This window comes from Actinomycetospora aeridis (assembly GCF_037400275.1).
Lineage (GTDB): Bacteria > Actinomycetota > Actinomycetes > Mycobacteriales > Pseudonocardiaceae > Actinomycetospora > Actinomycetospora aeridis.
On sequence record NZ_JBBEGL010000018.1, the window covers coordinates 1 to 43,233 of the forward strand.

The following is a 43,233-nucleotide window of genomic DNA, read 5'->3' on the forward strand; positions in this document are numbered from 1 at the left end:
GCGCCTCGCCGCAGCCGATTCGGCCGAGTTCCTCGCGGTGACCACCACTGTACCCGACTCGTTCTCCGGTCCGATTCCGGGGGTCCCGGTCGGTCCGTCCCGCTGTCGGGCGGGGGCGATCTGCTCGGCCCCGAAAGGCCTCGGAGCGATCGCCGTCTTCGACTGTACCCGAGGCAACCGGCCTCGGTCGGCTCCCGGCCGGCCGCTGTTCGGCGTCCGTTCCCCGGGTGCTTCACCACTGTACGCGATGCCCCGGAGTGCCCAGGGCAGCCGGGGTCAGGTCCGGCGTTCCCCCAGGTCAGCGTCCGCGTCGGGGTCAGGTTCGGGGACGGGATCGCCGTCGGGACGGGCGACGTCGGCGTCGGGAGCCGGCGCCCGCCGCCCCGTCGTGGCGAGGGAACGGAGCATCGCGTTGTAGGCCTCGAGCTCCTGGTCGCCGTCGCGGTCGGCGCGCCGGTCCTCCCGACGTGCCGTGCGCTCGTCGGCGCGCGACCACTGGACGAGCAGGGCGATGAGCACGACGAGCATCGGGACCTCGCCCGTGGCCCACGCGAGGCCACCGCCGGCGGTCTGGTCGGCGAGGCGGTCGATCCAGGGCATCTCGAGCTGCTGGTAGAAGCTCGAGCCGATCACCGTGGCCGAGGTCATCACCGCGATCCCGAAGAAGGCGTGCAGCGGGATCGCGACGAACAGCAGGCCCAGCCGGCCGATCGGCGGCAGCTGCCGCGGGCTCGGGTCGATCCCGACGATCGGCCAGAAGAAGAGCAGGCCGACGAGCAAGAAGTGGATGTTCATCGCGATGTGGGCCCAGTGGGACTGGAGCGCGAGGTCGAACAGGCCCGAGAAGTACAGGACGTAGAAGCTGCCGACGAACAGGGCCAGGGCCACGAGCGGGTGGGTGAGCACCCGCGCCACCGGCGAGTGCACGGCGGCGAGCACCCACTCGCGCGGTCCGGGCGGGGCGCCGGCGCCCGCCGGGGGCAGGGCGCGCAGCAGGAGCGTCACCGGCCCGCCGAGCACCAGCAGGATCGGCACCAGCATGTTCAGCATCATGTGCTGGCCCATGTGCACGCTGAACATCACCGGGGCGTAGCGCCCGATGCCCGACGAGGTCGCGACGAGCAGGACGAGGCAGCCGCCCAGCCAGGACAGGGTGCGGCCCACGGGCCAGGCGTCGCCCCGCGCCCGCAATCGCCGTACCCCGGCGAGGTAGAGCCCGTCGAGGACGAGCGCCAGGGTGCCGAACAGCAGGTCGAAGCGCGGCTCGGTGAGCAGGCCCGGCGCGGTGAGGGGTCGGTCGATCGCGTACCCGACGAGGGCCTCGATCCGCGACGGCTGCGGCTCGGGCGCCGCCGGTGGCGGCGTGCGGCCGAGCGCCACCGCGATGCCCATCGTCGCGCCCATGAGGAGGACCTCGAGCCCGGCGAAGCGCACGATCGCGCCCCGGTCCCCTGCCGCGAGGGCGGGCAGGGTGCGTCGGCGGTGCCAGGCCCCGAATCCCCCGAGCGCCGCGAGCGCGGCGACCTTGGCGAGCACGAGGACGCCGTACGTGCTCGTCACGAGGTCGGCCGGGGTGATCCGCACCAGCGCGTTGACCAGACCGGACACCGCCAGGACCACCCAGCAGACGAGGGCGACCGCCGAGAACCGGCGTGCGGCGACCGCCGGGTGACGGCCCCCGGCGACGAGGTGGGTGACGAGCGCGACGAGCCCGCCGATCCACAGGGCCGCCGCGATCACGTGCAGCAGGAGGCTGTTGGTGGCGACGTCGTGGTCGCTGCCGCCGGCCGAGTGGCCCGTGAGGGCGAGCGGGAGCAGCCCGGCGAGGGCGACCGCGAAACCGACGACCGCCGCGCCCCACCCCAGGACGACGCGGGTCACGGTGAGCGTCACCAGCGCGAGCAGGGCGGTGAGCGCCCAGGAGGTGGTGGTCTCGATGCCGGGCACCGCGACCGTGAGGACCCGCAGGTCGAGCATCTGCGACACCGGTCGGCCGTAGGCGTCGGCCGCGCTGAGCGGGATCATCAGCAGCGCCGCCACGGACCACGTCGCCGCCGACCACGACGCCACGCGGACCGCCCGGTAGCCGTCGGCGGAGAGCCAGCCGGTGGCCGCCGGCGGGGTGAAGAAGGCGGCGAGCAGCAGGAAGCCGATGGTCGCCGCGGCGGCCGTCTGGCTCAGGGCGCGCACGACGGGCAGGGCGTAGACGGTGACCGGTCCGGGGTCGGGCAGGCCGAGCCGGGCGAAGGCCGCCGCCCCCGACAACGTGCTCAGGGCCAGCGCCACGACCGCGGCCACCGCGAGCAGCGGGCCGACCTGGGAGGCGAACAGGCCTCCGGTCGTGGTGGGCCGCTCGGTCGAGGCGGTCTCCGGCGCCTCGGCGGGCGGTGGGGTCGTCGTGGCCACGAGACCAGGGTAGGTCGCGCTCGTGGGGTCGGCGTCCGGTCGGGCTACGCTGCGCGCCGGGCCCCCGTAGCGCAACGGATAGCGCATCGGCCTTCTAATCCGACGGTTGCAGGTTCGAGTCCTGCCGGGGGCACCTTGCCGCGGGCCCGGATGACGGCGGACGCCGCAGACGTGACCGACCACCAGGCGTCCGGCTCCGGCGCCGTCGCCGGAGCACCGGGGCGGGGTCAGAGCCGGCGGCGTGCCCGGACCACCGCGTCCGCGCCGCGGTCCTCGGCCACGAGGATCTCCCATTCCTCGTCGAGCGCCTCCAGCGCGTCGTCCACCGTGAGCTGCGTCTGCCCCACGGCGCCCGGGCGCCCGACCAGCAGGAGCCTCCCGCCCGGAGCGACCCCGCCCGCGAGCCGCCGCACCATCGCCGTCACCGACCCGGCGACGTGGACGTAGAGGCACGTGACCAGGTCGAAGGCGGCCGGGGGCGGGGTCCAGTCGCCGAGGTCGCCCTCGACCCAGTCGATGCGCCCGGCGACGTCGACGCCCGCGCGTTCCGCGCGGGTCCGGGCGTGCGCGAGCGCGGTCGCGGAGAAGTCGACCGCCGTGACCCGCCACCCCCGCGCGGCGAGCCAGAGCGCCTCGGAGCCGTGGCCCGCGCCCGCGTCGAGCGCGACCCCCGCCGGGAGGTGCGCGGCCTCGGCGAGCAGGGACGGGTTCGGCACCCGCCGGTCCGCGGCGGGCGCGTCGGCCTCGAGCACCTGCGTCCAGCGCCGCTCCCAGCCCGCGCGGCCGAAGTCGTCGGTCACCGCACCCTCCCGATCAGCGTGTCGAGCCCGTGGGCGCGCTCGCCGAGCAGCCGTCGGCAGAGTTCGGCCTCCTGGTCGTGGGTGAAGACGTCACCGGTGTCGGTCATGCGCACACCGTGTCCCGGCGGCGGCCGCGCGGCGAGGATTCTTGCCGGAACGGCAACCGTCAGGGCCCCGCGAGGAAGTCCAGCACCTCGCGCGTGACGCGCTCGGGGTCGTCCTCCATGAGGAAGTGCCCGGCGTCGTCGACCACGACGAGCGACGCGCCGGGGATGTCGGCGGCGAGCTTCTCGGCGTAGGACACGGGCTGCCAGCGGTCGCCTCGCCCCCAGACGATCCGCACCGGGATGTCGATCTCCCCCAGCCGGTCGGTCAGCTCCTCGGTGTCGGTCGAGTCGTAGTGGCGGACCTGGTGCTCGAAGAACGACGTCCGCCCCAGCGCCGTGCGGTGCGGGGCGAGGAAGGCGCGCAGGTCGTCACCGGTCATGACGGCCTCGTCGGCGACGGTCATCGTCAGCTGGCGGGTCAGCATCGCCTCGAACTCGTCCGCCGGCATGCTCGCGTAGCTCTCGAGGCGGGTGCGGATGATCTCCTGCCACGTCTCCGAGGGCCACGAGTCGTAGCTGACGGTGTCGATCAGCATGAGGCGTCGGGCCCTGCCGGGGTGCAGGACGGCGACCCGCTGGCCGATCGCGCCGCCGATGTCGTGGGTGACGAGGCTCGGGTTCTCGACGCCCAGCTCGTCGAGCAGCGCGAGCAGCAGGTCGGTCTGGGCCCCGACCGAGGTGTCGCGGTCGAGCGGGCGCTCCGAGTCGCCGTAGCCGAGCAGGTCGTAGGTGATGACCCGGTGACCGGCCGCCTCGACGTGGGGCACGACGTGGCGCCACTCGTAGGACCACGACGGCGTGCCGTGCACGAACACCACGGGGTCGCCGTCGCCCCGGTCGCGGTAGGCGAGGCGGACACCGTCGACGAGGACGTTCCGGTCGAGGAAGCTCATGTTAGGTAGACTAGTCTACCCAGCATGAGCGCACGAGGATCGGCCCGGGCCAAGCTGCTGGCGGCGGCATCGGCGCGCTTCTACGCGCAGGGTGTGACGGGCACGGGCATCGACGTGATCACCGCGGACGCGGGCGTCGCCAAGATGAGCCTGTACAACAACTTCCGGTCGAAGGCCGAGCTCGTGGCGGCGTACCTGGAGAGCCGCCAGGAGGAGTTCCGCGAGCTGTACCGCCGACGCCTGCGGGACGACATGGCCCCGGGGGCCCGGGCGCTCGCCGTCCTCGACGCGTACGTCGAGCACGCGGAAGGTGCGGCCGACTTCCGTGGCTGTGGACTGCTCAACGCCGCGGGCGAGCTCTCGGACGGTGACCCCGGCCGGGCGCTCGTCGCGGCGCAGAAGGCCGAGGTCGAGCAGATGCTGCGCGACGCCCTCGCCCCGCGCGACGACGCCGACGTCGTCGCCGAGCACCTGTCGCTGCTGCTCGAGGGGGCGATGGTGCGCGGCGGGCTGGAGGGCGACGTGCACCGCCTCCGCCGGGCGCGGGACATCGCGGCGGGGCTCGTCGGGGAGTGCTGACCCGGGCCGGGTGGTCGACGACCCTGGGCATCGCCCGGTGCTTCGCGGAGGGGTCTTCTATCAGCCGTCGCTGATATGGTCGGCGACGTGCACGCGATGGACGTGCTCGGCGACCCCGTCCGCCGGCGGATCCTCGAGCTCCTGGCCGACGGTGAGCTGGCGTCGGGCGCCGTCGTCGAGCACATCCGCGAGGAGTTCGGCATCTCGCAGCCCGGGGTGTCGCAGCACCTGCGGGTCCTGCGCGAGAACGGGCTGGCGTCGGTGCGCGCGGAGGGCACGCGACGGCTCTACTCCGTCGACGCGGGTGGGCTGCGCGAGGTGGACGGGTGGCTCGCGCCCTTCCGGCACTTCTGGGAGCAGCGGCTCGACGCGCTCGGCACCGAGATCGCCCGCGGCAAGCGCGCCCGCCGCGAGGAGGAGCGGTGAAGGCCTACGTCGCCAGCCCGTACGGCTTCGCGGAGTCGACGAAGACCTGGTACGACACGACGCTGCTGCCGTTGATCGAGGAGCACGTCGAGGTCCTCGACCCGTGGAAGGTCCAGCCGGAGGGCTCCGGCCCCGAGACGTGGCTCGCGCTCGGCGCCCGTCACCTCGACACCATCGAGCACGAGGCCGACCTCGTCGTCGCCTGCCTCGACCAGGAGCCCCCCGAGTAAGTGGGACGGTCGTCGAGGTCGCCTGGGCCGCGGCGCACGGCAAGCCGGTGATCGCCTACCGCGGCGACCTGCGCCAGGGCGGCGAGGAGGGGCTGCGCTACAACCTCATGATCGGGGCGGCGGTGCGGCGCAGCGGCGGCGAGGAGGTCGGTGACCTGGCCTCGCTGGCGGCGGCGTTGCGGCGGCACGCGCGACAGTGACCGACGAGTAGGTCACACTGACGACGGACACGTTCGGCGGAGCGTGCCAGGGGTCGGGAGGGGACCGAGTTGGCGACCATGTCGTTCCGGGACGCGATGTTCCTGCTCGCCGAGTCGCGGGAGCGGCCGACCCACGTCGGGTCGCTGATGCTCTTCGACCGGCCCGAGGGCGCGGGGCCCGACTACCTCGCCGACCTGCACCGGCAGCTCGTCTCCGGTGACGTCGACATCGCGCCGCTGTTCCGCCGGCGGGCCACCCGGGGGCTGTCGACGCTCGGCCAGTGGGCCTGGACGACCGACGACGACGTCGACATCGAGTACCACGTGCGCCTGTCCGCGCTCCCGCGGCCGGGGCGCATCCGTGAGCTGCTCGAGCTCGTGTCCCGGCTGCACGGCAGCCTGCTCGACCGGCACCGTCCGTTGTGGGAGTTCCACCTCATCGAGGGCGTGGAGGGCGACCGCTTCGCGGTCTACAGCAAGATCCACCACGCGATGATGGACGGGGTCCGCGCGATGCGGCACCTCGAGAAGGCCCTGAGCACCGACCCCGAGGAGCGCGACATGGCGCCCTTCTGGGCCGTCGACCCGCGCCCGGGCCGCAGCAGCCGCCCCGTCGGCGAGAAGGCGCCCGCCCCGACCGGGACGCTCGGTGCCGCGCGCGAGTACGTCGGCGGCGCGCTGCGCACGGCGGGCACGCTCGCGGAGACCGTCGGCCAGGGCCTCAACGTCGGCCCCGCGCTGGTGTCGTCGCTCTACCGTGGCCTCGTCGAGCACGATCTGGCGCTGCCGTTCGAGGCGCCGCCCACCATGCTCAACGTCCCGATCACCGGGGCCCGGCGCTTCGCGGCGCAGTCGTGGCCGCTCAAGCGGATCCAGCGGGTGCGCGAGCGCACCGGCACCACCGTCAACGACGTCATGCTCGCGATGAGCGCCGGCGCGCTGCGGCACTACCTGGAGGCGCACGACGGGCTGCCCGAGAAGCCGCTGGTGGCCGCGCTGCCCGTCGCCCTCGAGGACTCGGGGTCCGGCAACGCCCTCGGCGCGATCCTCGTGAACCTCGCGACCGACGAGCCCGACCCGGCCGAGCGCCTGCGGAAGATCCGGCAGTCGGGGCTCGCGGCCAAGGAGAACCTCCAGGGCCGCGACCCGATGACGATCGCCGCGCTCTCGGCCGTCGTCGCCGCCCCGATCGGCCTGGGCCTGGTGCCCGGGACGTCGGCGATCAACCAGGGCTTCAACCTGATCATCTCGAACGTGCCCGGCCCGAAGGACCCCCTGTACTGGGAGGGCGCCAAGCTCGACGGGATCTACCCGATCTCGGTGCCGCTCGACGGGCAGGCCCTCAACATCACGGTGATGTCGTACGCCGACGACATGGAGATCGGCGTGACGGGCGACCGCCGGGCGGTGCCGCACCTGCAGCACCTGCTCGGCTACCTCGAGGACGCGCTGGTGGAGCTGGAGGCGGTGGCGGACGCCGCGGACCCGGCGGCCGACTGATCCAGCTCCGCCAGCACGTCGTGTGCCCGCTCGAACAGGGGCAGGCGCGCGGCGTAGCCGGGGGCGTCGTCGCCCGGGCGCAGGGTCTCGCCGAGGGGGATCCGCTCGGCGGCGGCGACCAGCGCGTCGGGTCCCGGCGGCAGCAGACCGACGCCCTGCATCCCCAGCAGCGCGGCCCCGAACGCCGAGCCCTGGTCGACGGTCGGGAAGCCGACGGGCAGGTCGAGGGCGTCGGTGAGCATGCGGCGCCACAGCGGGCTGCGGGCGAAGCCGCCGGTGGCGCGCACCTCGTGCACGGCGAGGTCGGCCTCCCGCATCGCGTCGAGCACGAGGCGCAGCTGGAGGCACACGCCCTCGAGCAGGGCGCGCGCGACGTGGCCCGCGGTGTGCCGGCGGTGCAGGCCGACGAGCGCGCCGGCGCCGCCGAGATCCCAGTGCGGGGCGCGCTCGGGCAGCAGGTGGGGCAGGGCGAGCAGGCCGTCGGCGCCGGCCGGGACCTCGGCGGCCGCGGTGAGCAGGTCGTCGACGTCGCGGCCGAGCGTCTCGTGCGCCCAGTCGAGGACGAGGCCGCCGTTGGTGATCGCCCCGCCGACCACCCAGCGCCCGTCGGCCAGGTCGTAGCAGAACACGCGGCCCCGCGGGTCGACGGCGGGCCGTTCCACGGTGACGCGCAGGGCGCCGCTGGTGCCGATCGAGCAGGCGGCGACGCCGGGCCGGACGGCGCCGACGCCGAGGTTCGCCAACGGCCCGTCGCCCCCGCCCGCGACGACGGGGACGCCGGCGGGCAGGCCCCAACCGGTCCCGCGCAGCCGCCCGACCACAGCGTTCGGGGCGACGGGCGTGCCCAGCGCGTCGGGGGTGACGCCGGCGATCTCGAGGGCCTCGGGGTCCCAGGCGCCGGTGGCGACGTCGAGCAGGCCGGTGGCCGAGGCGCACGAGGTGTCGGTGACGCGCGCGCCGGTGGCACGGAGCAGCACGAGCTCCTTCATCCCGCCCCACGTGTGCGCGGCGGCGTGCAGGCTCGGGCGCGCGCGGCGGAGCCACGCGAGCTTCACCAGCGGGCTCATGGGGTGGATCGGCGTGCCGGTGCGCCGGTGCAGGGCGAGGGCACCGTCGCGGGCCCGCAGCTCGCGCGCGGCGCCCTCCGCGCGGCTGTCGGCCCAGGTGACGAGCGGGGAGATCGGGTCGCCGGCCGCGTCGAGCGCGAGCAGCCCGTGCATCGCCGAGCTGAACGACACCGCCGCGACGCGGCCGGGGTCGAGGCCGGCGACGGCGTCGCGGATCGCGTCGCCGACGGCCTCGTCGAGGGCCTCCGGGTCCTGCACGGCGGCGCCGGGCTCGGGCTCGTCGAGGTGGTGGGGCGCCTCGCCGTGGCCGTGGTCGACGCCGTCGACGGAGAACGCGACGGCCTTGGTGGCGGTGGTGCCGATGTCGACGCCGAGGACGAGATCCGCGCTGGTCACAGGACCAGGCTCGCGAGCAGCACCATGATCAGCCCGACCACCGAGACGATCGTCTCCATCACCGACCAGGTGCGGAACGTGTCGCGCACCGACATGCCGAAGTACTCGCGGACCAGCCAGAACCCGGCGTCGTTGACGTGCGAGAAGAACACCGAGCCGGCGCCGATGGCGAGCACCACGAGGACCGGGTTCACCGTCGGGTCGACGGCGAGGATCGGGGTGACGATGCCGGCGGCGGTCACCGTGGCGACGGTCGCCGACCCGGTCGCGAGCCGGATGACGACGGCGACGAACCAGGCGAGCAGGAGCACCGGGATGCCGAGGCCCGAGGCCGCCTTGGCCAGCGCGTCGCCGATGCCGGAGTCGATGAGCACCTGCTTGAACCCGCCGCCGGCGCCGATGATCAGCAGGATCGAGGCGGCGGGGACGAGGCCGGCCGCGGCGAGCGAGGACACCCCGGAGCCCGAGAGCCCGCGGCGGAACCCGAAGGTCCACAGGGCCAGGAGCAGGGCGAGCAGCAGTGCCACCACGGGCTCGCCGACGAACTCGGCGACGCTCTTGGGCCCGCCGTCGGGCAGCACGACGTCGGCGACGGTCCGCAGGAGCATCAGGGCGACGGGCAGCAGGATGGTGATGAGCGTGGCGGCGAGGCCGGGGCTGCGTGCCGTTCCGACCGAAGGGTCCCCTCGCTCGGTAGAGCTGGCGGAGGGCGCCCCTCGCCGGATCGCCTCGCCGGACCCCGGTTCCGGCGAGGGGTCCCCCTCGGCGGCTGTTTCGAGCGAAGGTGCCCTTCGCTCGGAATCGGCGGCAAGGGCGGGGGTACTGACCAGCCCGGGCGGCGGGGAGGCCGTGGCCCAGCGCGAGGCGTAGTTCGCGAAGAAGGGGCCGGCGACGGCGACGGTCGGGATCGCGAGGACCAGGCCGACGAGCAGCGTCAGCCCGAGGTCGGCGCCCAGGGCGTCGACGGCGACGAGCGGGCCGGGGTGCGGCGGCACGAACGCGTGCAGGACCGACAGCCCGGCCAGCGCGGGGATCCCGACGCGCAGGATCGCCGAGCGGCCCTGCTCGTCACGCCCGTCGGACCCGGGCGGGAGCAACCGCACCGCGACGACGAACACGACGGGCAGCACGAGCACGACGCCGATCTCGAAGAACAGCGGGATGCCGAGCACCATCGCGAGCCCCGCCACCGCCCACGGCAGCGCGCGGGGCCCGGACCGCTCGAGGATCGTCCTCGCGAGCAGGTCGGCACCGCCGGAGTCGGCGAGCAGCTTGCCGAGCATCGTGCCGAGGCCGAGGACGATGCCGACGTCACCGAGCGTGCCGCCGACGCCGTCGGTGAACGACTCGACGGTCTTCTCGGGGCCCAGGCCCGCGGCGAGGCCGAGCAGCAGCGACCCGACCATCAGCGCCGGGAACGCGTGCAACCGCAGCCGCGAGGTGATCAGCACGATCACCAGCACCACGACGGCCGCCGCCGTCACGACCAGCCGGGTGTCGCTCGCCGTCCACATGAGCGGCTCTGTTCCCCGGGCGGGTGACGCCCTGAACCTCGGCGGCCCCACCCTGCGTGCCCCCGGAGGCCCACCTAGGCTGCTCGGCGGAGGCGTCAGGGTGCCTGGTGGCCCCCGCGGTCTTCAACACCGTAGTGGCCGGGTATCTCGGCCAGGCGGGTTCGATTCCCGTCCGCCTCCGCCACAGCACTGCCACGCCTGCCGGGTCCAGACGCCGTGCCCGAGGACGAGGACCACCACGTCGCGAGGAGAGCCTGCATGGGTGTGCGCACCTGGCTGGGTGAGTGGCCGATGTTCCGCCAGGCCACCGGCCCGGACCCGCTCGGACGCGGTGCCGCCGTGCAGAGCCCGCGCACGCAGGCCCTCGGTCCCCGCACCGCGGAGGCCGACGAGGTCGTCAAGTCGGTGTGCCCGTACTGCGCCGTCGGCTGCGGCCAGAACGTCTACGTGCGCGACGGGCGCGTCACCCAGATCGAGGGCGACCCCGACTCCCCCGTCTCGCGTGGGCGCCTGTGCCCGAAGGGCTCGGCGTCGACGTCGCTCGTCACCTCGCCGTCGCGGGTGACGACGGTGCGCTACCGGCGCCCGTACGGCACCGAGTGGGAGGACCTCGACCTCGACACGGCCCTCGACATGATCGCCGACCGCGTGATCGACGCCCGCCGGCGCGGGTGGCAGGACACCGACGACGAGGGCCGCGTCCTGCGGCGCACGCTGGGGTTCTCGAGCCTCGGCGGCGCGACGCTGGACAACGAGGAGAACTACCTCATCAAGAAGCTGTTCATGGCGCTCGGCGCGATCCAGGTGGAGAACCAGGCGCGCATTTGACACAGCGCCACCGTCCCCGGTCTGGGGACCAGCTTCGGCCGCGGAGGGGCCTCGAACTTCCAGCAGGACCTGCAGCACTCGGACTGCATCGTCATCGAGGGCTCCAACATGGCGGAGGCCCACCCCGTGGGCTTCCAGTGGGTGATGGAGGCGAAGGCCCGCGGCGCCACGGTCATCCACGTCGACCCGCGGTTCACGCGCACGTCGGCGGTCGCCGACCTGCACGTGCCGTTCCGCGCGGGCACCGACATCGCGTTCCTCGGCGGGCTGATCAACTACGTGCTCACCGAGGGCAAGGACTTCCGCGAGTACGTCACGACGTTCACGAACGCCGCGGACATCGTCGGCGAGGACTTCGTCGACACCGAGGACATGGCCGGCATCTTCTCGGGCTACAACGCCGAGACGGGGCGCTACGACCCGATCAGCTGGCAGCTCGAGGGCGTCGAGTACGAGGCGCCGGCTGCGGGGATGCGAGACCACTGGGAGCCCGAGCTCCGGGAGCAGTCCGAGGAGCAGTCGGAGCAGCAGTCCGAGCAGCAGTCCGAGCAGCGTGAGCACCACGCCGCGATGGCCTCGGACACCGCCGGCGGGGCCGGCGACGCGGCCCACGCCACGGCGTCCCCGCAGCGCGACGAGACCCTGCAGCACCCGCGCTGCGTCTACCAGGTGCTCAAGCGCCACTACGCCCGCTACACGCCCGAGGCCGTCTCGCAGGTGTGCGGCATGGGCGTCGACGAGTTCCTCGCCGTCGCCCGCGCCATCACCGAGAACTCGCGGCGCGACCGCACGACGGCGTGGGTGTACTCGGTGGGCTGGACGCACCACAGCGTCGGCGCGCAGTACATCCGCGGGGCGGCGATCCTGCAGACGCTGCTGGGCAACATGGGGCGTCCCGGCGGCGGCATCCTGGCGCTGCGCGGGCACGCGTCGATCCAGGGGTCGACCGACGTCCCGACGCTCTACGACCTGCTGCCCGGTTACATCCCGATGCCGAACGCGCACCTGCACGACAGCCTGCAGAGCTTCCTCGACGCCGACGCGGCCAAGACCGGCTTCTGGGGCAACATGGACGCCTACATGGTGAGCCTGCTCAAGGCGTGGTGGGGCGACGCGGCGACCGCCGAGAACGACTTCGCGTTCGACTACATGCCGCGCCTCACCGGCGACCACGGCACCTACGGGATCGTGCGCGACCAGATCGACCGGAAGACCTTCGGCTACTTCGTCGTCGGCGAGAACCCGGCGGTCGGGCACGCGAACGGCAAGATGCAGCGCCTCGGCCTGGCGAACCTCGACTGGCTCGTGGTCCGGGACATGCAGATGATCGAGACGGCCACGTTCTGGAAGGACGGGCCCGAGATCGAGACCGGGGAGCTGCGCACCGAGGACATCGGCACCGAGGTCTTCTTCCTCCCCTGCGCGAACCACACCGAGAAGGCCGGCACGTTCACCAACACCCAGCGGCTGCTCCAGTGGCGCCGGGAGGCGGTGCACCCGCCCGGCGACGCACGCTCCGAGCTGCACTTCTACTTCCACCTGGGCAAGCGGATCCGGGAGAAGCTGGCGGGGTCGACCGAGGACCGCGACCGCCCGATCCTCGACCTGACCTGGGACTACCCGACGTTCGGCGTGCACGAGGAGCCGGACCCGGAGTCGGTGCTCGCCGAGATCAACGGCTACGACGCCGACGGGAACCACCTCTCGAGCTACACGCAGCTCGAGGCCGACGGGTCGACGACGGCGGGCTGCTGGATCTACACCGGCGTGTACCAGGACGGCGTCAACCAGGCCGACCGCCGCCGGCCCGGCAGCGAGCAGGACTGGGTCGCCGCCGAGTGGGGCTGGGCGTGGCCAGCGAACCGCCGCACGCTCTACAACCGCGCCTCCGCCGACGCGGCGGGCCGTCCGTGGAGCGAGCGCAAGGCCTACGTCTGGTGGGACGCCGAGCAGGGGAAGTGGACCGGGCACGACATCCCGGACTTCGAGGCGACCAAGCCGCCGACCTACGTGCCCGAGGAGGGCGCGACCCGGCAGGACGCGCTGGCCGGCACCGACGCCTTCATCATGCAGACCGACGGCAAGGCGTGGCTGTACGCGCCCGCCGGCCTCGCGGACGGGCCGATGCCGACGCACTACGAGCCGGTGGAGTCGCCGGTGGCGAACCTGCTGCACGAGCAGCAGGACAACCCGGCGCTCGAGCGGATCGACCGGGCGTGGAACCGGATCAACCCCGCGATGAGCGAGGTCTATCCGTACACGTTCCTGACCTACCGGCTCACCGAGCACCACACCGCGGGCGGCATGAGCCGCTTCCTCGGCTACCTCTCGGAGCTCCAGCCGGAGTTCTTCTGCGAGGTCTCCCCCGCGCTCGCGCAGGAGCGCAACCTCGAGCACCTGGGGTGGGCCACCCTGATCTCGGCACGCACGGCCATCGAGGCCCGCGTGCTCGTCACGGAGCGGATGAAGCCGCTGCGGATCGGGGACCAGGTGGTGCACCAGATCGGGCTGCCCTACCACTGGGGGTCCAACGGACTGTCCGTCGGCGACCCGGCGAACGACCTGCTCGGCGTCGTCATGGACCCCAACGTCCACATCCAGGAGTCGAAGGTGGCGACCTGCGACATCCAGCCCGGACGGCGCCCCCGCGGCCCCGCGTTGCTGGAGTTCGTGGAGTCGTACCGCCGCAAGGCCGGGGTGGAGCCGGGAGGCATCACGTAGTGACGAATCTGTTCGACGCCTTCTCGGGCGCCGCCACCTCGCTGTCCGGGCCGCTGCCCGACCCGACGACCGACGCCGGCTGGTCGGGCGACCACCCCAAGCGCGTCGGCTTCTTCACCGACACCTCGGTGTGCATCGGCTGCAAGGCCTGCGAGGTGGCGTGCAAGGAGTGGAACCTCGTCCCCGACGACGGCACCGACGCCTCCGACCTCTACCGGCTCACCGGCATGTCGTACGACAACACCGGGGACCTCGGCGCCTCGACCTGGCGGCACGTCGCGTTCATCGAGGACGTCCGCCCCCACGGGACGGCGACGACGGGACACCTGCCGTCGGGGCTGCCGGCGCTGGGCGGTGCCCCGCCCCGTGACGCCGCGACCGCCCCGCCCGACGGGGGCACGGTCGACCTGCTGGCCCTGCTGCCCGACGGCGGCGCCCACGGCCAGCAGACCCCGGACGACGAGCGCGACGTCCGCTGGCTGATGTCGTCCGACGTCTGCAAGCACTGCACGCACGCGGGCTGCCTCGACGTCTGCCCGACCGGGGCGCTCTTCCGCACCGAGTACGGCACGGTCGTCGTGCAGGACGACATCTGCAACGGGTGCGGCTACTGCGTGCCGTCGTGCCCGTACGGCGTCATCGACGTGCGCGAGTCCGACGGCGGCGCCCACAAGTGCACGCTGTGCTACGACCGGCTCGGCGAGGGCCTCGAGCCGGCGTGCGCGAAGGCGTGCCCGACGAACTCGATCCAGTTCGGCGACCTCGACGAGCTGCAGGCCACGGCCGACGCGCGGCTGGCCGAGCTGCACGGGCGCGGCGTCGAGGAGGCGCGGCTCTACGGTCGCGACCCGGACGACGGCGTCGGCGGCGACGGGGCGTTCTTCCTGCTGCTCGACGAGCCCGAGGTCTACGGCCTGCCGCCGGACCCGATCGTCACCACCCGCGACCTGCCCGAGATGTGGCGCAACGCGGCGCTGACCGCGGTGGGCCTCGGCGCGGCGGTCGTGGCCGCGTTCTTCACCGGAGGTCGAGGCAAGTGAGCGACGCCAACCCGGCCGAGATGCCCGAGCGCGCGCGCATCGACCACGACGCGGTGAAGCCGCGGCGCGGGGGCGGCAAGCGCGGCGAGCAGCTCCAGGTCCCGGAGGCCGAGTTCCGCTCGTACTACGGCCGGCCGATCATCAAGGCGCCGGTGTGGAAGAACCCGGACGTCCCGCTGTACCTGTTCCTCGGCGGGCTGGCGGGGTCGTCGTCGGTGCTCGCCGCGATGGCCGGCGTCACCGGGCGGCCGACGCTGCGCCGGGCCGGGCGGATCGGGGCGGCCGCCGGCGCGCTGGGCGGCACCGTGTTCCTGGTGCACGACCTGCACCGCCCGCGGCGCTTCCTCCACATGCTGCGGGTGTTCAAGCCGACCTCGCCGCTCTCGGTGGGCACCTGGATCCTCTCGCCGTTCGCGACGTTCGCCGCGGCCACGGCCGCGACCGAGGTCACCGGCTGGTTCCGGCGCACCGGCGACGTCACCGGCGTCGCGGCCGCCGCCCTCGGGCCCGCGCTCGCGACCTACACCGCGGTGCTGTTCTCCAACACCGCGGTGCCGACCTGGCACGAGGCGCACCGCCACCTGCCGGTGCTGTTCGGCTCAAGTGCCGCCGTGGCCGGCGGCGGGTTCGGCCTGGTGTTCGCCTCGGTGCGCGACAACGAGCCGGCCCAGCGGCTCGCGATCGCGGGGGCGTGCACCGAGCTCGCGATCGAGAAGAAGATGGAGCACGACCTCGGCCTGCTCGCCGACGTCTACGAGAAGGGCCGGGCGAGGACGCTGATGACGGCGTCGAAGACCTGTCTCGTGGCCGGGGCCCTCGGCGCGCTGGTCGGTCGGCGTCGCCGCTGGTCCGCGGCACTGTCAGGGCTCGCCCTCATGGCGGGCTCCGCGCTGACCCGCTTCGGGGTGTTCGACGCCGGCATCGCGTCGGCGAACGACCCGGCCCACATCGTCGTGCCGCAGCGCGAGCGCATCGCGCGGCGCCAGGCCAGCACGCAGACCTCGACGACGCCGCCGGACCGCGCTTTCGCCTGACCCCTGTGAGCACTTTCCGGGCCTCCGGCACCGGGAAGTGCTCACGTACGGATGAGCGGCTCGGCCCCTGTCGTGTGACGATCCGGGCCGTGGCGGACACGCACATCGGGACGCGACGGACCGAGCCACCGCGGTGGGCGGTGGCCCTGGGGTTCGCGGTACTGGTGCTCGGCGGCCTGGTGTGGGCGAAGTGGGCGCCGTACTGGGTGAAGGTGCCGTCGGTCGCCGGCTCGCACTCGCTGGGCCCGTCGATCCTCGCCGGTGGGGAGTCCGGGGTCTCGCTCTCCGCGGGCCTGCGGTTCGCCGGGACCTACTTCCTCGCGATCTGGCCGGCGCTCGTCGTCGGGCTCGTGCTCGCCGCGGCGGTGCAGACGGCGCTGCCCCGGGCGTGGCTCGCGCGGCTCTTCGGCCGGGGCCTCGGCGGCGGTGTGCGCGGGAGTGCGCTCGCCCTGCCGTCGATGATGTGCTCGTGCTGCGCGGCACCGCTCGCGGTCGGCCTGCGCCGCCGGGCCGCCGACCTGACCGCGACGCTCGCCTACTGGCTCGGCAACCCCGCGCTCAACCCCGTCGTCCTCGTCTTCTGCGCGTTCGTGCTGCCGTGGGAGTGGACGGTGTTGCGCGCCGTCGCCGGTGTCGCGGTCGTGGTCGGGGCCGTGGCGCTGGGGCGGTGGTGGGCCGAGCGCACGCCGGTCGTGGACGTCGTCCCGGACGACGAGCCCGTCGACGAGCGCCCGCTGGTCGTGCGGTTCCTGGCCGCGCTCGGCGGGCTGGCGATCCGTCTGCTCCCCGAGTACCTGCTGCTCGTCGTCGCCCTCGGCGCGTTCCGGGGCGTGCTGTTCCCGGTCGGCGCGTCGTGGCTCTCGGGAACGGGGATCGCGCTCGCCGTCGTCGGCGTCGTGCTGCTCGCCGTGGCCGGCACCCTGCTGCCGATCCCGACCGGCGCGGAGGTGGCCGTGGTCGCCGCGCTGCTGGCGGTCGGCGTGCCCGGTCCGCTCGCCGCGGCGCTGCTGATCACGTTGCCCGCGCTGAGCCTGCCGTCGCTGCTCATGGTGCGCAACGCGTTCCCGCGGCGGCTGCTGGTGGCGGTCACCGGCGTGGTCGTCGGCGTGGGGGTGCTGACGGCGGTGGGGGCGCTGGCGGTGGGGCTGTGAGCGCACAATGAGCCGGTGAACGACGATCACCGTCGGCGGGTGCCGCGCACGGACACGGTGCTCGCGGACGCACGCCTGGAGCCGGCGCTCGCGACGCTGGGGCGGGCGCGCGTCAAGGAGATCGTCGTGGCCGCGCAGGAGCGGGCGCGGGCCGGGGAGATCGCGCCGGAGGCGGTCGCCGACGAGGCCGTCGCGACGCTCCCCCCGACGGCGGCGAGCATGCGGCCGGTCGTCAACGCCACCGGGGTGCTGCTGCACACCAACCTGGGGCGGGCGCCGCTGTCGGCGGCGGCGCAGGACGCGCTCGTGTCCGCCGCGGGCACGACCGACGTCGAGCTGGACCTCGTTTCCGGGGGCCGGGGTCGTCGGGGGGCGGGCGCTCTCGCGGCCCTGGCCGCGGCCGTGCCGGACGCGGGCGGCGTGCACGTCACGAACAACGGTGCGGCCGCGCTGATCCTGGCGGCGACGGCGCTCGCCGCCGGCCGGGAGATCGTCATCGCGCGCGGCGAGATGGTCGAGATCGGTGACGGGTTCCGGCTGCCCGACCTGCTCGAGTCGACCGGGGCACGGCTGCGCGAGGTCGGCACCACCAACCGCGTGCACCGCGCCGACTACGCCGACGCGGTCGGCCCGGACATCGGGATGATCCTCAAGGTCCACCCGTCGAACTTCGTGGTCACGGGGTTCACGTCGTCGGTGCCGGTCTCGGAGCTGACCGGGCTGGGCGTGCCGGTGGTCTCCGACATCGGGTCCGGGCTGCTCGCGCCGCACCCGCTGCTGCCCGACGAGCCGGACGCGGCGACCGAGCTGCGCGCGGGTGCGGACCTGGTGACGGCGTCGGGTGACAAGCTGCTCGGCGGTCCGCAGGCGGGCCTGCTGCTCGGCGACGCCGACCTCGTGCACCGCTTGCGGCGCCATCCGCTGGCGCGGGCGCTGCGCGTCGACAAGCTGACCCTGGCCGCGCTCGAGGCGACGCTGCGCGGGCCGGTGCCGCCGGTGCGCGCGATGCTGGAGACCGACCTGTCGTCGCTGCGTGAGCGGGCGGCGTCGCTGGCGGCGGCCATCGGACCGCCGGCCTCCGCGCTCGACTGCCTCGCCCAGGTCGGCGGGGGCGGTGCGCCGGGGGTCGAGCTGCCGAGCGCCGGGGTGGCGCTGCCGTCGTCCGTCGCTGCGCTGCTGCGCGCGGGCCGCGACCCGGTCGTCGCCCGGGTCGAGCAGGGCCGGTGCGTGCTCGACCTGCGCTCGGTGCCGCCGTCGGAGGACGCGCGCTTGGTCGCGGCGGTGCGCGCGGTGCTGCCGTGAGGGTGGTCGCCACCGCCGGGCACGTCGACCACGGCAAGTCGACGCTGGTCCGCGCGCTGACCGGGATGGAGCCCGACCGCTGGGCCGAGGAGCGGCGGCGGGGCATGACGATCGACCTCGGCTTCGCGTGGACGACGCTGCCCGGGGCCGACGAGCCGGTGGCGTTCGTCGACGTGCCCGGGCACGAGCGGTTCGTCACGCAGATGCTCGCGGGCGTCGGGCCGGTGCCGGCCACCATGTTCGTCGTCGCCGCCGACTCGGGGTGGATGCCGCAGTCGACCGAGCACCTCGATGCCCTGGACGCGCTCGGGGTGCGCGACGGGCTGCTCGTCGTCACCCGCAGCGACCTGGCGGATCCAGAGCTGGCGCGGGACGAGGCGCTGGAGCACCTCGGGGAGTCGTCGCTGGGGCGGTTGCCGGCGGTGTGCGTGTCGGGGGCGACGGGCTCCGGGCTCGACGACCTGCGCTCGGCGTTGTCCGCGCTGGTCGGTGGCCTGCCCGCGCCGGACGTCGACGCCGACGTGCGGCTGTGGGTGGACCGCGCGTTCACCGTGCGGGGCGCGGGGACCGTCGTCACCGGGACCCTCGGGGCCGGGACGATCCGGGTGGGCGACGAGCTGGCGCTGGGGTCGCGGACCGTCTCGGTGCGGGGCCTGCAGGCGCTGGGCGAGAGCGTCGACCCGGTGCGGGCGGTGGCACGGGTGGCGCTGAACCTGCGCGGGGTCGGGCTCGACGAGGTCGGGCGCGGCGACGCGCTGACGACGCCGGGGCGGTGGTTGCGGGGCGACGTCATCGACGTCCGCGTTGGCCCACCGCGGGGGCGCGGGGAGCCCGTCGACCTCCCGCGGCAGGTGATGCTGCACGTCGGCTCGGCGGCGGTGGCGGCGCGGGTGCGGCCGTTGTCCCGGTCGGACGCGCCCGACTCCGACGAGACGAGGACGGTGCGGCTGACCCTGCGCGAGCCGCTGCCGCTGCGGCCCGGCGACCACGCGCTGCTGCGCGACCCCGGGGCGCACCGCGTGCTGGGTGGGGTGACGGTGCTCGACGTGCGCCCGCCCGCGCTGCGCCGGCGGGGGGCGGCGAAGGCCCGGGCCGGGGAGCTGGCGGCCGCCGACGGCGCGCCGGACGCGGTCGCGGAGCTGGCGCGCCGGCGGCTCATGCGCCGCGACGACCTGGTGGCGCTGGGGGCGTCGATCCCCGACGGCGTGCCGGGGGTGGCGGGGTGGGTGGTGGACCCCGGCTGGTTGCCGTCGCTGGCCGATCGGCTCGTGGCGGCCGTCGCCCGGCACACCGAGGAGCAACCGCTCGACGCCGGCCTGCCCGCCAAGGCCGCCGCGCAGGCCCTCGACCTGCCCGAACCCCGGCTGCTCGACCTGGTGCTCGCCGAGCCCGGGGCGTCCTCGCTCGTGGCGGCCGGCGGGCGCATCCGGCCGCGCGAGGCCGGCGGGCTGCCCGACGCCGTGCGGTCGGCGGTGGCGACGGTCCGCTCGGACCTCGCCGCCGATCCGTTCGGGGCGCCCGAGGCGCACCGGCTCGCCGAGCTGGGCCTGCGCACCCGCGAGCTCGGGGCGGCGGTGAAGGCGGGGGCGCTGCTCAGGGTCGGCGACGGGATCTACCTGGCGCCCGACGCGCCCGACGCCGCGGTGGCGAGGCTCGCGGACCTGCCCTCGCCGTTCACGCTGTCCGAGGCGCGCCAGGCGCTGGGCACCACGCGCCGCGTCGCCGTCCCGTTGCTGGAGTACCTCGCGCGCCAGGGCCGCGCCCGCCGCGACGATGAGGGGCGGCACGCGCTGCGGTAGTGCGAGGAATGCGGCTTTCCTGGCGTGTCACGCCCGGATCGCCACACGCTCGCCGACGCGACACGCCGTGCAGGGGCGTGGTGCGTGGTGCGTGGTGTTCCAGCCTGGCGGCCACGCTGACGTTGGACGTCAGGAAAGCCGCCACGATCACCGGCTTCCTCGTCACGGTCGCGCGGGCCAGGATCGGAGTCATGGACCTGCGCCGCGACGTCCGGCTGGGCGCACGGCTGGCCGTCGTGCGGGCCGGGGGGCTGGCGATGGCGCTGGCCGGCGACCCCATCCTCCGTCTGCTCTACCGCCCGTGGATCGACGACCCCACGCCCGTCCAGCGGCAGCTGCGCGAGGCCGCTCAGCCGTATGCGAGCCGCGCCGGGGTCCTCGTCGTCGCCACCCACGCGATGTGCCGGGACCTCGTCCGTGACCGCCGGTTCATGGTCCGCACGCGCAGCGGCGGCTCGCTGGGCGGCGCCGTCGAGGGCGAGCGCGACCCGCTGCTCGAGCCCGTCGACCTCTCGTTCCTCGGGATGGACCCGCCCGAGCACACGCGGCTGCGGCGACTCGTCGGGACCTTCTTCACCCCGGCGCGGGTCAACGGCTACGAGCCGCTCGTGGTCGCGCTGTCGGAACGGTTGTCCGACGAGGCCGCGCGTCGGGAGCGGTTCGACCTCGTCGCCGACGTCGCGACGCCCCTGCCCGTCGCCGTCATCGCGGAGATCCTCGGGGTCCCGGACGCCGACGCGGGCGCGTTCGCGCAGTGGGGCCGCGCCGTGGCCGCCGCGCTGGGCGGGGTGCGCTCGCTGCGGGCGCTGCACCGGCTCGAGGCCGCGATCGTCGAGCTGCGCGGGCTGCTCGGCGACCTGCTCGAGAAGCGCCGCCACGACCCCGCCGACGACCTCATCAGCCACCTCGCGGCCGAAGACGCCGGCATCGAGGAGACGATCAGCCTGGCGGCGCTGCTGCTGCTCGCCGGGTTCGAGACGACGAGCACCTTGCTGTCGAACGCCGTCGCCGCGATGACCGACGCCCGCGAGCCCTGGGCGCGGCTGGCCGCCGATCCGGGACGGGCCGCCGACGCGGTCGAGGAGAGCCTGCGCTTCGACGCGCCGATCCAGTTCACGGCCCGGACGCCCCACGAGACCACCCGGATCGGTGACCGGGACGTCGCGCCGGACACGGTCGTCATGGCGATGCTCGGGGCCGCCGGCCGCGATCCGGCGGTGCACGACGACCCCGATGTGTTCGACCTCGACCGCCCGACGCGGGGTGAGCACCTCGCGTTCTCGGGCGGCATCCACTACTGCCTCGGCGCGCCGCTGGCCCGGCTCGAGGGGAGGGTCGCGCTGGCCGCGCTCGCCCAGCGGATGCCGACGCTGCACCGGGAGGCCGGGGCAGTCCGGCGGCGCTCGCTGTTGCTGCGGAGCTACCAGCGGTTGCCCGTCAGCACATGATCGTGGGGGCCTTCCTGACCCTATCGGCGTGCTGTCCTGAATTCGTCAGCGTGGCCGCCACGCTGACACACCCCGTGCGTCGGTCCCGCTACGGGGTAGGGGGGTCGGAGAGGTCGGCGCGTAGGGTCGCGAGGGTGCGGGTGAGCAGGCGCGACACGTGCATCTGGGACACCCCGACGCGCTCGGCGATCTGGGTCTGGGTCATGCCGCCGAAGAAGCGAAGCATGACGATCGTGCGCTCGCGCTCGGGGAGCTTGCGCAGCGCGGGCTGCACCGTCTCGCGGTGCTCGACCTGCTCCAGCTCGGCGTCCGCGGACCCGAGGACGTCGGCGAGGCGCCCGCTCGACGGGTCGTCGACGAGCATGTCGTCCAGCGAGCTCGAGCGGTACGCGTTCGCCGCCTCGAGGGCCTCGAGGACCTCCTCGCGGCTGCGCTGGAGGTGCTCGGCGAGCTCGCCGGCGGTGGGTGCCCGGTTGAGCTCCTGGGAGAGCTGGGGCATCGCCGACCCGATGGCCAGGCGCAGGTCCTTGAGCCGGCGCGGCACGCGCGTCGACCACGCCTTGTCCCGGAAGTACCGCCGCACCTCGCCGGTGATCGTCGGCACCGCGTAGGACAGGAAGTCCGAGCCGCGTTCGGGCGAGAAGCGGTCGACGGCGTGGATGAGTCCCACGGTCGCGACCTGCTCGAGGTCCTCCTGCGGCTCCCCGCGCTGGGAGAACCGGCGCGCGATGTGCCGGGCCAGCGGCAGATAGCCCTCGACGAGCCGGTCGCGCAGCACCTCGCGGCGCGGGTCGTCGGTCGCCAGCCCGGCGTGCTCGGTGAGCATCGGCACGAGGTGCTCGTAGGAGTCCTCGTTGCGCTTCGACGAACCCCGCGACGACGGCTCCTCCGTGGAGCCGGAGACGGATCCCGAGGTGGATCCGGAGGACTGCTCGGCGGCGTCGGACAGCGCGCGCGCCGGCTCGCTCACGGGTTGAGCCGTTGCTTGCGCAGGTGGATGCCGAGCCACTCCGGGTCGGCGTCGAGCACCTGGGCGTCGTCGGTGAGCGTGGTCAGGACCCGCCACCCGAAGGTGTCCTGGCGCAGCGCGGCCTCGCCCGTCACCGGCACGCGGCAGATGACGTCGATGCGGCCCTCGGCCATCGCGAACCCGCAGCGCAGCTGCCCGCCCTCGCGGGCCAGCGGCACCAGGGCCGAGCAGGCCTCGTCGACCGCCATCCGCAGGTCGGAGACGGCGTCGAGGTCGAAGTCGGCTCGCGCAGCAAGGTCGGCCGCCACCGCGCGCACCGAGGGGATCAGCGCGGGGTCGGCGTGCACGCGGACCTCGACGGGCGTCGGGGTCTCGGCCAGGCCGCCCGAGCCTGCGCCCGGATCGGTGACGGTGGAGGAACGATCACGCTGCTGCGGTTCCGGCGTCTGCACGGCTGCTGATCTCCGTTTCGCGGCAGGTGAGGAGGACGGTGGCGGGGCCACCGTAGCGGCGCAGACGATGCGGACGGCAGGCCCCCGCGCCGGTCATCCGGCGAGGGCGGCCTCGACCGACGGGTAGAGCGCGAACAGGTCGGTCAGCCCCGTCGCCTGCAGCGGCCGGCTCACCGGCCGCGAGTTCGCGACGAGACGCAGCGCGACGTCCCTGTTGCGGGACTCGTCGAGCGCCTCGACGAGCAGTGCGAGCCCGCTCGAACCGAGGAACTCGACCGAGAGCATGTCGAGGACGAGCACCGTGGGCTTGCCCTGGAGCTCTTCGTTCACCTTCGCGCGCAGCGCCGGCGTCGTCAGCATGTCGATCTCACCAGCAAGCCGGATCACCGACGCGCCGTTCGACCGCTGCACGTCGACGCCGAGCGGGTCCTCAGCGGTGAGGTCGTCATCGGTGGCCACGGCGTCTGGTCCCCCTCCGGTCAGGTCGGGTGTGCTCGGGGTGCGCTGAGCACGGTGCGCACCCGTCGTCGATCCCCCGGCAACGTACTTGCCGACGCGACGAGCCTACTCGTCACCCCCCGTGGGCACCCGTTCACGACGCGGCCGGCGCATCACAGTCGTCGCCGACGGGCATCGACCCCACGATCGAGGGTCCGACTGGGCCGTTCAGGGGTGTTTGGGGTCCCCGACCGCAGGGGATACCGGCCTCGCCGCTCCGATTCCGGGGAAAGCAGCTCCCCCGGCCGGACGCCCCGACTGGGAGGACCGTCATGGCTGATATCCGACTGCTGCCCGGACCCATCATCGACGAGTGGGACTGGCAGCTCCACGGGTCGTGCCGCGGCATGGACTCCAGCTTCTTCTTCCACCCCGACGGGGAGCGCGGCCCGCGGCGTGAGCACCGCGCGTCCGAGGCCAAGAAGGTCTGCGCCGCGTGCCCGGTCATCGAGCCCTGCCGGCGCCACGCGCTGGCCACCCGCGAGCCCTACGGCGTCTGGGGCGGTCTCACCGAGGACGAGCGCCGCGTCGCACTGCGCGGCGGACGTCGCGAGGACACCCCCGCGGCCGCCGAGATCGGCACCGTCGTCTACGAGGCCCGCTAGAGGTCCCGCTAGAGGTACTGACCGTCCCCGCTCGTCGCCGCACGGCCGCGGCCCTGACGCATCTGTTCGAGCTGCCCCCGCGCCGCCATCTGCTGCGCGAGCACGGCGCTCTGGATGCCGTGGAACAGACCCTCGAGCCACCCGAGCAGCTGGGCCTGCGCGATGCGCAGCTCGGCCTGCGACGGGGTGGCCTCCGACGACAGCGGCAGCGTGATGCGGTGCAGCTCCTCGCGCAGCTCCGGGGCCAGTCCCTGTTCGAGCTCGCGGATGGACCGCTCGTGGATGTCGGCCAGCCGGGACCGCCCGGCCTCGTCCAGCGGCGCCGCCCGGACCTCCTCGACGAGCTTCCCGATCATTCCGGCCACCCGCATCACCGCGCCCGGTGACGACACCAGGTCGCCGGTGCCCGCGCCCTCCCCGGCGCCCGACGCCGCGGCCGCCGCCAGTGCCGACGACGGTCGGTCGTCCTCCTCGCTCATGCGCCCATCATGTCGCGTCCGGCTCCGCTCGGCGCGTCGGTCGGCGCGGTCGCGGACGCCCGGCGACGCGGACCGCGACGCGCGCATGGCCTCCCCGGGGCGGGGGTACCAGGGGCCGGAGGTGAGTCGTGGACACAAGGATCGAGCTGCCCCTCGAGCAGACGGGGGACAGCGGGGCCGACCTGTGGTCGGGCGCGCCGTCCGAGGCGCGCGGGGACCGGGGCTCCTCGCCCACGGTCGTGGCGCTGTCCGGCCCGCTCTCGGTGAGCACCGCCCGTCCCCTGGTGGCGCGGCTCTGCGCACTCCTGCGACGCGACGGCGCGGTGGTCGCCGACGTCTCCGGGGTGACGCTGACGCACTCGGGCGCGGTGCACGCGTTCAGCGAGGCCGCCGCGCAGGCCGGTGAGTGGCCCGACGTGCGGCTGGCCGTGGCGGCGCCCGACGTGACGCTCGCCGCGCTGCTCGTCAGCTCCCGGGTCGCCGAGCGCGTCCCCGTCCACCCGGACGTGCCGTCCGCGCTCGACCACATCGACGACCGACCCGAGCTGGTCCGCGGCTGGTGGCGCTTCGACGTCGACGCGCGCGCCCCGGGCGACGCGCGTCAGCACGTGCGGCGCGTCTGCGGGCTCTGGACCGTCGACGAGGACGCGCGCGAGGCCGCCGAGATCGTCGTCACCGAGCTCGTCACGAACGCGGTCGAGCACGCGGGGAGCCGGTCCGTGGTCGAGGTGGAGCGCCGGGCGCAGTCCCTGCGGGTCACGGTGCGCGACTTCGATCTCGTGCCGCTGCCCGACGTCCACCTCCCGCCGCCGACGTCGCCGCGCGGACGCGGGCTCGCCATGGTCGCGGCCGTGGCCGCGACGTGGGGCGTCGAGGCCCATCGCGACGGCAAGACCGTCTGGGCGGAACTGGCGGTCTGACGGTCCGCCCCGATCGGCCGGGCGTCTACGCCGCGGCCGTCAGCGTGACCGCACCCCGCTCGTCGAGCAGCGCGAGCACCGCGCGCTCGACGTGGCGGCGCAGCTCGCGGTCGTCCTGCCCGGCGGCCTCCCGCACGGCGTCGGCGATCGTGCGGCCGTTCTCGAAGTGGGTGACGAGCACGGGGTCGACGTAGGAACGCTTGCAGACCGCCGGCGTGTTGCCCAACTGCTCGGCGACGGCCTTCATGGTCCGGGTCACCGCGCTCTGCTGCTTGCGCTGCGCGCGCGGCGGGGCGCCCCCGTCGTCGCACTCCCCGGCGAGGGCGACCGCCGCCTGCACGCCCGCGTTCCACGTCCGCAGGTCCTTGGCGGTGAACTCGTCGCCGATCAGCTCGCGCACGGCGTCGTTGACGTCCTGCGCGGTGACGTCGTGCCACGGCCCGCGGTCTCCGCCGCGCCCACCGCGACGGAAGGCCAGGAGGTCCTCGCCCCCGCCACGACGGCGCTTGAGCGAGGTGACCAGGGCGTGCACGTGCTCGTCGTGCAGCGTGACGCGGCGCGGCACCCCGGACTTGGCGGTGTAGCGGAACTCGACGCCGCCGTCGCGGCGGGCGATCGCGTGCTCGCGGCGCAGGGTGGCGAGGCCGAAGGAGGCGTCACCGGGCGAGTCGTCGCTGGCGTACTCCTCGCCCCCGACGCGGAACACGCCGAGGTCGAGCATCCAGACCGCCCCGGCCAGGACCCGGTCCCGGCCGAGGCCCCGTCCCGTCGTGAGCCGCGCCGCGATCTCGTGGCGGGCGTCGTCGATGACGTGGCCGAGGCGGGCGACCCGGACGAACTTCTCCTGGTTGCGCTGCGCGGTCCACGCCTCGTGGTAGCGGTACTGCCGACGTCCGGCCGCGTCCGTGCCGACGGCCTGGATGTGGCCGACCGGGTCGGCGCAGATCCACACGTCCTGCCACGCCGGCGGGATGACGATCTTCCGGATGCGGTCGAGGTGATCCGCGTCGGTCACCGCCGCGCCGGTCTCGCGGTCGTAGTAGCTCCAGCCCTTGCCGCGCCGGCGGCGGCCCAGGCCCGGTCCGTAGGGCTCCACGTGCACCAGATCCACCGGCGGGGCGTACCCCCGTCCCGTCCCCCACGAACGCCGTTTCTGGCGGGGCCACCCCGGCTACCACCGGCCGGTGCCCGACGCTTCCGGCCCGTGCGGCCCGGTCCCCTCCCCCACCCTCGACGCCGTCGACGCGGCCGTCGCCCGCGTCCTCGGCGAGGGCGCCGAGCTCGGCGACGGCCAGCGCGAGGCGGTCCTCGGCGCGGTCGTCGACGACTGCCTCGCCGTCCTGCCCCCGGCCGCGGGCAAGACCGCGGTGTACGCGGTCACCGGCCTGGTGCTGGGCGGCCCGACGATCGTGGTGTCGCCGACGCTGTCGCTGCACCACGACCAGGTCGCCCACCTCGCCGACGCCGGCCTGCGCGCCGAGGCGCTCAACTCGACGGTGTCCGGCCGCGACGCCGTCCTCGAGCGGTTCGGCGCCGGTGGGATCGACGTGCTCATCACCTCGCCCGAGCAGCTGGCGCGCGAGGACGTCCTCGACGCCCTCGCCGCCGGCGCACCGACCCTGCTCGCCGTCGACGAGGCGCACTGCGTCTGCGACTGGGGACCGGACTTCCGGCCCGACTACCTCGGCCTCGCGGTCGCCCGGCGGCGCCTCGGGACCCCGCGCGTGCTGGCGCTGACCGCGACCGCGTCGGTGCCGGCGCGTCAGGAGATCCTCGACCTGCTCGGGGTGCCGGACGCGTGCATCGTCGTGCGCGACACCGACCGGCCCAACATCCACCTCGCGGGCCACCTCGTCCACGACGAGATCGCGAAGTGGGAGCGCGTCGTGCGCGAGGTCGTCGACCTCGGCGACAGCGGGATCGTCTACGTCACCACCCGGGCGCACACGACGCTCGTCCGCGACCGTCTGCGGGCCGCCGGGATCGGTGCCGAGGCCTACGACGGCGGGATGAAGGCCGCCGAGCGGGCGCGGGTGCAGGACGCGTTCATGGCCGGCGAGGTGCCGGTCGTCGTCGCCACCAGCGCGTTCGGGATGGGGATCGACAAGCCCGACGTGCGCTGGGTGGTCCACGGCGACACCCCGACCTCCATCGACGCCTACCACCAGGAGAGCGGGCGGGCCGGTCGTGACGGGCAGCCCGCCCGCGCCGTGCTGTTCCACCGCCCGCAGGACCTCGGTCGGCCGAAGCTGTTCGCCTCCGGCCGGGACGCCCGGCCCGGTGCGCTGCGCACCGTGCTCGCCGCCGTCGCGCAGAACCCCGACGGCGTGGTCCAGGACGACCTGGCGCGCGCGTCCGGCCTGTCGAAGGCCGCCCTGGCGCGGGCGGTACCGGCGCTGGTGGCACTCGGCGCCGTGCGCTCGCTGCCGGGCCGGCGCCTCGCCGCCGGGATCGGGCTGACCGGGGACCTCGACGGTCTCGGGGACCTGGCCGCGGACGCCGCCGCCCTCGTCGCGCGCCGGCGCGAGCGGGAGCAGAGCAAGGTCGAGCTGGTGCGCCGGTTCGCCGAGGGCACCGGGTGCCGACGCCGCACACTGCTGGAGGTGCTCGGCGACGTCCGTGACGACGCGTGTGGCCGCTGCGACCACTGCGACGCGGGCGTCCCGGGCGACCCGGGGAGCCGGGCGGGTTCCGCCGACGGCGACCCGGCCCCCGGCGAGGCGGTGCGGCACGACACCTGGGGCCGCGGGACGGTCACCACTGTCGCGGACGAGTCGGTCGTGGTGCTGTTCGACGAGGGTGGCTACCGCACCCTGTCCCTGCCCGTGGTCCGGGAGAAGCAGCTGCTGCTGCCGGCGTGAGGGTCACGTTTCGTGGTGATCGCGCACGCCGATCCCGTGGTCGAGACCTCCACGAAAGGTGACCGTGCTCCGCGAACCCGACCTCACCCCGATGGCCCCGCCGGCCGCCGCCCCCGACACCCTGCCCATCCCCCGTCCCGCCCCGGCCGAAGCCCGCGCGGTCACCGTCGACGTCGACCCCGGTCGTCCCGAGGCGCCGTCGGACCTGCGCCACCTCGCCGGCCGCGCCCGCCGTGACGTCGTGGCCGCCCGGGAGCTGGCCGCCGCGCTGCTCGCCCGCGGGTGGAGCGCCCGCCGGGCCGCCACCCTCGCCGGGCTCGCGGAGACCGCGGTCGCCGCCCTCGAGCACGTCCGCCGTCCCGGGACCGCGGCCCGCGCCGTCGCCGACGACGTCGCCGCCCGCGCCCGGCGCCGTTCCGCCGGGGCCGAGGAGCTGCCGCCCGCCCCGCGCCGGCAGCCGTCGGCCTGACATCCTGCGGTCCCTCCACCCCCCAGCCTCGATCCCCTCCGCCCCCAGGGAGACGCCGGTGCCCGAGCCCGTCGAGCCGGAGCTCGCCGAGCTCGCCACCGCCCACGGCATCGCGGTGCGCTACCGCGACGCCGACGAGCAGGAGGTCGAGGTCGACCGGGGCGTCGTCGTCGACGTCCTGAAGGCTCTCGACGTCGACGCGACGACGCCCGACGCGCTCGCGTCGGCGCTCGCGGCCGTGCGGTCGGTGGACGCGGACGCGCTGCCGGCGACGGTGGTCGTCGACGAGGGATCGACGCGTCCGTTGCCGGCCGACGGCGTCGTCACCCTCGAGGACGGCACGCAGCGGTCGGTGTCGTCGGTGCCGCCGGACCTGCCCGTCGGCTACCACCGGCTGGCGTGCCGCGACCAGGACGTCGCGCTCATCGTCGCCCCGCCCGCGCTCGCGCCCCCGCCCCCGACGTGGGGCTGGATGGTGCAGCTCTACGCGGTGCGGTCGGACGGCTCCTGGGGGTGCGGGGACTACGGCGACCTGGGGTCGCTGCTGTCGGGGACCGCCGAGCAGGGGGCGGGCGCGTTGCTGGTCAACCCGCTGCACGCGCTCGCGCTGGCCCCGGAGGTCGAGGCGTCGCCGTACTCGCCGTCGAGCCGCCGGTTCCTGCACCCGCTCTACGTGCGGGTCCCGGACGTCCCCGCCTACGCGGTCGCGCCGTCGTCGGTGCGGGAGTCCGTCGACGCGCTGCGCCCGCCCTCGGGTGACCTCGTCGACCACGACGCCGTGTGGGCGGCGAAGAGCGCGGCGCTGGAGCTGCTGCGGCCCCACGACGCCTCCGCCCCGACCGACGTGGACGCGCTCGCCCCGGAGCTGCGCGACGTCGCCACCTGGTACGCGCTGGCGGAGCGCCACGGCAGCGACCTGCACACGTGGCCGGCGGGGCTGGGGCACGTCGGCGACTCCTCGGTGGCCGCGGCGCGGCGGGAGCTGGCCGACCGGGTGCTGTTCTGGGCCTGGTGCCTGCAGCTCGCCGACGCGCAGCTGGCCGCGGCGCACCGGGCGGGGTCGGGCATGGCCGTCGGGCTGATCGCCGACCTCGCCGTCGGCTGCTCGGCGGGCGGCGCGGACGCGTGGACGCTCGCGGACGCGCTGGCCGCGGGCGTCTCGGTGGGCGCGCCGCCCGACGACTTCAACCAGCAGGGCCAGGACTGGGCCCTCCCGCCGTGGCGTCCCGACGCCCTCGCCCGCTCGGGGTACGCGCCGTTGCGCTCGATGATCCGGGGGGTGCTGCGGCACGCCGACGGGCTGCGCGTCGACCACGTCGCGGGCCTGTGGCGGCTGTGGTGGATCCCGCCGGGCCGGGGGGCGCGCGAGGGTGCGTACGTGCACTACGACGCGCGGGCGATGCTCGCCGTCGTGGCGATCGAGGCGTCGCGGGCGGGGGCGGTGGTGGTCGGCGAGGACCTGGGCACCGTCGAACCCGAGGTCACCGAGGGGCTCGCGGAGCACGGGATGCTGGGGTGCGCGGTGCTGTGGTTCCAGCGCTCCGCCGACGGCGCCCTGCTGCCGCCGCGGCAGTGGCACCCGGAGACGCTGGCGAGCGTGTCGACCCACGACCTGCCCACGGCCGCCGGGTTCCTGGACGACGAGCACGTGCGGGCCCGCGCGGAGGCGGGGCTGCTGGACGACGTGTCCGCGGCGCGGTCCGGGTCCGCCCGGGACCGGGAGGAGCTGCTGGAGCTGCTGGCCTCGGAGGGGTTCGGGGTCGACGCGTCCGATCCCGGGGCGGTGATCCTGGCGATGCACCGGCTGCTCGCGACGGCGCGCTCGCGGGTCGTGCTGGCGGCGTTCACGGACGTCCTGGGCGACGTGCGCCAGCCGAACCTGCCCGGGACGGTCGACGCCTACCCGAACTGGCGCATCCCGCTCTCCCGGCCTCTCGAGGCTCTCCTCACCGACCCCCGCGTCCTGGCGGTGGCCCGATCCCTATGTGAGCGAACTTCGGGCCTATAGGCCCGAAGTTCGCTCACATCCTCCGCACGGCCGCAGCGGCTCCTCCCAGCCGGCGGCACGCAGGAGGGCCTCCACCTCGCGGGTGGTCCGGCAGGCGAACTTCGTGACCTCCTCGTACCCGAAGGGCACCGAGACCCCACCGGCCACGGCGGCGGCGACGGTGCGCCGTCGATCGATGAGGGCCGTCCGCCGGTCGCGGTGGGTACCGAACCCGTCGAGACGCACGGTCACGGTCCCGCGGGGCATGTCGTACTCGATGTCCTCGTACCGACGGACGCCATCGACGAGTACGGGTGCCTGGCGACGACCGACGGGCAGGCCGTGGGCCTGCTCGACGTCGACGAAGTACCGGTGCTCCAGCTCGGACAACACACCATCGCGCAACAGCGTCACGGCGTCGGCGACGGCGCGCCGGTACCGCGCGGGCCGTCGCAGCTCCGCCGCACGTTCGAGGGCCTGCGGGTGCACGCCCGCGTCGAGCGCGTACAGGTGGGCTCGCCGCGCGGCCTCCGTCGCGTCCGGGGCGGCGAGTGCGAGGTCCAGGACCGTGTGCACCCGGCTCGTCATCGGCGGATCGCTGCCGGGCAGCCCGATGTGCGCGAAGGCCCGTGAGCGGTGCACCTTGACGCCGTCGAGCCGTGACGCAGAGCAGCCGTATCGCACCGTGACGTGGATCGGTCGATCGTCGTCGGGCTTCACGAAACCGTGGAGCTCCGCGGCCGTCTCGTGGCTGAGCATCGCTCCACCGCGACACGCGAGCAGCGCTGCCATCCGGCGTGCCTCCGGCGGCAGCGGGCCCGTGAAGAGCGCGTAGACACCCTCGTGCACCCGCTGCCATCGGTGCGCCTCCACCTGCGCCCGGATGCCGTCGTCGGTGAAGCCCTGTGCCAGTAGTTGGCCACGCGTCACGATGCGGTGCTGGCGGCCCAGGAGGCGTTGCCATTCGTCGAGTTCGTCCATACGACGTTCGACGCAGGCACGGCCGGAACGGCTCCATCGCCCGGGGTATGTGAGCGAACTTTGGGCCTATAGGCCCAAAGTTCGCTCACATGGGGAGGGCGTCTACGGCTGAGATGCCGCGGTCGGGGAGGGCCGTGGGGGACTCCTGGTGGTACGCGCCGGGCGGGAGGATGCCCGCCGCCCCGGACCGCGCCATCACCCGCTGCTGGGAGTACACGTCCTCGCCGTGCGCGTCGGCGGGCACGTCGCGCCAGAACTCGAATCCGCCGGCCTCGACCAGCGCCGCCCGGTCGAAGAGCACGCACCCCGCCATCCACGCCACCTTGTAGGGCACGAAGCGGTCGGCCGGCGGGACCGGGCGTCCCGGGCCGTCCAGGCCCAGCGACTCCGCCAGGTGCAGCCCGTTCGCCGCGTTGTGCAGCCGCCAGCGGTCCCAGCCCGGGCCGTCCTTCTCCAGCCTCTCGGGCGTGATCGGACCGGACCACGTCTCGAACGACCCCACCTCGTGCGGCCGCCGGTCCTCGGCGTGCCCCAGCGCCTGCATCGCCGCGCCCACCACCCCGCAGCGCAGCTCCCCCAGCGCCCGGTGCAGCCGCTCCAGCGCGCCCGGCTCGAGCCACACGTCGTCGTCCAGGTACAGCACCGCCGGGGCCGTGGCGCACGACAGCAGGAACGCGCGCTGCTCGGCCATCCCCCGCGCGGGGAGGTGCCGGTGCAGCGCCACCTCGACGCCGCGCCGCCGCAACCACCGGATCACCGTCCACGCCGACGGCGTCTCCCAGGAGGCGTCGCCGTCGGACTGGTCGGAGATCGTCAGCGAGAAGTCCACCCCGGTCTGCGCCGCGAGGCCGGCCAGGGTGGTCGCGAGCTCCACCGGCCGGCCCCGGGTGGGGACGAGGACGTCGACGTCAGCCACCCCGGATCCGCTCCACGATCGCGCTCGTCGACCGGTCGGGCAGGTAGTCGAGGATGACGACGCGCCCGCCGTACCCGGTCACCGTCGCCGTCTCGCGCAGCATCTCCGGCGTGTAGTCGCCGCCCTTCGCGTAGACGTCGGGCCTGAGCAGCTCGAGCAGCTCGGCGGGGGTGTCGTCGTCGAACGCGGTGACGTGGTCGACGCAGCTCAGCGCCCCGATCACCGCGGCGCGGTCGGCGAGCGGGTTCAGCGGGCGGGACGGGCCCTTGAGCCGGGACACCGAGGCGTCGGAGTTCAGCGCCACGATCAGCACGTCGCCGAGGCGCTTGGCCTGGTTGAGCGACGCGACGTGCCCGCGGTGCACGACGTCGAAGCAGCCGTTGGTGAACACCACCCGCCGGCCCGCGACGCGCTGCTCGTCGACGAGCGCGGCGAGCGACGACGCGTCGAGCAGCGGGCCCTCGGCGGCGGCTACGCGCTCGGCGAGCTCGCCGGTGCCGCACACCGACGTCCCGGGCCGTCCCACCACGACGTCCGCGGCGGCCTGGGCCAGCTCGACGGCCGTCGCCGCCGGGGTGCCCGCGGCGAGGGCCAGCACGAGCGCGGCGGTGAACGTGTCGCCCGCGCCGCACGTGTTGGCCTCCGGCGCCGGGCGGGCGAACGTGCGGTGCGCCGGCGCGTCGCGATCGGACGGCAGCAGCAGGGCCCCGTCACGGTCCAGGGTGACGACGACCGCGCCAGCCCCGGAACGCTCCCGCAGGTCGGGTCCGGCGGCCTCGGCGGCGGCCACCCGGTCGGGCCCGCCGAGCTCGCGGCCCAGCAGCAGCGCCGCCTCCCCCGCGTTGGGGGTGACGACGTCGGGGCGGGCGGCCGCCCAGCGCGCCGGGTCGTGGGCGTCGACGACCAGACGGAAGGACCGCTCCCCCGGCGTCCCGAGCAGGTCCACGACGCCGTCGAGCGTCCCGCCGTCGTAGTCGCAGACGACGACCGCGTCGGCGCCGTCGACGGCGCGGCGCAGCGCGGCGTGCAGCTGCTCGCGCACCGTGTCGTCCGGCGCGGAGCGGGGTGCCGTGTCGAAGCGCGCGACCAGCGCGTCGTCGGCGAGCACCCGCCGCTTTGCGGCGGTCGGCCGGTTCGGGTCGGTGACGACGCCGTCGGTGCCGACCCCGTAGCCGGTGAGCAGCTCGCGCACCGTGGCGGCGTCGGCGTCGTCACCCAGGACGGAGACGAGCTCGGTCCGCGCGCCCAGGGCGGCGAGGTTGGCCGCGGTGTTGGCGGCCGCGCCGGGCGAGCCGCGGGTGTGGTCGACCTCGACGACCGGGACCGGCGCCTCGCGGGAGAGCCGGCGCGACGGGCCGGTCAGCCACTGGTCGAGCACGGTGTCGCCGAGCACGACCACGCGCGGCGCCACCTCCGCCAGGCGCGCGGGCAGCTCGGCCGCGAGCGGCGCGGACTCCAGCGGCGGCCCGGGACGCTCGATCTCGGGGGCGGCCATCAGCGATCCGTCCTTCCGGGGGAACACGCACGGGTGCGGTCGGCGGCACGCGTTCCCGCCGCCCGGCGCTGGGTAGGCCTCCTCGGTACTGTCGCCACCCGCCCTGTCACCGGCGGGGTGAGCCGCTCGTCCCGGGAGTGCCGATGGCCGCTGACGGTCCAGACCAGCCCGCGCCCGACACCATCGGCGTCTCCGCGAGCCTGCTGAGTCCCCAGGTGGCCGTGGTGCGCCCGGTGGGCGACGTCGACACCGCCTCCGCGGCCCCGCTGCGCAGCGCCATCACCGAGCAGGTCGACGCCGGCGCGAAGCACGTGGTGCTCGATCTCTCCGGCGTCGAGTTCATGGGCTCGGCGGGGCTGGCGCTGCTCATCGCCGAGCGCGAGGCCGCGATCGCCCGCGAGGGCGAGCTGCGCCTGGCCGGGGTGCCGCGCACCGCCGGTCGGGCGCTGAGCCTCACCGGCCTGACCGAGCTGTTCGACACCTACCCCGACGCCGACGCGGCGGCCGCCGACCTGCGCTGAGGACCGGCTCACGGGTAGGAGCCCTCCTCCGACGAGGTGACCACGAGCTCGCGCACCTCGCTGCCCGCCGGGCGGGTCAGCGCGTAGAGCACGGCGTCGGCGGTCTGCGCGGGGTCGTTGAGCTTGGCGTCGGCACCCGGCTTGTACTGGTCGGGGCGGTCGTCGAAGAAGTGGGTCCACATGCCGCCGGGCACGAGCAGCGTCACGCCGACGCGCCCGGCCGTCTCGGCGGCCAGCGCCCGGGTGAAGCCGACGACGCCGAACTTCGACGCGCAGTAGGCCGTCGCGTCGGAGACGGCCTTGACCCCGAGCGTCGAGGAGACGGTGACGACCTTGCCCTGACGCGCCTCGAGCCCGGGCAGGGCGGCGCGGACGACGGCGGCGGTGCCCAGCAGGTTCACCGCGATGACGCGGTCCCACTCGCCGGCGTCGACGTCGACGAGCCTGCCGCAGCGGTCGATGCCCGCGGCGGTGACGACGGCGTCGAGGCCGCCGACCTGCTCGCTCGCGCGGGCGACGGCGCTCTCGGCGGCGCGGGTGTCGGCGAGGTCGACCTCGACGAAGGCGTGCCCGGCGTCGGGGGCCTTGAGGTCGAGCACGACGGGGGTGCCGCCGGCGGCGGCGACGGCGTCGGCCACGGCGGCACCGAGGCCGGACGAGCCGCCGGTGACGAGGACGGTGCCGGGGTTGGTCATGACGGGTCTCCCTCGAGAACGGGTGCGGAGGTCGGCTCGAGACGGGCCAGCAGCCGGGTCGACGACCGGCCGGCGTGGTACGGGACGGCGACGACCTCGCCGCCCCAGCTGTGCACCAGCGGGGTCTCGAGCAGGTCGTCGGTGGCGTAGTCGCCGCCCTTGACCCAGACGTCGGGGCGCAGGCGGTCGAGCACCGCGCGGGGGTCGTCCTCGTCGAACACCTCGACGGCGTCGACGGCGGCGAGCGCGGTGAGCATCTCGGCGCGGTCGGCCTCGGTGACCACGGGCCGGTCGGGACCCTTGAGCCGGCGCACCGAGGCGTCGGAGTTGAGGCAGACGACGAGCACGCCGCCCTCGCCGGCGAGGCGGCGCGCCGCCGCCAGGGTCCGGGCGTGCCCGGCGTGCAGGAGGTCGAAACAGCCGCCGGTGGCGACGACGGTGGCGCCCCGGGCCCGGGCGGCGGCGACGACGTCGGTCTCGGGTCGGGGGGCCTGCTCGTCGAGCGCGGACGCACCGCCCGCGGCGACGAACGCGGCGGCGTCCGCGACACCCCGGCGCACGGCGTCGTCGACGGCCGCGCCCTCGGCGAGGGCGACCGCGACGCTCGCGGCGAACCGGTCACCGGCGCCGCAGGGGTCGCCGCCGGCCGCGGGCGCGGCGGGGGTCACCGAGGTGCCGGTGGCGCTGCGCAGGACCGCGCCGTCGCGGCCGGCGGTGACGGCGACGGCGTCGACGCCCCAGTGCTCGCGCAGCGCGTCCCCGAGCTCGGTGGGCTCCTGGGGGAACCCATGTGAGCGAACTTCGGTGCTATAGCCCCCAAGTTCACTCACATACGAACGGGCCTCGGACATGTTCGGGGTGACGAGGGTGGCGCCGGGGACGGGCGGGGCGCCGTGGGGGTGCGGGTCCCACACGACGGGAACGCGCGCCGCCGCCGCGGTGAGCGCGGCGCGCACCGCGGGGTCGGCGGTCAGGCCGCGCCCGTAGTCGGACACCAGCACCACGCCGGCGCCGGCGATCGCGTCGACCGCCTCGTCGGACACCGCGAACGACCCGAGGCCGCCCGAGTCCACGCGCAGCAGCACGCGGTCCTCGGCGAGCATCCGGGTCTTGGTCGGGGTGGTGCCCTCGCCGGGCACGGCCACCACGTCCACCTCGGAGAGCAGCGCCCGCATCGCGTCGGCGTCGTCGCCGAGCGCCGTCACCAGCCGCACCGGGCGCGCGGTGCTGCGCGCGGCGAGCAGGGCGGTCAGCCCCGCCCCGCCGGGACGTTCCCGCCGGTCGGACTCGTCGAGCACCGGCGCGGGGGCGTCCGGGCAGAGCCGCTCGACGGCGCCGAGGACGTCGACGTCGCGCAGGCAGTCGCCGACCACCACGATCGAGGCGCGCGTGCGGGGGCTCACGGCACGAGCTCCTCGGCGCCACGGCCGCGCGGCGCCGGGGCCAGCACCCGGTCGACGACCTCGCACAGCAGGTGCACGGTCACGAGGTGCGCCTCCTGCACCGACGGGGTCTCCCCCGGCAGGCAGAGCGCCTCGGTGGCCGCGTCGGCGAGCGGGTTGGGGCCGGGCCCGGTGAGCGCCCACACGGTCAGCCCGAGCGCGCGGGCCGCCTCGGCGGCGGCGACGAGGTTGGGGCTGCGCCCGCTCGTCGAGAGCAGGATCAGCACGTCGCCGGGACGCCCGTGGGCGCGGACCTGGCGGGCGAAGACCTCGTCGTAGCCGTAGTCGTTGCCGAGCGCGGTGAGGGTCGAGGTGTCCGCGTGCAGCGCGATCGCCGAGAGCGGCTCGCGCTCCCCGCGGTAGCGCCCGACGAGCTCGGCGGTGAGGTGCTGCGCCTCGGCGGCGCTGCCCCCGTTGCCCGCGGCCAGCAGGCGCGAGCCGTGGCGCAGGCGGGTGGCGAGCTCGACGCCCCAGCGGTCGATGCGCGCGGACTCGCCGGCGAGGCCGTCGAGGGTGCCGCGCAGCCCGCCGAGGTGGCGGTGGACGATCTCCTGGCTCATGCGGGGCTCCCCGTGGTGAGGCTGGTCAGGGCGGGGACGGCCGCGGCGACGGCGCCGTAGACCTGCTCGTGCGAGGCCGCGACGCGGTCCCAGCCGTACTCGGTCTCGGCGCGACGACGCCCGGCGCGGCCCATCCGGCGGGCGCGGCGCGGGTCGGCCCGCAGGCGCTCCAGCGCGGCGGCGACGGCGCCGGGGTCGCCCGTGGGCACGTGGTGGCCGGTCACGCCGTCGACGACGGTGTCGGCGAGCCCGCCGACCGCGGCCGCGACGACCGGGCGCCCGCAGGCCATCGCCTCGAGCGGCACGAGGCCGAACGGCTCGTAGGCGGGCACGCAGGCCACGGCGTCGGCGTCGCGGTAGAGCGCGGGCAGCGCGTCGTGCCCGACGGCGCCGAGGAACGACACGCGGTCCGCGACGCCCGCCGACCGGGCCAGCGTCCGCAGCCGCGCGACCTCGGGGTCGTCGTCGAGGCCCTCGGGGCGCGGTCCGCCGGCGATCACCAGCTCGGCGTCGCGCGGGAGGCGCGCCATCGCGGCGATGACGGTGTCGACACCCTTGCGCGGCACGAGCCTGCTGACCGTCAGGACCCGGAAGGGGCCGTCGCGGCGCGCCGACCCGGACGTGAAGTGCCCGACGTCCACGCCGCAGGGCACGACGGTCGTGCGCTCGGCGGGGATGCCGAGCGCGACGAGCTCGTCGACCTCGTCGCGGCAGGTGGCGAGCACCCGGTCCACGGACGCGGCGAGGTCGCTCTCCACGGCGACGCGCTCGGCCGGGCTCGTGTCGTCGGCGCCCTGGTGGCGGCGCTTCACCGAGCCGAGCGCGTGGAACGTCTGCACCACCGGCACGCCGAGCGGGCGCGCCGCGGGCAGCGCGGCCATGCCGGACATCCAGAAGTGGGCGTGCACGACGTCCGGGCGCTCGGCGCGCCAGCTGGCGGCGAGCTCGTCGGAGAAGGCCGCCATGTGCTCGACGAGATCGTCCTTGGGCAGCTCGCGCGCCGGGCCGGCGTCGACGTGGTCGACGGTCACGCCCGGCGCGAGCGCGACGCGGCGGGCGGTGCGGGGGTCGGTGCGGCGGGTGTGGACGACGATCTCGTGGCCGGCGTCGGCCAGCGCCAGCGCCAGCGCCCGCACGGCGACGTTCTGGCCGCCCGCGTCGACGCCGCCGAGCCCGCTCGACGCGGCGAGCGGGCTGGCGTGCTCGGACACCATCGCGATCCGCATGCGCTCTCCTCCCCCGGCGCGCGCGAGGGCGCGCCGGGTCCGTTGATCGAGGGGGCGGCGCCGAGGCGCGCCGGCCGGGACGTACGGGGTCGGGGGACGGCCCTGGTCTGGACCCGTTCCCTGGTGGGTGCGGTCGTCGGCCTGCGGTCAGACCGCGCTGACGAGGTGCGGTGGCCGCGGTGCGGGGTCGCCGTCGACCCGCCCGTCGATCACCTCGGTGAGCAGCTGCTCCCAGTCGTCGGTGAAGCGGCCCACGCCGTGGCGGGCCAGCGCCGCGGCGCGGGCGGCGGTGCCCGCCTCGCGGGCGAGCACCGGGTCGTCGCGGAACGTGCGCAGGCCCTCGTGCAGGGCCCGCAGGTCGGTGGCGACGACGCCCGCCGCCGCCGGGACGTCGACCGCGGCCTCCGTGGTGGCCAGCGCGACCACCGGCATCCCGAGCATCATCGCCTCGATCAGCGACAGGCCCAGCGACGTCCAGCGCACCGGGTGCAGGTAGACGCGGTGACGCGCCATCTCGGTGTGCAGGCGGTCCTGGGGCAGGTCGCCCCCGATCGCGATGTCGGGATGGCTCACGGCCTCGCCGAGGCGTCCGCTGCCGATCCCGTAGACGTCGAGACCGACGGTGTCGGCGAACGCGGGCAGCAGGTCGGTGCCGGTGACGCGGCCGCGCCGGGCCGGCTCGTTGACCACGACGGCCGCGCGGTCGAGCTCGCCGGTGTAGCGGTCACCGGGGTCGAGCACGCCGTGCTCGACGACGCGGACCGGCGCCCGTCCCGTGTCCCACATCAGCGCGTTGAAGTGCGTGACGTGGACGACCGGGATGTCGTCGCGGTCGGCCATCGGGTGCCGGGTCGTCGGGACGTCGCCCTTGGGCGTGTTGTGCTCGACGAACACCGCCGGGAGGTCGACGCCGGGTCGCCGACCGGTCCAGCGCTCGGTGAGCTCGATCTCCTCGGGGCGCTGCAGCACGACGGCGTCGATCTCGTCGGCGCGCTCGCGCAGCTGCTCCGGGGTGGCCTCCTCGGCGCGGTCGGGCCAGTCCCAGGCCGCCGGCCGCCCCCCGCCCCACGGTCCGCCCTCGGGCAGCACCGGCAGCAGGCACGTGTGCCGGCCCTGAACGAACGCGGTCGTCCAGGAGCCGTGCACGTGCCAGTGCAGCACGGTCCGCGCCGGGGCGACCGGCGATGCGGAGGGGGCCAGGAAGGTCACCGGCGAGGTATTGGTACCGCGCGGAGCCCATAAACTCCGTCGACCGAACTACTACTCTCCGTCGATCAGCGCGGCGACGGCCGTGACGACGTGCGCACCGCGGATGCTGTCGAGACACGGATGACCAGGCACGGGGCAGTTCCGGGCCCGTGTCCCGCGGCACGGAGCGCCCTGGTCACCGAGCAGAATCCGTCGCACTCCGTAAGGGGACCACCGTTCCGGGGGAACGACGGGGGCGAAGAGGGAGACGACCGGCACACCCACCGCGGCGGCCAGATGGGCGGGTCCTGTGTTGCCCACCACGACCGCCCGCGCGCCGGCGAGCACCGCCGCGAGCGACCCGAACCCGGTCCGCCCGCCGAGATCCACGCCGTCGCGCCCGGCGACCTGCGCGGTGAGCGCCGTCTCCCCCGGTGCGCCCGTCACCACGACCCGGTGGCCCGCCGCCGCGAGTGCCGCGACGCCCTCGGCGGCACGGTGCGGCGACCACGCGCGGGCCGGGACGGACGCGCCGGGGTGCAGGACGACGTACCCGCCGCCGACGCCGTGGGGGGCGAGGAGGTCGGCGGCCTCCTGCCGCGCGGCGGCGTCGACGGTGACGGCGAGGCGCCCGTCGTCCCCCGCGGGAAGCGCGTAGCCCGCGCGCTCGGCGATCGCCAGGGCGCGCTCGGGTTCGGGGAGGTCCTCGGGCAGGTCCTCGCCGGGACGCAGCCGGACGTCGAGCAGGCTGCCGGGGTAGTCGACGGAGGCCGCGGTGATCCGCGGGACACCGGCGAGCCGCAGCACGAGCGCGGTCGGCAGCGGCGACTGGTGGAACGAGGTCAGCACGACGGCCTCGTCGGCGTCGAGGGCCGCCAGCATCGCGACCGTCGCCCCGGTGTCCTCGCGCGTCACCGGCGGCGGTTCGGCGTCGACCCACGGGCAGCGCCACACCGCGACGGCGTCGACCCCCGGCAGCAGCCCGGCCGCCTGCCGCCCGCGGGGCCCGACGACGGCGACGACCTCGTCCGCGCCGGCCGCGACGGCGCGCATCGCGGGGCCGGCGAGCAGGACGTCGCCGTCGCTGTCGAGGCGCACGACGAGGACGCGGCGGCTCATTCCTCGCCCCCGAACTGCCTGCCCCCGAACTGCCTGCCCCCGAACTGCCCGTCCCCGAACCCCAGCAGCGTGACGGCACCGAGGAGGTCGTCGGCGAGCCGCCCGCGCGTCCGGGCGTCGTCGATCTCCTCGCGGCGGGTCGCGGGGGTCGGCACGAGCACCGCCCGCGCCCCGGCGGCGTCGGCGGCGCCCACGTCGGCGGCGATGTCCCCGACCACGGCGACGTCCCCCGGCGCGACGCCGAGCGCGGCGGCCGCGTCGAGCACCATGCCGGGAGCGGGCTTGCGGCAGGGGCAGCCGTCCTCGGCGCCGTGCGGGCACCAGCGCCACACCGCGAACGGGCCGAGCAGCTCCTCGACCCGCGCGTTGACGGCCGCCACCTGCGCGACGTCGAGGAGGCCCCGGGCGACGCCGGACTGGTTGCTGACCACCCCGACCGGCACCCCGGCCGCCCGGACGCGGGCGAGGGCGTCGGCCGCGCCGGGCATCGGCCGGACCGCGGCGGGGTCGCCGTTGTAGGGGACGTCGACGACGAGGGTGCCGTCGCGGTCGAACAGCACCGCCCTCGGCTGATCGACACGGGGCCGGGCGCTCACGGCACGGCAGCACACCACGGGGGCGCCGTCCCCGCAGAGCATGACCTGACCTGGGCATCGGTTTGTGGGCAAGGGCCCCGGGTACACGCCGGGAGACCGGAACCTCGCCGGTCCGTCCGACGCCCACTGGAGGCGAGACCGACCAGGAGGAACCTCCGTTGATCCGCCCGCTGCCCCCCGTGGACCGTGTCCCCGGCGCGCCGCGCGACGTGGAAGTGCGTGTCCTGCCGGTGCCGGAGGCGCTCGTCACTGTGCGCACCGTGGCCGGTGACCTGGCCGCACGTTCCGAGTTCCCCCTCGACGTCGTCGACGACCTGCGGCTCGCCGTGGACGAGGCGTGCACCTGCCTCGCCGCGCTGGCCCGACCCGCCACGAAGCTGACGGTCACGTTCGCGGTCGACGACGACCGCATCACGATGACCGCGTCGGTCTCCACCGTCGGGCCCACGACGCTGCCGACCGACACGTTCGCGTGGCGCGTCCTCACGGTGCTCGCCGACGACGTGCGCGTGCTCGCCGAGGCGCCCGCGGGGCACGGCGAGGCGCACCGGTTGGCGCTGCGGGTGATCATGGACCGCACCACCGCCGACGTCCCGGTCGAGGACGTGCTGGACGACGGACCGTCTACCGAGCGGGCCGAGCCGGCCGACCTCGCCGAGCCGGCCGACCTGGCCGCCGTCGCCGTCCTGCACGACCGCCGGCCCGAGACCGCGGGTCCGTGACGCCGCCCGCCGCGGGCCCGCGCGTCGCCACCCGACCCTCCCCCACTCCCTCCACTCCCGACTCCACGGATGTGAGCGCGATCCCTGCCATGACCGACACCGCCGGCGCGACCGGTGACAAGGCCACCGACGGTGACGAGACGGCGCGGGACCGGAACTCCGGTCGCAACGGCAAGCGCTCGGGCTCGCGGGGCGAGTACGACCACCTCATGCCCAAGCTCGCCGAGCACGCCGCGCTGGAGAAGGGCTCCCCGCAGCGGCTGGCGCTGCGCGACGAGCTCGTACGCGGCCACCTGCCCGTGGCCCAGCACATCGCGCGCCGCTTCTCGCGGCGCGGCGAGCCCGAGGAGGACCTCGAGCAGGTCGCGACGCTCGGGCTGATCAACGCCGTCGACCGCTACGACCCCGAGCGGGGCACCGACTTCCTGTCCTACGCGGTCCCGACGATCACCGGCGAGGTGCGCCGGCACTTCCGCGACCAGGCGTGGTCGATGCGCGTACCGCGCCGGCTCAAGGACCTCAACGTCACGCTGTCCGCGGCGATGTCGCAGATGTCGCAGACGCTGGGCCGCGCGCCCAACGCCGCCGAGCTCGCCGAGCACCTCGACATCGGCAAGGAGGAGGTGCTCGAGGCCCTGGAGGCGTCGAACGCCTACCGCAGCGGATCGCTCGACGAGATGCTCGTCGACGACCCCGACTCCGGCACCGTGTCCGACCTGCTCGGCGAGGCCGACGCGGCGCTCGACCAGGTCGAGTACCAGCAGTCGCTGGCCCCGCTGCTGGAGAAGCTGCCCCAGCGCGAGCGGACGATCATCATGCTGCGGTTCTTCAAGAACATGACGCAGTCGCAGATCGCCGAGCACGTCGGGATCTCGCAGATGCACGTCTCGCGGCTGCTCGCGAAGACCCTCGTCCAGCTCCGGGAGGGGCTGGGCGACGCCGCACGGTGAGCAGGCCGCAGGCCGTCGTCCTGCGTGACCTCGGCCTCGGCGACCTGCTGGTGGCGGTGCCCGCGCTGCGGCTGCTGCGCCGGGCGCTGCCCGACCACGAGATCGTCCTCGTCACCCCGGACGCCCTGGGTCCGGTGGTC

40 protein-coding genes and 2 tRNA genes are annotated in these 43,233 nt (G+C 75.3%); 22 read left to right on the forward strand and 20 right to left on the reverse strand.

Annotated features, from left to right (window positions below; all coding sequences use genetic code 11):
* Positions 1 to 276: 276 nt before the first annotated feature.
* A complete protein-coding gene (locus WCD41_RS30385) occupies positions 277 to 2,406 on the reverse strand; it encodes a bifunctional copper resistance protein CopD/cytochrome c oxidase assembly protein (RefSeq protein ID WP_337719002.1) in 2,130 nt (709 codons plus the stop codon).
* Positions 2,407 to 2,466: 60 nt separating this feature from the next.
* Here WCD41_RS30385 and WCD41_RS30390 point away from each other — a divergent pair.
* A tRNA-Arg gene (locus tag WCD41_RS30390) sits at positions 2,467 to 2,539 on the forward strand.
* Positions 2,540 to 2,633: 94 nt separating this feature from the next.
* Here the strand turns inward: WCD41_RS30390 and WCD41_RS30395 are convergent.
* Together WCD41_RS30395 and WCD41_RS30400 are read right to left on the reverse strand one after the other, a co-directional pair.
* The gene (locus WCD41_RS30395; protein ID WP_337719003.1) at positions 2,634 to 3,206 is read right to left on the reverse strand and encodes a class I SAM-dependent methyltransferase; all 573 of its coding nucleotides are present in this window, start codon (positions 3,204 to 3,206) and stop codon (positions 2,634 to 2,636) included.
* A 166-nt stretch (positions 3,207 to 3,372) separates the two neighbouring features.
* Positions 3,373 to 4,206, reverse strand: a complete 834-nt coding sequence (locus WCD41_RS30400) for an alpha/beta fold hydrolase (RefSeq protein WP_337719004.1) — start codon at positions 4,204 to 4,206, stop codon at positions 3,373 to 3,375.
* A 24-nt stretch (positions 4,207 to 4,230) separates the two neighbouring features.
* Between WCD41_RS30400 and WCD41_RS30405 the strand changes: the two genes are divergently transcribed.
* From WCD41_RS30405 to WCD41_RS30425, 5 genes are all read left to right on the forward strand, one after another.
* Positions 4,231 to 4,785, forward strand: a complete 555-nt coding sequence (locus tag WCD41_RS30405) for a TetR/AcrR family transcriptional regulator (RefSeq protein WP_337719005.1) — start codon at positions 4,231 to 4,233, stop codon at positions 4,783 to 4,785.
* Positions 4,786 to 4,872: 87 nt separating this feature from the next.
* Positions 4,873 to 5,211 carry an ArsR/SmtB family transcription factor gene (locus tag WCD41_RS30410; protein WP_337719006.1) on the forward strand — a complete coding sequence of 113 codons (339 nt, stop codon included), beginning with the start codon at positions 4,873 to 4,875 and terminating at the stop codon, positions 5,209 to 5,211.
* Positions 5,208 to 5,441, forward strand: coding sequence for a hypothetical protein (locus tag WCD41_RS30415; protein ID WP_337719007.1), 234 nt, complete (start codon positions 5,208 to 5,210; stop codon positions 5,439 to 5,441). Before WCD41_RS30410 ends, WCD41_RS30415 begins: the two co-directional genes overlap by 4 nt.
* 47 nt (positions 5,442 to 5,488) lie before the next feature.
* Complete coding sequence (locus WCD41_RS30420; protein WP_337719008.1) at positions 5,489 to 5,641, forward strand: hypothetical protein; 153 nt, start codon at positions 5,489 to 5,491, stop codon at positions 5,639 to 5,641.
* Between the two features lie 78 nt (positions 5,642 to 5,719).
* Positions 5,720 to 7,141 carry a WS/DGAT/MGAT family O-acyltransferase gene (locus WCD41_RS30425; protein WP_337719009.1) on the forward strand — a complete coding sequence of 474 codons (1,422 nt, stop codon included), beginning with the start codon at positions 5,720 to 5,722 and terminating at the stop codon, positions 7,139 to 7,141.
* Here the strand turns inward: WCD41_RS30425 and WCD41_RS30430 are convergent.
* The gene (locus WCD41_RS30430; protein ID WP_337719010.1) at positions 7,075 to 8,604 is read right to left on the reverse strand and encodes a gluconokinase; all 1,530 of its coding nucleotides are present in this window, start codon (positions 8,602 to 8,604) and stop codon (positions 7,075 to 7,077) included. The genes WCD41_RS30425 and WCD41_RS30430 overlap by 67 nt on opposite strands.
* Positions 8,601 to 10,118: a GntT/GntP/DsdX family permease gene (locus WCD41_RS30435; RefSeq protein WP_337719011.1), complete on the reverse strand. Its 1,518-nt coding sequence runs from the start codon at positions 10,116 to 10,118 to the stop codon at positions 8,601 to 8,603. The genes WCD41_RS30430 and WCD41_RS30435 overlap by 4 nt, the downstream gene beginning before the upstream one ends.
* Before the next feature lie 88 nt (positions 10,119 to 10,206).
* Here WCD41_RS30435 and WCD41_RS30440 point away from each other — a divergent pair.
* The 8 genes from WCD41_RS30440 to WCD41_RS30475 all read left to right on the forward strand — a co-directional run bounded on the left by WCD41_RS30440 (position 10,207) and on the right by WCD41_RS30475 (position 21,441).
* A tRNA-Sec gene (locus WCD41_RS30440) sits at positions 10,207 to 10,302 on the forward strand.
* 74 nt (positions 10,303 to 10,376) lie between these two features.
* A complete protein-coding gene (gene fdh / locus WCD41_RS30445) occupies positions 10,377 to 13,667 on the forward strand; it encodes a formate dehydrogenase (RefSeq protein WP_337719012.1) in 3,291 nt (1,096 codons plus the stop codon).
* Positions 13,667 to 14,707: a 4Fe-4S dicluster domain-containing protein gene (locus WCD41_RS30450; RefSeq protein ID WP_337719013.1), complete on the forward strand. Its 1,041-nt coding sequence runs from the start codon at positions 13,667 to 13,669 to the stop codon at positions 14,705 to 14,707. Before fdh ends, WCD41_RS30450 begins: the two co-directional genes overlap by 1 nt.
* Positions 14,708 to 14,727: 20 nt before the next feature.
* A complete protein-coding gene (nrfD, locus tag WCD41_RS30455; protein ID WP_444876312.1) occupies positions 14,728 to 15,741 on the forward strand; it encodes an NrfD/PsrC family molybdoenzyme membrane anchor subunit in 1,014 nt (337 codons plus the stop codon).
* A gap of 89 nt (positions 15,742 to 15,830) precedes the next feature.
* A complete protein-coding gene (locus tag WCD41_RS30460; protein WP_337719015.1) occupies positions 15,831 to 16,892 on the forward strand; it encodes a permease in 1,062 nt (353 codons plus the stop codon).
* Between the two features lie 39 nt (positions 16,893 to 16,931).
* On the forward strand, positions 16,932 to 18,194 hold the full coding sequence (selA, locus tag WCD41_RS30465; protein WP_337719016.1) for an L-seryl-tRNA(Sec) selenium transferase: 1,263 nt from the start codon (positions 16,932 to 16,934) through the stop codon (positions 18,192 to 18,194).
* Positions 18,191 to 19,993, forward strand: a complete 1,803-nt coding sequence (selB, locus tag WCD41_RS30470; protein WP_337719017.1) for a selenocysteine-specific translation elongation factor — start codon at positions 18,191 to 18,193, stop codon at positions 19,991 to 19,993. The genes selA and selB overlap by 4 nt, the downstream gene beginning before the upstream one ends.
* A 191-nt stretch (positions 19,994 to 20,184) precedes the next feature.
* Positions 20,185 to 21,441, forward strand: coding sequence for a cytochrome P450 (locus WCD41_RS30475; protein ID WP_337719018.1), 1,257 nt, complete (start codon positions 20,185 to 20,187; stop codon positions 21,439 to 21,441).
* 88 nt (positions 21,442 to 21,529) lie between these two features.
* On the opposite strand, the gene WCD41_RS30480 is transcribed toward WCD41_RS30475, so the two are convergent.
* The 3 genes from WCD41_RS30480 to WCD41_RS30490 all read right to left on the reverse strand — a co-directional run bounded on the left by WCD41_RS30480 (position 21,530) and on the right by WCD41_RS30490 (position 23,322).
* On the reverse strand, positions 21,530 to 22,267 hold the full coding sequence (locus WCD41_RS30480; protein ID WP_337719039.1) for an RNA polymerase sigma factor SigF: 738 nt from the start codon (positions 22,265 to 22,267) through the stop codon (positions 21,530 to 21,532).
* A gap of 140 nt (positions 22,268 to 22,407) precedes the next feature.
* Complete coding sequence (locus WCD41_RS30485; protein ID WP_337719019.1) at positions 22,408 to 22,863, reverse strand: ATP-binding protein; 456 nt, start codon at positions 22,861 to 22,863, stop codon at positions 22,408 to 22,410.
* 93 nt (positions 22,864 to 22,956) lie between these two features.
* On the reverse strand, positions 22,957 to 23,322 hold the full coding sequence (locus WCD41_RS30490; RefSeq protein ID WP_274192486.1) for an anti-sigma factor antagonist: 366 nt from the start codon (positions 23,320 to 23,322) through the stop codon (positions 22,957 to 22,959).
* Positions 23,323 to 23,633: 311 nt separating this feature from the next.
* Between WCD41_RS30490 and WCD41_RS30495 the strand changes: the two genes are divergently transcribed.
* Positions 23,634 to 23,966 (forward strand): WhiB family transcriptional regulator, encoded by a 333-nt coding sequence (locus WCD41_RS30495; protein WP_337719020.1) that lies wholly within the window; start codon positions 23,634 to 23,636, stop codon positions 23,964 to 23,966.
* Between the two features lie 8 nt (positions 23,967 to 23,974).
* On the opposite strand, the gene WCD41_RS30500 is transcribed toward WCD41_RS30495, so the two are convergent.
* The gene (locus WCD41_RS30500; protein WP_337719021.1) at positions 23,975 to 24,445 is read right to left on the reverse strand and encodes a proteasome activator; all 471 of its coding nucleotides are present in this window, start codon (positions 24,443 to 24,445) and stop codon (positions 23,975 to 23,977) included.
* Positions 24,446 to 24,573: 128 nt separating this feature from the next.
* Here WCD41_RS30500 and WCD41_RS30505 point away from each other — a divergent pair, with 128 nt between their 5' ends.
* Entirely contained in the window at positions 24,574 to 25,365 is a 792-nt protein-coding gene (locus WCD41_RS30505; protein ID WP_337719022.1) for an ATP-binding protein, read from the forward strand.
* 25 nt (positions 25,366 to 25,390) lie between these two features.
* On the opposite strand, the gene WCD41_RS30510 is transcribed toward WCD41_RS30505, so the two are convergent.
* Positions 25,391 to 26,476 carry a DNA topoisomerase IB gene (locus tag WCD41_RS30510; protein ID WP_337719023.1) on the reverse strand — a complete coding sequence of 362 codons (1,086 nt, stop codon included), beginning with the start codon at positions 26,474 to 26,476 and terminating at the stop codon, positions 25,391 to 25,393.
* A gap of 73 nt (positions 26,477 to 26,549) precedes the next feature.
* Here WCD41_RS30510 and WCD41_RS30515 point away from each other — a divergent pair, with 73 nt between their 5' ends.
* The 3 genes from WCD41_RS30515 to WCD41_RS30525 all read left to right on the forward strand — a co-directional run bounded on the left by WCD41_RS30515 (position 26,550) and on the right by WCD41_RS30525 (position 30,703).
* Complete coding sequence (locus WCD41_RS30515) at positions 26,550 to 28,226, forward strand: RecQ family ATP-dependent DNA helicase (RefSeq protein WP_337719025.1); 1,677 nt, start codon at positions 26,550 to 26,552, stop codon at positions 28,224 to 28,226.
* Positions 28,227 to 28,290: 64 nt separating this feature from the next.
* Entirely contained in the window at positions 28,291 to 28,695 is a 405-nt protein-coding gene (locus WCD41_RS30520) for a hypothetical protein (protein ID WP_337719026.1), read from the forward strand.
* A gap of 58 nt (positions 28,696 to 28,753) precedes the next feature.
* A complete protein-coding gene (locus WCD41_RS30525) occupies positions 28,754 to 30,703 on the forward strand; it encodes a 4-alpha-glucanotransferase (protein ID WP_337719027.1) in 1,950 nt (649 codons plus the stop codon).
* Here the strand turns inward: WCD41_RS30525 and WCD41_RS30530 are convergent.
* From WCD41_RS30530 to rfaE2, 3 genes are all read right to left on the reverse strand, one after another.
* Positions 30,698 to 31,663, reverse strand: a complete 966-nt coding sequence (locus WCD41_RS30530) for a hypothetical protein (protein ID WP_337719028.1) — start codon at positions 31,661 to 31,663, stop codon at positions 30,698 to 30,700. The genes WCD41_RS30525 and WCD41_RS30530 overlap by 6 nt on opposite strands.
* Positions 31,664 to 31,748: 85 nt before the next feature.
* Positions 31,749 to 32,579, reverse strand: coding sequence for a glycosyltransferase family 2 protein (locus WCD41_RS30535; RefSeq protein WP_337719029.1), 831 nt, complete (start codon positions 32,577 to 32,579; stop codon positions 31,749 to 31,751).
* The gene (gene rfaE2 / locus WCD41_RS30540; protein WP_337719030.1) at positions 32,572 to 34,074 is read right to left on the reverse strand and encodes a D-glycero-beta-D-manno-heptose 1-phosphate adenylyltransferase; all 1,503 of its coding nucleotides are present in this window, start codon (positions 34,072 to 34,074) and stop codon (positions 32,572 to 32,574) included. Before rfaE2 ends, WCD41_RS30535 begins: the two co-directional genes overlap by 8 nt.
* Before the next feature lie 143 nt (positions 34,075 to 34,217).
* Here rfaE2 and WCD41_RS30545 point away from each other — a divergent pair, with 143 nt between their 5' ends.
* The gene (locus WCD41_RS30545) at positions 34,218 to 34,595 is read left to right on the forward strand and encodes an STAS domain-containing protein (protein WP_337719031.1); all 378 of its coding nucleotides are present in this window, start codon (positions 34,218 to 34,220) and stop codon (positions 34,593 to 34,595) included.
* Between the two features lie 8 nt (positions 34,596 to 34,603).
* On the opposite strand, the gene WCD41_RS30550 is transcribed toward WCD41_RS30545, so the two are convergent.
* The 7 genes from WCD41_RS30550 to WCD41_RS30580 all read right to left on the reverse strand — a co-directional run bounded on the left by WCD41_RS30550 (position 34,604) and on the right by WCD41_RS30580 (position 41,385).
* Entirely contained in the window at positions 34,604 to 35,290 is a 687-nt protein-coding gene (locus WCD41_RS30550) for an SDR family oxidoreductase (protein ID WP_337719032.1), read from the reverse strand.
* Positions 35,287 to 36,693, reverse strand: a complete 1,407-nt coding sequence (locus WCD41_RS30555) for a PfkB family carbohydrate kinase (RefSeq protein WP_337719033.1) — start codon at positions 36,691 to 36,693, stop codon at positions 35,287 to 35,289. The genes WCD41_RS30550 and WCD41_RS30555 overlap by 4 nt, the downstream gene beginning before the upstream one ends.
* A complete protein-coding gene (locus WCD41_RS30560; protein ID WP_337719034.1) occupies positions 36,690 to 37,292 on the reverse strand; it encodes a D-sedoheptulose-7-phosphate isomerase in 603 nt (200 codons plus the stop codon). Before WCD41_RS30560 ends, WCD41_RS30555 begins: the two co-directional genes overlap by 4 nt.
* Positions 37,289 to 38,518, reverse strand: a complete 1,230-nt coding sequence (locus tag WCD41_RS30565) for a glycosyltransferase (protein ID WP_337719035.1) — start codon at positions 38,516 to 38,518, stop codon at positions 37,289 to 37,291. The genes WCD41_RS30560 and WCD41_RS30565 overlap by 4 nt, the downstream gene beginning before the upstream one ends.
* Positions 38,519 to 38,665: 147 nt before the next feature.
* Positions 38,666 to 39,727: a glycosyltransferase gene (locus WCD41_RS30570; protein ID WP_337719036.1), complete on the reverse strand. Its 1,062-nt coding sequence runs from the start codon at positions 39,725 to 39,727 to the stop codon at positions 38,666 to 38,668.
* 51 nt (positions 39,728 to 39,778) lie between these two features.
* Entirely contained in the window at positions 39,779 to 40,825 is a 1,047-nt protein-coding gene (locus WCD41_RS30575; RefSeq protein WP_337719037.1) for a glycosyltransferase family 9 protein, read from the reverse strand.
* Entirely contained in the window at positions 40,822 to 41,385 is a 564-nt protein-coding gene (locus WCD41_RS30580; protein ID WP_337719038.1) for a D-glycero-alpha-D-manno-heptose-1,7-bisphosphate 7-phosphatase, read from the reverse strand. The genes WCD41_RS30575 and WCD41_RS30580 overlap by 4 nt, the downstream gene beginning before the upstream one ends.
* Positions 41,386 to 41,651: 266 nt before the next feature.
* On the opposite strand from WCD41_RS30580, the gene WCD41_RS30585 reads away from it, so the two are divergent.
* Both WCD41_RS30585 and WCD41_RS30590 read left to right on the forward strand, forming a co-directional pair.
* Positions 41,652 to 42,143: an ATP-binding protein gene (locus WCD41_RS30585; RefSeq protein ID WP_337719040.1), complete on the forward strand. Its 492-nt coding sequence runs from the start codon at positions 41,652 to 41,654 to the stop codon at positions 42,141 to 42,143.
* A gap of 209 nt (positions 42,144 to 42,352) precedes the next feature.
* Positions 42,353 to 43,093 (forward strand): RNA polymerase sigma factor SigF, encoded by a 741-nt coding sequence (locus tag WCD41_RS30590; RefSeq protein ID WP_337719041.1) that lies wholly within the window; start codon positions 42,353 to 42,355, stop codon positions 43,091 to 43,093.
* Positions 43,094 to 43,233: the final 140 nt, after the last annotated feature.

Excerpts from the sequence above, each read along its gene's own strand:
- WCD41_RS30400 (WP_337719004.1), bottom strand. The coding sequence starts at position 4,206 with ATGAGCTTCCTCGACCGGAACGTCCTCGTCGACGGTGTCCGCCTCGCC.
- WCD41_RS30425 (WP_337719009.1), top strand. The coding sequence starts at position 5,720 with ATGTCGTTCCGGGACGCGATGTTCCTGCTCGCCGAGTCGCGGGAGCGG.
- WCD41_RS30590 (WP_337719041.1), top strand. The coding sequence starts at position 42,353 with ATGCCCAAGCTCGCCGAGCACGCCGCGCTGGAGAAGGGCTCCCCGCAG.
- WCD41_RS30530 (WP_337719028.1), bottom strand. The coding sequence starts at position 31,663 with ATGGACGAACTCGACGAATGGCAACGCCTCCTGGGCCGCCAGCACCGC.
- WCD41_RS30405 (WP_337719005.1), top strand. The coding sequence starts at position 4,231 with ATGAGCGCACGAGGATCGGCCCGGGCCAAGCTGCTGGCGGCGGCATCG.
- WCD41_RS30495 (WP_337719020.1), top strand. The coding sequence starts at position 23,634 with ATGGCTGATATCCGACTGCTGCCCGGACCCATCATCGACGAGTGGGAC.
- WCD41_RS30560 (WP_337719034.1), bottom strand. The coding sequence starts at position 37,292 with ATGAGCCAGGAGATCGTCCACCGCCACCTCGGCGGGCTGCGCGGCACC.
- WCD41_RS30435 (WP_337719011.1), bottom strand. The coding sequence starts at position 10,118 with ATGTGGACGGCGAGCGACACCCGGCTGGTCGTGACGGCGGCGGCCGTC.
- rfaE2 (WP_337719030.1), bottom strand. The coding sequence starts at position 34,074 with ATGGCCGCCCCCGAGATCGAGCGTCCCGGGCCGCCGCTGGAGTCCGCG.
- WCD41_RS30565 (WP_337719035.1), bottom strand. The coding sequence starts at position 38,518 with ATGCGGATCGCGATGGTGTCCGAGCACGCCAGCCCGCTCGCCGCGTCG.
- nrfD (WP_444876312.1), top strand. The coding sequence starts at position 14,728 with ATGCCCGAGCGCGCGCGCATCGACCACGACGCGGTGAAGCCGCGGCGC.
- WCD41_RS30480 (WP_337719039.1), bottom strand. The coding sequence starts at position 22,267 with ATGCTCACCGAGCACGCCGGGCTGGCGACCGACGACCCGCGCCGCGAG.
- WCD41_RS30550 (WP_337719032.1), bottom strand. The coding sequence starts at position 35,290 with ATGACCAACCCCGGCACCGTCCTCGTCACCGGCGGCTCGTCCGGCCTC.
- WCD41_RS30575 (WP_337719037.1), bottom strand. The coding sequence starts at position 40,825 with ATGAGCCGCCGCGTCCTCGTCGTGCGCCTCGACAGCGACGGCGACGTC.
- WCD41_RS30500 (WP_337719021.1), bottom strand. The coding sequence starts at position 24,445 with ATGAGCGAGGAGGACGACCGACCGTCGTCGGCACTGGCGGCGGCCGCG.
- WCD41_RS30545 (WP_337719031.1), top strand. The coding sequence starts at position 34,218 with ATGGCCGCTGACGGTCCAGACCAGCCCGCGCCCGACACCATCGGCGTC.
- WCD41_RS30475 (WP_337719018.1), top strand. The coding sequence starts at position 20,185 with ATGGACCTGCGCCGCGACGTCCGGCTGGGCGCACGGCTGGCCGTCGTG.